At 63.9% G+C, this 57,103-nt stretch carries 54 protein-coding genes and 1 pseudogene (1 of these 55 cut by a window edge); 29 read left to right on the top strand and 26 right to left on the bottom strand.

What is annotated here, in order from left to right; translation table 11 throughout:
* From AC1DJW_RS16475 to AC1DJW_RS16385, 19 genes are all read left to right on the top strand, one after another.
* Positions 1–166: the end of an HAD family hydrolase gene (locus AC1DJW_RS16475; protein WP_284755617.1), read on the top strand. It extends 566 nt beyond the left edge of the window; only the last 166 of its 732 coding nucleotides appear in the window; its start codon lies beyond the left edge, outside the window; the stop codon is at positions 164–166.
* Positions 167–1,336, top strand: a complete 1,170-nt coding sequence (locus AC1DJW_RS16470) for a site-2 protease family protein (RefSeq protein ID WP_284755615.1) — start codon at positions 167–169, stop codon at positions 1,334–1,336.
* Between the two features lie 118 nt (positions 1,337–1,454).
* Positions 1,455–2,507: a tRNA (adenine-N1)-methyltransferase gene (locus tag AC1DJW_RS16465; protein WP_269997809.1), complete on the top strand. Its 1,053-nt coding sequence runs from the start codon at positions 1,455–1,457 to the stop codon at positions 2,505–2,507.
* Positions 2,508–2,608: 101 nt separating this feature from the next.
* On the top strand, positions 2,609–4,423 hold the full coding sequence (gene arc, locus AC1DJW_RS16460; protein ID WP_084784542.1) for a proteasome ATPase: 1,815 nt from the start codon (positions 2,609–2,611) through the stop codon (positions 4,421–4,423).
* A 50-nt stretch (positions 4,424–4,473) separates the two neighbouring features.
* On the top strand, positions 4,474–6,090 hold the full coding sequence (gene dop, locus AC1DJW_RS16455; protein ID WP_390277931.1) for a depupylase/deamidase Dop: 1,617 nt from the start codon (positions 4,474–4,476) through the stop codon (positions 6,088–6,090).
* 122 nt (positions 6,091–6,212) lie between these two features.
* Entirely contained in the window at positions 6,213–6,416 is a 204-nt protein-coding gene (locus AC1DJW_RS16450) for a ubiquitin-like protein Pup (RefSeq protein ID WP_234749319.1), read from the top strand.
* Positions 6,417–6,494: 78 nt separating this feature from the next.
* Entirely contained in the window at positions 6,495–7,304 is an 810-nt protein-coding gene (gene prcB / locus AC1DJW_RS16445) for a proteasome subunit beta (RefSeq protein WP_390277484.1), read from the top strand.
* Between the two features lies 1 nt (position 7,305).
* The gene (gene prcA / locus AC1DJW_RS16440) at positions 7,306–8,013 is read left to right on the top strand and encodes a proteasome subunit alpha (RefSeq protein ID WP_284755612.1); all 708 of its coding nucleotides are present in this window, start codon (positions 7,306–7,308) and stop codon (positions 8,011–8,013) included.
* 1 nt (position 8,014) lies between these two features.
* On the top strand, positions 8,015–9,379 hold the full coding sequence (pafA, locus tag AC1DJW_RS16435; protein WP_390277480.1) for a Pup--protein ligase: 1,365 nt from the start codon (positions 8,015–8,017) through the stop codon (positions 9,377–9,379).
* Positions 9,380–9,488: 109 nt separating this feature from the next.
* Positions 9,489–10,433 carry an FKBP-type peptidyl-prolyl cis-trans isomerase gene (locus AC1DJW_RS16430; RefSeq protein ID WP_284755609.1) on the top strand — a complete coding sequence of 315 codons (945 nt, stop codon included), beginning with the start codon at positions 9,489–9,491 and terminating at the stop codon, positions 10,431–10,433.
* Positions 10,434–10,482: 49 nt separating this feature from the next.
* Positions 10,483–10,878: an FKBP-type peptidyl-prolyl cis-trans isomerase gene (locus tag AC1DJW_RS16425; protein ID WP_059389230.1), complete on the top strand. Its 396-nt coding sequence runs from the start codon at positions 10,483–10,485 to the stop codon at positions 10,876–10,878.
* 95 nt (positions 10,879–10,973) lie between these two features.
* A complete protein-coding gene (locus tag AC1DJW_RS16420; RefSeq protein ID WP_476901888.1) occupies positions 10,974–13,010 on the top strand; it encodes a helix-turn-helix transcriptional regulator in 2,037 nt (678 codons plus the stop codon).
* 9 nt (positions 13,011–13,019) lie between these two features.
* Positions 13,020–13,370, top strand: coding sequence for a hypothetical protein (locus AC1DJW_RS16415; RefSeq protein WP_476901887.1), 351 nt, complete (start codon positions 13,020–13,022; stop codon positions 13,368–13,370).
* Between the two features lie 32 nt (positions 13,371–13,402).
* Entirely contained in the window at positions 13,403–13,669 is a 267-nt protein-coding gene (gene tatA, locus AC1DJW_RS16410) for a Sec-independent protein translocase subunit TatA (protein ID WP_234749305.1), read from the top strand.
* Between the two features lie 48 nt (positions 13,670–13,717).
* Complete coding sequence (tatC, locus tag AC1DJW_RS16405; protein ID WP_284755645.1) at positions 13,718–14,512, top strand: twin-arginine translocase subunit TatC; 795 nt, start codon at positions 13,718–13,720, stop codon at positions 14,510–14,512.
* Between the two features lie 24 nt (positions 14,513–14,536).
* Positions 14,537–17,434 carry a DEAD/DEAH box helicase gene (locus AC1DJW_RS16400; protein WP_284755605.1) on the top strand — a complete coding sequence of 966 codons (2,898 nt, stop codon included), beginning with the start codon at positions 14,537–14,539 and terminating at the stop codon, positions 17,432–17,434.
* Between the two features lie 32 nt (positions 17,435–17,466).
* Positions 17,467–19,143, top strand: coding sequence for an amidohydrolase (locus AC1DJW_RS16395; RefSeq protein WP_476901886.1), 1,677 nt, complete (start codon positions 17,467–17,469; stop codon positions 19,141–19,143).
* A 436-nt stretch (positions 19,144–19,579) separates the two neighbouring features.
* Positions 19,580–20,323 (top strand): polyprenol monophosphomannose synthase, encoded by a 744-nt coding sequence (locus AC1DJW_RS16390; protein WP_284755602.1) that lies wholly within the window; start codon positions 19,580–19,582, stop codon positions 20,321–20,323.
* 181 nt (positions 20,324–20,504) lie between these two features.
* Positions 20,505–20,762: a DUF6458 family protein gene (locus tag AC1DJW_RS16385; protein WP_284755601.1), complete on the top strand. Its 258-nt coding sequence runs from the start codon at positions 20,505–20,507 to the stop codon at positions 20,760–20,762.
* Positions 20,763–20,789: 27 nt separating this feature from the next.
* Here AC1DJW_RS16385 and AC1DJW_RS16380 read toward each other — a convergent pair whose 3' ends face one another.
* From AC1DJW_RS16380 to AC1DJW_RS16340, 9 genes are all read right to left on the bottom strand, one after another.
* Positions 20,790–22,088: a serine/threonine-protein kinase gene (locus AC1DJW_RS16380; protein WP_476901885.1), complete on the bottom strand. Its 1,299-nt coding sequence runs from the start codon at positions 22,086–22,088 to the stop codon at positions 20,790–20,792.
* Between the two features lie 222 nt (positions 22,089–22,310).
* Positions 22,311–23,264 carry a sugar kinase gene (locus tag AC1DJW_RS16375; RefSeq protein ID WP_284755599.1) on the bottom strand — a complete coding sequence of 318 codons (954 nt, stop codon included), beginning with the start codon at positions 23,262–23,264 and terminating at the stop codon, positions 22,311–22,313.
* The gene (locus AC1DJW_RS16370) at positions 23,261–23,935 is read right to left on the bottom strand and encodes a bifunctional 4-hydroxy-2-oxoglutarate aldolase/2-dehydro-3-deoxy-phosphogluconate aldolase (protein ID WP_284755597.1); all 675 of its coding nucleotides are present in this window, start codon (positions 23,933–23,935) and stop codon (positions 23,261–23,263) included. Before AC1DJW_RS16370 ends, AC1DJW_RS16375 begins: the two co-directional genes overlap by 4 nt.
* A gap of 79 nt (positions 23,936–24,014) precedes the next feature.
* A complete protein-coding gene (locus AC1DJW_RS16365; protein WP_284755596.1) occupies positions 24,015–25,388 on the bottom strand; it encodes an MFS transporter in 1,374 nt (457 codons plus the stop codon).
* Between the two features lie 48 nt (positions 25,389–25,436).
* Positions 25,437–26,489, bottom strand: coding sequence for an NAD(P)-dependent alcohol dehydrogenase (locus AC1DJW_RS16360; RefSeq protein WP_390277468.1), 1,053 nt, complete (start codon positions 26,487–26,489; stop codon positions 25,437–25,439).
* Positions 26,486–28,009, bottom strand: a complete 1,524-nt coding sequence (locus tag AC1DJW_RS16355) for a mannitol dehydrogenase family protein (protein ID WP_390277465.1) — start codon at positions 28,007–28,009, stop codon at positions 26,486–26,488. Before AC1DJW_RS16355 ends, AC1DJW_RS16360 begins: the two co-directional genes overlap by 4 nt.
* A gap of 3 nt (positions 28,010–28,012) precedes the next feature.
* Positions 28,013–29,230, bottom strand: a complete 1,218-nt coding sequence (gene manD, locus AC1DJW_RS16350; RefSeq protein ID WP_476901884.1) for a D-mannonate dehydratase ManD — start codon at positions 29,228–29,230, stop codon at positions 28,013–28,015.
* Positions 29,227–30,204 carry a 2-hydroxyacid dehydrogenase gene (locus AC1DJW_RS16345; RefSeq protein WP_459340519.1) on the bottom strand — a complete coding sequence of 326 codons (978 nt, stop codon included), beginning with the start codon at positions 30,202–30,204 and terminating at the stop codon, positions 29,227–29,229. The genes manD and AC1DJW_RS16345 overlap by 4 nt, the downstream gene beginning before the upstream one ends.
* A 2-nt stretch (positions 30,205–30,206) precedes the next feature.
* On the bottom strand, positions 30,207–31,196 hold the full coding sequence (locus AC1DJW_RS16340; protein WP_284755587.1) for a LacI family DNA-binding transcriptional regulator: 990 nt from the start codon (positions 31,194–31,196) through the stop codon (positions 30,207–30,209).
* A gap of 178 nt (positions 31,197–31,374) precedes the next feature.
* Here AC1DJW_RS16340 and ggt point away from each other — a divergent pair, with 178 nt between their 5' ends.
* The gene (ggt, locus tag AC1DJW_RS16335; RefSeq protein ID WP_476901883.1) at positions 31,375–33,201 is read left to right on the top strand and encodes a gamma-glutamyltransferase; all 1,827 of its coding nucleotides are present in this window, start codon (positions 31,375–31,377) and stop codon (positions 33,199–33,201) included.
* A gap of 64 nt (positions 33,202–33,265) precedes the next feature.
* Positions 33,266–34,288 (top strand): non-homologous end-joining DNA ligase, encoded by a 1,023-nt coding sequence (gene ligD, locus AC1DJW_RS16330; protein ID WP_459340522.1) that lies wholly within the window; start codon positions 33,266–33,268, stop codon positions 34,286–34,288.
* 140 nt (positions 34,289–34,428) lie between these two features.
* Here the strand turns inward: ligD and AC1DJW_RS16325 are convergent, their stop codons facing one another.
* The 7 genes from AC1DJW_RS16325 to AC1DJW_RS16295 all read right to left on the bottom strand — a co-directional run bounded on the left by AC1DJW_RS16325 (position 34,429) and on the right by AC1DJW_RS16295 (position 40,164).
* Complete coding sequence (locus AC1DJW_RS16325; protein WP_350225172.1) at positions 34,429–34,839, bottom strand: YegP family protein; 411 nt, start codon at positions 34,837–34,839, stop codon at positions 34,429–34,431.
* A 143-nt stretch (positions 34,840–34,982) separates the two neighbouring features.
* Complete coding sequence (locus AC1DJW_RS16320; protein WP_284755583.1) at positions 34,983–35,231, bottom strand: hypothetical protein; 249 nt, start codon at positions 35,229–35,231, stop codon at positions 34,983–34,985.
* A gap of 207 nt (positions 35,232–35,438) precedes the next feature.
* On the bottom strand, positions 35,439–36,560 hold the full coding sequence (locus tag AC1DJW_RS16315; RefSeq protein ID WP_390277454.1) for an NAD(P)/FAD-dependent oxidoreductase: 1,122 nt from the start codon (positions 36,558–36,560) through the stop codon (positions 35,439–35,441).
* Between the two features lie 66 nt (positions 36,561–36,626).
* Positions 36,627–37,670, bottom strand: a complete 1,044-nt coding sequence (locus AC1DJW_RS16310; RefSeq protein WP_476901882.1) for a Gfo/Idh/MocA family protein — start codon at positions 37,668–37,670, stop codon at positions 36,627–36,629.
* On the bottom strand, positions 37,670–38,446 hold the full coding sequence (locus AC1DJW_RS16305; protein ID WP_390277450.1) for an amino acid ABC transporter ATP-binding protein: 777 nt from the start codon (positions 38,444–38,446) through the stop codon (positions 37,670–37,672). Before AC1DJW_RS16305 ends, AC1DJW_RS16310 begins: the two co-directional genes overlap by 1 nt.
* Positions 38,443–39,231, bottom strand: coding sequence for an amino acid ABC transporter permease (locus AC1DJW_RS16300; RefSeq protein ID WP_284755576.1), 789 nt, complete (start codon positions 39,229–39,231; stop codon positions 38,443–38,445). Before AC1DJW_RS16300 ends, AC1DJW_RS16305 begins: the two co-directional genes overlap by 4 nt.
* Before the next feature lie 69 nt (positions 39,232–39,300).
* Entirely contained in the window at positions 39,301–40,164 is an 864-nt protein-coding gene (locus AC1DJW_RS16295; RefSeq protein WP_284755574.1) for an ABC transporter substrate-binding protein, read from the bottom strand.
* Between the two features lie 165 nt (positions 40,165–40,329).
* Here AC1DJW_RS16295 and AC1DJW_RS16290 point away from each other — a divergent pair, with 165 nt between their 5' ends.
* Positions 40,330–41,406: a LacI family DNA-binding transcriptional regulator gene (locus tag AC1DJW_RS16290; RefSeq protein WP_284755572.1), complete on the top strand. Its 1,077-nt coding sequence runs from the start codon at positions 40,330–40,332 to the stop codon at positions 41,404–41,406.
* Between the two features lie 76 nt (positions 41,407–41,482).
* On the opposite strand, the gene AC1DJW_RS16285 is transcribed toward AC1DJW_RS16290, so the two are convergent.
* The 5 genes from AC1DJW_RS16285 to AC1DJW_RS16265 all read right to left on the bottom strand — a co-directional run bounded on the left by AC1DJW_RS16285 (position 41,483) and on the right by AC1DJW_RS16265 (position 45,756).
* Positions 41,483–43,375, bottom strand: coding sequence for a transketolase (locus tag AC1DJW_RS16285; protein WP_476901881.1), 1,893 nt, complete (start codon positions 43,373–43,375; stop codon positions 41,483–41,485).
* A gap of 325 nt (positions 43,376–43,700) precedes the next feature.
* Positions 43,701–44,387, bottom strand: a complete 687-nt coding sequence (locus AC1DJW_RS16280) for an SRPBCC family protein (RefSeq protein WP_476901880.1) — start codon at positions 44,385–44,387, stop codon at positions 43,701–43,703.
* A 56-nt stretch (positions 44,388–44,443) separates the two neighbouring features.
* Positions 44,444–44,755 carry a hypothetical protein gene (locus AC1DJW_RS16275; RefSeq protein ID WP_476901879.1) on the bottom strand — a complete coding sequence of 104 codons (312 nt, stop codon included), beginning with the start codon at positions 44,753–44,755 and terminating at the stop codon, positions 44,444–44,446.
* A gap of 273 nt (positions 44,756–45,028) precedes the next feature.
* On the bottom strand, positions 45,029–45,550 hold the full coding sequence (locus AC1DJW_RS16270; RefSeq protein ID WP_350225171.1) for a DUF6328 family protein: 522 nt from the start codon (positions 45,548–45,550) through the stop codon (positions 45,029–45,031).
* A complete protein-coding gene (locus tag AC1DJW_RS16265; RefSeq protein ID WP_284755563.1) occupies positions 45,547–45,756 on the bottom strand; it encodes a hypothetical protein in 210 nt (69 codons plus the stop codon). The genes AC1DJW_RS16270 and AC1DJW_RS16265 overlap by 4 nt, the downstream gene beginning before the upstream one ends.
* 174 nt (positions 45,757–45,930) lie before the next feature.
* On the opposite strand from AC1DJW_RS16265, the gene AC1DJW_RS16260 reads away from it, so the two are divergent.
* Together AC1DJW_RS16260 and AC1DJW_RS16255 are read left to right on the top strand one after the other, a co-directional pair.
* Positions 45,931–46,911 (top strand): cation diffusion facilitator family transporter, encoded by a 981-nt coding sequence (locus tag AC1DJW_RS16260; RefSeq protein WP_284755559.1) that lies wholly within the window; start codon positions 45,931–45,933, stop codon positions 46,909–46,911.
* A gap of 230 nt (positions 46,912–47,141) precedes the next feature.
* Positions 47,142–47,558, top strand: coding sequence for a hypothetical protein (locus AC1DJW_RS16255; RefSeq protein WP_460455432.1), 417 nt, complete (start codon positions 47,142–47,144; stop codon positions 47,556–47,558).
* Between the two features lie 15 nt (positions 47,559–47,573).
* Here the strand turns inward: AC1DJW_RS16255 and AC1DJW_RS16250 are convergent, their stop codons facing one another.
* From AC1DJW_RS16250 to gad, 4 genes are all read right to left on the bottom strand, one after another.
* Entirely contained in the window at positions 47,574–48,464 is an 891-nt protein-coding gene (locus tag AC1DJW_RS16250; protein ID WP_284755556.1) for a helix-turn-helix transcriptional regulator, read from the bottom strand.
* Positions 48,465–48,580: 116 nt separating this feature from the next.
* Positions 48,581–48,733, bottom strand: a complete 153-nt coding sequence (locus AC1DJW_RS16245; protein ID WP_172465612.1) for a hypothetical protein — start codon at positions 48,731–48,733, stop codon at positions 48,581–48,583.
* Positions 48,734–48,822: 89 nt separating this feature from the next.
* A complete protein-coding gene (locus tag AC1DJW_RS16240; RefSeq protein WP_476901878.1) occupies positions 48,823–49,689 on the bottom strand; it encodes a class II glutamine amidotransferase in 867 nt (288 codons plus the stop codon).
* A gap of 28 nt (positions 49,690–49,717) precedes the next feature.
* Positions 49,718–51,118 carry a glutamate decarboxylase gene (gad, locus tag AC1DJW_RS16235; RefSeq protein ID WP_284755641.1) on the bottom strand — a complete coding sequence of 467 codons (1,401 nt, stop codon included), beginning with the start codon at positions 51,116–51,118 and terminating at the stop codon, positions 49,718–49,720.
* Positions 51,119–51,361: 243 nt separating this feature from the next.
* On the opposite strand from gad, the gene AC1DJW_RS16230 reads away from it, so the two are divergent.
* The 5 genes from AC1DJW_RS16230 to pgsA all read left to right on the top strand — a co-directional run bounded on the left by AC1DJW_RS16230 (position 51,362) and on the right by pgsA (position 56,861).
* The gene (locus AC1DJW_RS16230; protein WP_476901877.1) at positions 51,362–52,948 is read left to right on the top strand and encodes a S53 family peptidase; all 1,587 of its coding nucleotides are present in this window, start codon (positions 51,362–51,364) and stop codon (positions 52,946–52,948) included.
* 111 nt (positions 52,949–53,059) lie between these two features.
* Positions 53,060–53,344 (top strand): YegP family protein, encoded by a 285-nt coding sequence (locus tag AC1DJW_RS16225; RefSeq protein WP_284755550.1) that lies wholly within the window; start codon positions 53,060–53,062, stop codon positions 53,342–53,344.
* A 246-nt stretch (positions 53,345–53,590) separates the two neighbouring features.
* Positions 53,591–55,600 carry a threonine--tRNA ligase gene (gene thrS / locus AC1DJW_RS16220; protein ID WP_284755548.1) on the top strand — a complete coding sequence of 670 codons (2,010 nt, stop codon included), beginning with the start codon at positions 53,591–53,593 and terminating at the stop codon, positions 55,598–55,600.
* Between the two features lie 30 nt (positions 55,601–55,630).
* Positions 55,631–56,239 (top strand): HIT family protein, encoded by a 609-nt coding sequence (locus tag AC1DJW_RS16215; protein ID WP_284755547.1) that lies wholly within the window; start codon positions 55,631–55,633, stop codon positions 56,237–56,239.
* Complete coding sequence (pgsA, locus tag AC1DJW_RS16210; protein WP_284755546.1) at positions 56,232–56,861, top strand: phosphatidylinositol phosphate synthase; 630 nt, start codon at positions 56,232–56,234, stop codon at positions 56,859–56,861. The genes AC1DJW_RS16215 and pgsA overlap by 8 nt, the downstream gene beginning before the upstream one ends.
* A gap of 83 nt (positions 56,862–56,944) precedes the next feature.
* On the opposite strand, the pseudogene AC1DJW_RS16205 reads toward pgsA, so the two are convergent.
* Positions 56,945–57,103 (bottom strand): annotated as a pseudogene (locus AC1DJW_RS16205) (DUF222 domain-containing protein); the annotation flags it as partial.

Genomic DNA, 57,103 nt, shown 5'->3' with positions numbered 1-57,103 from the left:
GGTGGTCACGGTGGGAATTCCGCACCAAATGCCGTTGCCTGAGGATCCTCGCCGTGCAACCTGGGACACCCTCCAGGGACGGAAGGTCTCCGACCTTGAAGCGCTTGTCGCCGCCCGCGCTTCCGCCAACATGCCCGCCGCGGCTTTCCTTGGACAGGCAAACTAAGTGAGCACTCCCCGGAACGGTGGCCACAGCACACGTAGCAGCAGGAAGGACGGCATTCCACTCGGCCGCATCGCGGGAATCCCCGTGTATCTTGCGTACTCCTGGTTCATCATCGCCGCGTTCACGGTGATCGTCTATGGACCAGCGCTGCTCATCCGGAACCACTCCTTGGGAATCGGCGCCTACTTCGTTGCCTTTGCCTACGCACTCCTCCTCGCGCTCTCCGTGCTCGTCCACGAACTTGCGCACGCTTTGAGCGCCAAGGCCTTCAACTGGCCCACAGAGAAGATCGTCCTGAATCTCTGGGGCGGGCACACCCAGTTCGAGAGTTTCATCGCTTCCCCGGGCCGCTCGGTGGTTGTTGCCTTGGCAGGACCCGCGGCCAACTTTGTCCTTGCGGGCGGTGCCTGGCTATTGCTGCAGGCCGGTGTCTTCACCGGGGTAGGGGACACGCTGACGAACATCCTCATGTGGGCCAATTTGCTGATCGGCATCTTCAATGTCCTCCCGGGCCTGCCTCTTGACGGTGGTCGCCTGGTGGAGTCCGCGGTATGGAAAGTGACCGGCAGCCAGGAAAAGGGGACGGTGGCGGCTGGCTGGGCCGGACGGGTCATCGTGATCGTCCTGGTTGTTTGGTTCGTCGTACTGCCAGTTCTGAGTGGAAATACCCCCGATCTCAGCCTTATGCTCATCACCTTCCTTGTTTGCAGCTTCCTGTGGATGGGCGCCTCCGGTGCGATCAAGCAGGCCACGCTCCGCGGCCGACTCCCTTTGGTGAGTGCCTCAGCTTTGGCCGAACCCGCCGTCGGGATTCCGAACTCGGCCACCGTCGCCGACGTCTTGCGCGTGGCACCCAACGGCACTCCCGCCGTCGTGATCTGCGGACCGGATGGGCGGCCGCAGGGTCTCGTCGATCCGCATGCCACGGCAGCCGTGCCGCCCTCTGAGGTGTACACAACGCTTGTGACCGCAGTCTCGACCCCGCTCGCCGACGGCGCCTACGTCCCCTGGACGTCCAGCGGCCAGGAACTGATCCAGTATTTGGCGCAGCTCAGCGGCGCCGAATACGCCGTCGTGGACGAACGCGGTACGGTCATGGGCCTGCTACGGCAGCAGGCCGTAGTGACAGCCATTACAGGTAAAGTAGCCCGGCGGAGCGGACGCCCATAGGACCTTCCCGGTAGAGTTACCTGCCGGCCGTGAAATAACCCGGCCGGCAGTGCGCATCACTAAGCAGTAACTGCGGCAACAAATGACGGCACAGCCGTACAGGAGCGAGGAATCACCCATGAGCAGCGAAACCGCCGCCAACTACACGGCCACCGGTGCCGCCAACACCGCCATTCAGCCGACCGGTGCGGCACGGCGCCGAGGGCCGTTCCGTGTTGGCGAGCGGGTTCAACTCACGGACGAACGCGGCCGGATGAATACGATTACCTTGGAAGAAGGCGGCGCCTTCCATACGCACCGCGGCTTCCTCAACCACGACGAAATCATCGGCCAGGTTGACGGCTCCGTGGTGGCCAACAACATCGGCCAGCAATACCAGACGCTCCGTCCGCTGCTCTCGGACTTCGTGCTGTCCATGCCCCGCGGCGCCGCAGTGGTCTACCCCAAGGATGCCGGCCAGATCGTCACCATGGCCGATATCTTCCCGGGTGCCCGCGTCGTGGAAGCCGGCGTTGGTTCCGGCGCCCTTTCGATCTCCCTGCTTCGTGCAGTGGGCGACGGCGGTTACCTGCACTCTTTCGAGCGTCGCGAGGAATTCGCCGACATCGCCCGCGGCAACGTGGAAACCATTTTCGGCGGTCCGCACCCGGCCTGGAAGATCTCGCTGGGCGACTTCCAGGAAGAAGTTGTCCGCAGCGAAGAGCCCGGATCCGTGGACCGTGTGGTGCTGGACATGCTCGCTCCGTGGGAATGCCTCGACGCCGTGGCGACTGTTTTGGCCCCTGGTGGCGTGTGGATCAACTACGTGGCCACGGTGACCCAGCTGTCCCGTACTGCCGAAGCCATCCGCGCCGACGGCCGCTTCACGGAACCGGACGCCTGGGAGTCCATGGTCCGTGGCTGGCACCTTGAGGGCCTTGCCGTCCGTCCCGACCACCGCATGGTGGCCCACACCGGCTTCCTCCTGGTGACCCGTCGCCTCGCCGACGGCGTGACCGGGATCTCCGTCAAACGGCGTCCTTCCAAGACCGAGTTCAGCGAAGAGGACCTGAATGCCTGGACACCGGGAGCCGTAGGAGAGCGAGCGGTTTCCGACAAGAAACTGCGGCGGGCGGCACGGGATGCGATTGCCGGCACCAACGTCAAGGACGACCCCACACCCGCTCCCTAAGGAAAGATCACAAACTGGTCCGCATTCCGGATGTCACAGGTTTCCCGACGCTTTTGAGGGCTAAGGTCTATTTATAGAAAGCGGGAAGGAGCTGATGCTTCGTGGATACGTCGAACAATGACTTCGGGCGAACAACACCGGAGGAGCCATCGAACAAGGCTGTGACTGAGGGAAAAGCGGGACACGGGGGTGGGGCAATCCAACCGGTGGACGACTCCGCGGAACTCACCGTCGCGGAACGCCAGATAAACATCCTTCGAGACAAGCTGCGCCACATCGACCGTCAGCTTGCCGCCGCCACCCAGAACAACACCAAGCTCGTGACAATGCTGGAAACGGCGAAGGCCGAAATCCTGCGGCTCAAAGGCGCCCTTGAGCAGGACGGCCAACCGCCGTACAGCTTCGGGACGATCTTGCAGATCAATCCCAGGCGCCAGCCGACGGCGGGCAGCACCGGCCAGGCGGCCACTGAGGAATCGGTTGACATCTTCAATGCCGGCCGCAAGATGCGCGTGGGCGTCAGCCCGCTCGTGAACATCAACCAGTTGGCCGTTGGACAGGAAGTCCTCCTCAATGAGGCCCTGCTCGTGGTGACCGGCCTGGGCTATGAACGGGCAGGCGAACTCGTCACGCTCAAGGAAATGCTTGGCACGGACCGCGCCCTCGTAGTGGGCAGGGCCGATGAAGAGCGGGTAGTCCGGCTTTCGGGCGCCTTGCAGAAGGTGCACCTGCGCGTCGGTGATGCCTTGTCGCTGGATTCCCGCACGGGCTACGCCTTGGAGAAGGTGCCCCGGGCAGAGGTCGAAAACCTGGTCCTCGAGGAAGTCCCGGATATTACCTACGAGGACATCGGCGGCCTGGGCCCGCAAATCGAACAGATCCGTGACGCGGTGGAACTCCCGTTCCTGCACCCGGACCTGTACCGCGAACACGGGCTCAAAGCGCCCAAGGGCATCCTGCTTTACGGTCCTCCGGGCTGCGGCAAGACGCTGATCGCGAAGGCTGTTGCCAACTCGCTTGCCGCCCGCGCCTCCGAACGGGCCGGCAACGTGGACCTGAAGAGCTACTTCCTGAACATCAAGGGACCTGAACTCCTTGATAAGTACGTGGGCGAAACAGAGCGGCACATCCGCCTGATCTTTGCGCGCGCCCGGGAGAAGGCCTCGGATGGCAGCCCCGTGGTGGTGTTCTTCGACGAGATGGACTCGCTGTTCCGCACCCGCGGCACCGGTGTCTCTTCCGACGTCGAAACAACCATCGTCCCGCAGCTCCTGAGCGAGATCGACGGCGTCGAACGGCTGGACAACGTCATCGTGATCGGCGCCTCGAACCGTGAAGACATGATCGATCCGGCGATTCTTCGTCCCGGCCGGCTGGACGTGAAGGTCAAGATCCAGCGGCCCGACGCCGAAGCGGCCGCCGACATTTTCGCCAAATACATCACCACTGACCTTCCTTTCCACGCGACGGATCTGGCGGAGCACGGCGGCGATGTCCAGGCCACGGTCGACGCCATTATCCAACGCACCGTTGAAGCCATGTATTCGACGGAGAAGTCCAACGAGTATCTCGAAGTCACCTACGCCAACGGCGATACCGAGATGCTCTACTTCAAGGACTTCAATTCCGGAGCCGTCGTCCAGAACGTCGTGGACCGGGCCAAGAAGTACGCCATCAAGGACCTCCTGCTGACCCAGCAGAAAGGGCTGCGGATAGACCACTTCCTGCGCGCCGTCGTCGACGAATTCCGCGAACACGAGGACATGCCCAACACCACCAACCCGGATGACTGGGCACGGATCTCGGGCAAGAAGGGCGAACGCATCACCTACATCCGCACCATCGTCCAGGGCAAGGCCGGCCAGGAGCCCGGGAAGTCGATCGAAACGACTCCCAACACCGGCCAGTACCTGTGACGGCCCGGCCGGAAGGCCTGCCTTCGGACAAGCTTCCCGTGGGCGGGGCCATGCGGGTCATGGGTTCGGAAACTGAATACGGTATCCATTCGCCGTCCGCACCGGGGGCGAACGCCACGATGATGTCCGCACGGATCATCCAGGCCTACGCCAACCTCACGCGTCAGCGCGCGGCCGGTGGCGCTGAGACCCGCTGGGACTATACGGACGAAGAACCGCTGCATGACGCGCGCGGTTGGACGGTGGAGCGCAGCGCCGCTGACCCCAGCCAGCTGACTGACAGGCCCCCCGTGCTCGACGCCGAAGCCGTCGCGCTGGCGTACGGCCGCCAGGAGCTGGAGGCCGACGGCGGCGACGAGTCAGGATCGTTGCTGATGAACATGGTCCTCGGCAACGGGGCCCGGCTCTACGTGGACCATGCCCATCCGGAATATTCCAGCCCCGAGGTCACGAATCCCCGTGACATCGTCGCGTGGGACGCGGCTGGCGACCTCGTTGCCCTCGCCACGGTTCGGAAGGTGGCAGCCGATCCCGATTTGCCGGCCATCAATCTGTACAAGAACAACACCGACAACAAATCGGTGTCCTACGGTTCCCACGAGAACTACCTCATGCCGCGTTCCGTGCCTTTCGGGGACATTGTCCGAGGCCTGACACCGTTCTTCGTCACGCGCCAGGTCATCTGCGGTGCAGGCCGGCTCGGCAAGGGCCAGGACGGTTCAACTGCCGGGTTCCAGATCAGTCAACGCGCGGATTTCTTCGAAGCCGAGGTGGGGCTGGAAACCACTATCAGGCGTCCGATCATCAATACCCGGGATGAACCGCACGCCACCGCCGACAAGTATCGGCGACTGCATGTCATCATCGGCGACGCCAACCTGAGCCAGGTGTCGAACTACTTGAAGTTCGGCACCACGGCTTTGGTCCTGAGCCTTATCGAAGCGGGCCAGGCTCCGAAGATCGAAGTACATGAGCCGGTGGCGGGCCTGCAGGCAATCAGCCACGACACTTCCCTGACTGCCACCGTCAGGCTGCTCGACGGACGGCGCGTGACAGCCCTTGACATCCAGTGGATGTACTACGAGGCTGCGGCGAAGCTTGGCCAGGAAACCGGGGTCTCCGATTCCTTCAGTGGAGACGGCCACACCCGTGATGTCCTGGAGCGTTGGGAGTCGACGCTGGGGCTCTTGGGGAGCAACCCCGCAGGTGCCGCGTCTTCTGTCGAATGGCTGGCGAAGATGTCCCTGCTTGATGGCTACCGGAACCGTGACGGTCTGGAATGGAACGATGCCCGGCTGGGCCTTGTCGATTTGCAATGGTCCGACGTGAGGCCGGAAAAAGGCCTGTACTACCGCATGCTTTCCCGCGACCGCATGCAGACTATCGTCGACGACGCCGCAATCAACCGGGCCGTCATCGAACCGCCGTCGGATACCCGCGCATATTTCCGCGGGAAGTGTGTTTCCAGCTTTGGCAAGGACGTGGTCGGCGCGAGTTGGGATTCGGTCATCTTCGACGTTCCCGGGATCGGGAAACTTCAGCGGGTGCCCACCCGGGAACCCCTCCGCGGCACGGAAGCACTCACGGGCCAGCTGTTCCGGAAACACGCAACAGCGGGCGCATTCCTCCGTGAATTGCTCGGCCTGGACCCGGCCCCGCCCGCGTGAACGGCAAGCTGACGAAAGGCTGCCAAACGGGCCCTTAAAACCGCAGCGTCGCGGCCCGGCCCGTGGCAGTATGGCATTACAGGAAGTCCCCGTAGCCGGGGATGGACAGAATGGAGAAGGAAATGGCAGCTCAGGAGCAGCAGCAACCGCAATCGCGGGACGTCGAGGCAGAGGCCGACGCCCCCGAGGCGCCGCCCGCAGCACCGGAGGCACAGGCCTCGGTCGCCACGCAGGGCGTGGACGATCTCCTCGACGAAATCGACGGCGTCCTTGAGTCGAACGCTGAAGAGTTCGTGCGGGCATTTGTGCAAAAGGGCGGCCAATAGCGAGCCGCCAGCTAAGCCAAGGGCCCGGCCGGCGCGAGGCCGCCGGGCATCGGATGTCAGAGTCGAAGGAGCGCAGCAATGCAGGATCCATCAGCCGGCCACCTGGCCACCCAAGCAACGTCTTCGTTCATAGAGCATCTGCAACGCTCCAGGCCTGAACTCCTCCCTTTCAATCAAGCGCTGCCCGCGGGACAGATTCCGCCGGTGCCCCATGCCACAACGATCGTCGCCCTCAGTTACCCCGGCGGCGTCCTGATGGCCGGGGATCGGCGTGCCACCATGGGCAACGTGATCGCCAGCAGGCACATCGAGAAGGTCTTCCCGGCCGACGAATACTCGGTCCTGGGAATCGCCGGGACGGCAGGCCTGGCCATCGACATCACCCGGTTGTTCCAGGTGGAACTGGAACACTACGAGAAGATCGAAGGCACGCTGCTGAGCTTGGACGGCAAAGCCAACCGGCTTGGAGCCATGATCCGGGGAAACCTGCCGATGGCCATGCAGGGTCTCGCGGTGATCCCCCTTTTCGCCGGATTCGACCAGGCGGCCGGCGTGGGACGGCTTTTTTCCTACGACGTCACAGGCGGACGGTACGAGGAATTGGAGCACCATTCGGTCGGCTCCGGTTCCGTCTTCGCTCGTGGCGCCTTGAAGAAGCTGTGGCGGCCGAACCTCACCGAAGACGAGGCCGTCGCCGTCGCGGTTGAAGCCCTCTATGACGCTGCCGACGACGACTCCGCCACGGGCGGTCCGGATCCTGTCCGGCAGCTCTGGCCGGTGGTGTATACCGTCAACCGCGCCGGTGCCCGCCGGGTGTCGGAACGGGAGTTGGCGGCGATCGCTGGATCCATTGTTGAATCGCGCGCAGTTGCCGGACGGGAGGCCTGAGATGACCCAGCAGTTTTATGTTTCGCCCGAGCAGCTGATGAAGGACCGCGCGGACTTCGCGCGGAAGGGCATCGCCCGTGGCCGTTCCGTCGTCGTGATCAGTTGCGCCGACGGGATCGCGTTGGTGGCGGAAAACCCTTCGCCGTCGCTCCATAAGATCGGCGAGATCTACGACAAGATCGCCTTCGCCGCCGTGGGCAAGTACAACGAGTTCGAGAGTCTTCGGCAAGCGGGTGTCCGCTACGCCGACGTCCGCGGCTATTCGTACGATCGCGAGGACGTCACGGCCCGCGGGCTCGCGAGCGTCTACGCGCAGAGCCTTGGCGCCGTCTTCACGGCGGAACAAAAGCCGTTCGAAGTCGAGCTTGCGGTGGCCGAGGTGGGGCACACGCAGGGCGATGACCATCTTTATCGCCTGACCTTCGACGGCTCGATTGCCGACGAGAACGGTTTTGTGGTGATGGGCGGCTTGGCAGAGCAAGTAGCCGAGACTGTGGCCCACGGTTGGAAGGCTGACCTCAACCTGGCCGGCGCACTGCGCCTGGCCGTCAAGGCGCTTGCCACGGACAAGGAAGTGGACGCCCTGCCCGGCACCGCCGTCGAGGCCGCAGTGCTGGACCGAAGTCCGGAAAGCGGGCGCGGATCCCGGCGGGCCTTCCGTCGGCTCCGGGCGGAAGAAATCACGCAGCTGCTGGCAGGGGAGGCCTGAGATGGACAAAAGGATATTCGGGATTGAAACCGAGTTCGGTATTTCGTATTCGAGCCCGGACTCGCGGCCCTTGGCCCCCGAGGAAGTCGCCAGGTACCTGTTTCGCAAAGTAGTGAGCTGGGGCCGTTCCTCCAACGTCTTCCTCACGAATGGTTCGCGCCTGTACCTGGATGTCGGTTCGCACCCGGAGTACGCCACCGCGGAATGCGACGACCTCGCGCAGCTGATCGCCCACGACCGGGCCGGGGAGCTCATTCTCGATGACCTCGTTGATGAAGCGCAGGCGCGGCTTGCGGCCGAGGGATTCAACGGAACGGTCTACCTGTTCAAGAACAACACCGATTCCGCCGGCAATTCCTACGGCAGCCACGAAAACTACCTGATTCCCCGGCGGGGTGAGTTCTCGCGGCTCGCCGAGATCCTCATTCCTTTCCTCGTCACTCGGCAGCTGATCGCCGGTGCGGGCAAGGTCCTGAAAACACCCCACGGTGCCACCTTCGCGTTCTCCCAACGTGCCGACCACATCTGGGAAGGCGTGTCTTCAGCGACGACGAGGTCCCGCCCGATCATCAACACCCGTGACGAGCCGCACGCCGATGCCGAGTTCTTCCGCCGTCTGCATGTGATCGTGGGCGATTCCAACATGTCCGAGACCACCGCCCTGTTGAAGGTGGGAACGGTGGATCTGCTCCTCCGCATGATTGAGGCTGGAGTGATCATGCGGGACATGCGCATGGAGAACCCCATCCGCAGTATCCGGGAAATCTCCCACGACCTGAGCGGTAAAGCCCTGGTGCGACTGGCCAACGGCAGGCAACTGACGGCCTTGGACATCCAGCGCGAGTACCTTGCAAAAGTCAGCGCCTTTGTAGCATCAAACGGAGCACACAATCCGCACGTACCCCTCATCTTGGACCTTTGGGAGAGGACGCTGGACGCGATCGATAGCGGCGACACCAGCGGAATAGACACGGAAGTGGATTGGGCCATCAAGAAGAAGTTGATGGATGGATACATGCGTCGCCATGGAATCGGCCTCGATTCCTCGAGGATCGCGCAACTGGACCTGACTTATCACGACATCTCGCGCAAGCGCGGGCTTTTCTTCCTGCTCCAGTCCCGCGGCGCCGCGCGGCGCCTCGTCGCCGACACGGACATCAAGGATGCCGTGGATGCACCGCCGCAGACCACCCGGGCAAAACTCCGTGGCGACTTCGTCCGGCGCGCCCAGGAACTCGGCCGCGACTACACGGTGGACTGGGTCCATTTGAAGTTGAACGACCGCGCGCACCAGACGATTTTGTGCAAGGATCCTTTCCGCAGCGTCGACGAAAGAGTGGATGCCCTCCTGGACTCGATGAGCTGACTCCCAGCTTCACCAGCTACTCTGGAGGTTGGCCTTTAACCGGCCGCTACGCGCATGGCCGAGCCTGGCCCGGCCATGCCCTCCTTTTGCCCCGACGAAAGTTCAATTTGTGCGACGTCTACTAGCAATTCTTATCCCCGGCCTCTTGCTGCTCACCGCCTGCGGCGGAAGTCCGGCAACAACAGCAACCCCGGAGCCCACCAGTCAGTCCGCCGGCGATGTCGCCAAGCTGGATTCCCTCAAGGTCTCCGACAATGGAGACAAGAAGGCACCCGGCCTGGAATTCAACAAGCCGTTGGACGTAACGCAGCCGACCATCAAGATGGTCAGCGACGGCACCGGCGACAAGGTGAAAGCCGGTCAGGTGGCGCAGATCACCTACATTGCCGTGGATGGCAAGGACGGTAAGACCCTTGAGGACACTTTCCCGACCGGGTCCCAGCCCGTCGAACTGAACGACCAGCTCAAGACCGGCAGCGCTGTGCTTTACAACGCTCTGGTCGGTGCGAAGGTGGGCGCTGACATCGCTTTCGCCGTCCCCGGAACCGCGGCGTCGGCTGAAGCAGCGGCTACGTCATCCCAGCTCGTGGTCTTCAAGATCACCGGCGTCAAGGACGCAGTCAAGCCCCTGGACAAGCCCGAGGGCGATACCGTAACTCCGCCCGCCGGCCTCCCCACGGTCAAGGTCGATGACAAGGGAATTCCGCAGATTTCCGTTGACGGCGCAAAGGCCCCGCAGGCCCTCGTCTCCCAGGATCTCATCAAGGGCAAGGGCGCAGTCGTCAAGGAAACAGACACGCTGACGGTCAACTACGTCGGCGTCACCTTGGCTGATGGCAAGAAGTTCGACTCCAGCTACGACAAGGGCCAGACCGCCAGCTTCGCGCTGAACGGCGTCATCAAGGGCTGGACGCAAGGCCTTGCCGGCAAGACTGTCGGCTCCCGTGTCCTCCTGGTGATCCCCAAGAGCCTCGCATATGGCGACACCGCCGCAGCCCAGGGCCAGCCTACGGGCGATCTGGTCTTCGTCGTGGACATCCTCGGCGCCCAGTAACCTTCCGCAAACTTCCACAACACTGTCCCTATCAAATTGAGGAGTACCCATGTCATTTGGTCAGCGTGATTACGACCGCACGAAGCCCGAGATCGACTTCCCGGAGGGCGACGTCCCCACGGAACTCGTTATCAAGGACATCATCGTTGGTGACGGCGCCGAGGCTCAGGCCGGCGACACCGTCTCCACCCACTACGTTGGCGTTGCCTGGTCCACCGGCGAAGAGTTCGACGCATCCTGGGGCCGCGGCGCGCCGCTGGACTTCCGCGTGGGCGTCGGCCAGGTCATCCAGGGTTGGGACCAGGGACTGCTTGGCATGAAGGTCGGCGGCCGCCGTCGCCTCGAGATCCCTTCCGAACTTGCGTACGGCTCCCGAGGCGCGGGCGGGGCCATCAAGCCCAACGAAGCCCTGATCTTCGTAGTGGACCTCGTGGCGGTCCGCTAGGTTTCGCAGCATAGGAAGGCGCGTCCGCAGTCGGAGAAATCCGGCCGCAGACGCGCCTTCCGCCTTTGCCGGAGGAATTTAGTAACGTTGCAATCGTGTCCGCATCACGTACCGAACGACTCCTGAACCTGCTGATCGCCCTCCTGAACACGAAATACGGGCTGTCCCGGGCCGTTCTCAGGGAGAAGGTCTACCATGACGCCGGCGCCAGCGACGTCGCGTTCGGACGCATGTTTGAACGCGACAAATCGGACCTGAAGCAGTTTGGCTTCGACATCGAAACGCTCTTCGACCACGGGTTCGGCTCGGACGATCCCGCGTCGGCCCGCTATCGCATCGGCAAGGAATCCAATCGCCTGCCGTATGTGCAACTGACCCCGGCGGAGGGCACGGTGTTGCTTCTGGCTGCGCAGCTGTGGGAACGCGCGGCCCTTGGCTCGGCCGCTGCAAGCGCGCTACGGAAGCTGCAGGCTTCCGGCGACCTTGCCGACGTCGAACTCCCTGCCGGTGTCCAGCCGCGCATCAAGCCCGCCGGCCAGGCCTTTGACGACATCATCGCGGCCATGAACGGCCAGCACCCCGTGAGTTTCGGCTACCGTGCCGCCAGCACCGGAAAGGACGAACGCCGCCTGGTAGAGCCTTGGGGCCTCGGGAGCCGCTTCGGCCAGTGGTACCTAGTGGGATTCGACCGGGGCCGGAAGGCGAAACGCTTTTTCCGGCTGTCCCGGATGACGAGCGATGTCCATGTTGAGGCCGGTCAGCACTGCGAGATACCGCCAGGGTTTGATACCCGCGCCGAATTGGATGGCCTCAGTGAACTTCCCTTGCAAGAGGCCCATCTCGACGTGGCCGAAGGCCGTTTGCTGGGTCTTCGGAAGCGTGCGGTGGATGTCACAGGGGCCGCCGCCACCAGCGGCTCCCAGCCGGGCATTGACCGCCTGTCCGTGCCGTTCCGGGACAGCGAGCTGCTCGCCGAAGAACTGGCCTCTTATGGTCCCCACGTCCGCGTGGCCGGACCTCCCGAGCTGCGCGGCGCCGTGATCCGCCGCCTTGAAGCTGCCGCCGCGTTCGCCTCGAGCCCCGCCGTCGATATCCACTTCCCGAACGCCGGACCTGCGCCGCGGGCCCGCAAGCGGACCTCGGAAGACCAGCTCAACCGCATGCTGCAATTGGTCCCTTTCCTTGTCCATAACCAGGGCCTGCCCATCCAGGAAGTCGCGGACCGCTTCGGTGTCACCCGCAACGAACTGGTGGACGATCTGACGATACTGATTTGCTCCGGCCGCCCCGAAGGGTATCCGGACGACTTGTTTGATATCGATTGGGAAAACGAGCACGTCTACATCCGCGAGCACCTCGAACTCAACCGGCCCATCCGCTTCAGCGTGGACGAGGCTTGCGCCCTGCTGACGGGCTTGGCCACCCTGGGCGGGCTTCCCGCCCAGGCCGGCATGTCCGAGGACGAGCAAAGCGGAGCCCTGGAGTCCGTGACCCTGAAGCTCACCGGCGCGGCGGGGGAGGCCGGCCGTTTGGCAGCGGCCGTCGCCGGCCCACCCGTCACCCCGGCCGACGCCGGGGCCTTCGACACCATCACCCGCGCGATTCAGTCGGGGCATCAATTGCGGCTTCGCTACTTGTCACAGCAGCACGACTCTGTTTCCGAGCGGGACGTCGACCCCTTCCGGCTGTATTCACTGGACAACACCTGGTATTTCGAGGCGTACTGCCACAGCAAAGCCGGACTGCGAAACTTCCGCCTGGACCGCATCGAGGAGATCGTGCCCAACGGCCGTCTGGTTTCCGAGGGCGCCGGGACTGAGCAAGGCGTTCCGGTGAAGCTGTACACGCCCAACGACGACGACGTGGTTGTCGTCCTCCAATTGACCCGGCAAGGCGCCGGGCTGGCGGATGACTATTATGCTGAGCGGACGGCTGTGCTCCCTGACGGCGGCTTGCTCGCCGAGGTCCGGTTCGGAAATGCTGACTGGTTGCCGATGTTCGTTGCGCAGCACGGTGGTGCGGCCCGCATTTTGCAACCCTCCGAGCTGGCGGACGCTTCTGCAGCGTGGGTGGCAGCGGCCCTCCGGCAGTACAAGCAAGCGGACCCGATACAAACTGTGAAGGCTGGTTAGACTACTCAAATGCCTTGGTGGTCCTGGATCCTTCTGTGGGTCGCTCTCGTTGCGGTCTCGCTGCTCTGCTACGTCCTGCTGGGCATACGCCTTTTCCGGAAGTTCATGGCCACGGTGCATGAATTGAGTACCGCAGGGGAGCGGCTAGGGCACCGCACGTACCTTCCTGAACGCGCCGACGACGACGGCGGGGCTTCAGTGAAAGTGTTCGGTGCGGCTGTTTTTGCCTCACCGGAAGAGATGCGTCATGATTACGTGACGGCCAAGGCCTCCCGCCAGGAAGTGCGTCGCCAAAAGCGCGTTAAGCGCAAAGCAGAACGGGGCCAACCCCAGTCTCTGCACGACATCGAATTCAGTTAGACGTAGGATGTATTCCAACGAAAGGACTTCCCGTGGGACGACTATTTGATGGCCCTTGGCCAATTGTCATTATCATCATCGTGGCCCTGCTGCTGTTTGCGGCACCCAAGCTGCCCGCAATGGCCCGTAGCCTCGGCCAGTCGATGCGCATCATCAGATCCGAAGTCAAGGAAATGAAGAACGACGGCAAGCCGGCGGCCAAGGACGACACGGACCCCGTTGAAGGCAAAGTGGTCAACCACCCCGAAGCGAACAAGAGCGGCAACGACACTGACGTTCCGCCCGCAAACCGTAGCTAAGCAGTAGTGGCAACGAAGACGGGCCGCAAAGCCAACCCCGAAGGGCGGATGGCGCTCCTAGACCACCTGAAGGAGCTTAAGAACCGGCTGATCAAGTCTGCCATCGGCGTTCTCCTCGGCGCCGTGGCAGGGTGGTTCCTCTATGAGCCTGTGGTTAACAGCCTGTCGGATCCGTTGGTCAAGATCGCCCAGGAGACCAAACGGACCGCGGTCCTGAACTTCGCGAGCGTGGGGGATCCCTTCGACTTCAAGCTCCGTATAGCCATCCAGATCGGCCTGGTGCTCTCCAGCCCCGTCTGGATCTACCAGGTCTGGGCCTTCATCACGCCCGGCCTGACCAAGAAGGAGCGCCGCTACACGCTCGGGTACATGGCCGCCGCGGTGCCGTTGTTCCTGGCTGGCGTATACGTCGCATGGACGGTCATTCCAAACGTCGTGCGCGCGCTGCTGCAGTTCACACCGCAAAACGGTGCCAACAACATCGACGCATCCCAGTACCTGACGTTCGCCACGCACATGCTTCTTTTCCTCGGCATTGCGTTCCTGGTACCGGTGGTGTTGGTGGGCGTCAACATGGCAGGTGTCTTGAGCGGCAGGACCATCCTCAAGGCTTGGCGCATCACGGTCTTCCTCGTGTTTGTCCTCGCGGCCGTTGCCGCGCCCGGTGCGGACGCGCTGTCGATGTTCATGCTCGCCGGTCCCCTCCTTGCCTTGTTCTTTGCCGCGATCGGGCTCTGCATGCTGAACGACAAACGGCGTGCGCGCCAACAGTCGAAGATCACCGCTGAGACGGAAGCCACTGCCGACGTCGCCACACCTGCCTCCGATCTGGAGAATCTGTAGTCTCACGGCCACTAGGCTTGAAGCATGTCCTCCAATTCAGGGGCCCTTTCGCCCTCAGAAGCCTTTCAAGCCGCAGCGCAGCGGAGTGCTGAGTCGAAAACCTATCTAGGCACCTTTGCCCAGTCGCTGGAGTTCGAACTTGACGCTTTCCAGCGTGACGCGTGCCGTTCGCTCCAGGAAGGCAAGGGAGTGCTGGTGGCGGCGCCCACCGGGGCCGGGAAGACAATCGTGGGCGAGTTTGCCATCTACCTGGCGCTCGAACGCGGGCTCAAGGCGTTCTATACGACGCCCATCAAAGCACTGAGCAACCAGAAATTCTCCGAGCTCTCGGCGAAGTACGGTGCCTCAAGCGTGGGACTGCTGACTGGTGACACCACCATCAACGGCGAGGCTCCGATTGTGGTGATGACCACTGAGGTTCTCAGGAACATGCTGTACGCGGACTCGGACACCCTGGGGGACCTTGGCTACGTGGTGATGGATGAGGTGCACTACCTGGCAGACCGCTTCCGCGGCGCAGTCTGGGAAGAAGTGATCATCCACCTGCCCAGCGAGGTGCAAGTGGTTTCCCTCAGCGCCACGGTGTCCAACGCGGAAGAGTTCGGCGCGTGGCTTGACACAGTGCGCGGACACACGGACGTCATAGTCTCCGAACACCGTCCCGTCCCCTTGTGGCAGCACGTCATGGTAGGGCGTGAGATCGTCGATCTCTTCGCGGGGGATACCAGCTTTGACGAGATCGCTCCGGAGGCGCCAGACGGCGAAGCGCCCGCGCCGGAAGTAGTGCGCGAGCCTGAGCGGAATCCCCTGCAGCGGGAATTCGAGGTCAACCCGGAACTATTGTCCATGGCCCGGGCGGAAAGCCAGATGAACTTCCGTGGCCGCTTTGGCCATGGCGGACGCAGCCGCCGCCGGCAGGACCGCCAGCGCGACAACACTGCCGGGGAGCAGCGCAGTCCGGTGCGCAAGGCCAGCCGGCCCCAGATCATTGCGAGCCTGGACCGCCAAGGACTGCTACCGGCCATTACCTTCATCTTCTCCCGTGCCGGCTGTGACGGGGCAGTCGCCCAGTGTGCCGCCGCCGGGCTGTGGCTCACAACGGAGCGCGAGCAACAGATCATCGCGTCCCGGGTCGATGAGGCCAGCCGCGAGATTCCCGCCGACGACCTCGATGTCCTGGGATTCTGGAGCTGGCGTGACGGACTGCTCCGCGGGCTCGCTGCACACCACGCCGGTTTGCTGCCGACCTTCAAGGAAGTCGTGGAGACGCTCTTCGCCGATGGCCTGGTGAAGGCCGTTTTTGCCACGGAGACCCTCGCGCTGGGCGTCAACATGCCAGCCCGCTGCGTTGTCCTGGAGAAGCTCGACAAGTTCAACGGCGAAGCACATGTCAACATCACCGCGGGGGAGTACACCCAGTTGACCGGGCGTGCCGGAAGGCGTGGAATCGACGTCGAAGGCCACGCCGTGGTCCTTTGGCAACCGGGTACTGATCCCGCCGCCGTCGCCGGCCTCGCTTCGCGGCGCACCTATCCGCTCAACTCGAGCTTCCGTCCCACGTACAACATGAGCATCAACTTGATTGCCCAGTTCGGCCGGCCCCGGGCACGGCAAATCCTCGAGTCGTCGTTCGCCCAGTTCCAGGCGGACCGCTCCGTGGTGGGGCTGGCCCGGCAGGTTCGAAGCCGCGAAGAGTCGCTGGCCGGCTATGCGGAATCCATGAAGTGCCACCTGGGCGACTTCACCGAGTACGCCAAACTCCGGCGGGACCTTGGCGAGGCCGAGCAGTTTGCCTCACGCAGCACCTCGCGGGCCCGCAAATCGCTGACCGTGGACTCCTTGGCCCGGCTCATGCCCGGCGACATTGTCAAGGTTCCTGGCGGGCGCACGCCGGGTTACGCCGTCGTGCTCAACGCCGATCCCAACTCGCGTGAACCGCGGCCCGCTGTCCTGACGGAAGACAATCAGTTGCACAGGATCGGTGCCCACGAAGTCGAGGGGCCGGTTGCTCCTGTGTCCTGGATCCGGATTCCCAAGTCGTTCAACGCGAAGCTGCCCAAATCCCGTCGTGATCTGGCATCCGCCATGCGGAACGCCGTGCGCGAGGGACGTCCGCCGGCCCGCGGCACGAACCGGAGCGAGGACTTCGGCCGGGCACGTTACATGCCGGACCAGGAAAAGAAGATCGCGGACCTCCGCCGGGCACTGCGCGCCCATCCTTGCCACGGCTGCAGCGAGCGCGAGGACCATGCCCGTTGGGCCGAGCGCTGGTGGAAACTGCGCCATGAAACCGATGGGCTCGTGCGGCAGATCCAGGGCCGTACCAATACGATCGCGAAGACATTTGACCGCGTCTGCGATGTCCTCGCCGCCTACGGTTACCTCCAGACGTCCGACGCCGGCCATGTCACCATCAGCGCGGACGGCCAGCGCCTGCGCCGCATCTACGGCGAAAAAGACCTGCTGATCTCGCAATCCATACGGCAAGGGGCCATCAAGGACCTCGATGCCGCCGAGCTGGCCGCGCTGGCCAGCACGATGGTCTACCAAGCCAAGCGCGACGATCGCGGCCTGCGGCCCAAAATGCCGTCCGTATCCCTCGAAACATCCGTGGACATCGTGGTGCGTGAGTGGTCTGCGCTGGAGGACGTCGAGGACAAGAACAGGCTGCCGTTGACCGCTGAGCCGGAACTGGGACTCGTGTGGCCCATCTTCAAATGGGCCAAGGGCCGCCATCTTCAAGAGGTTCTCAGCGGCACCGACCTCGCTGCGGGCGACTTTGTGCGCTGGGCGAAGCAAGTGATCGACCTGTTGGACCAGATGGCCAAGATTCCAGGGCTCGAACGGCGCCAGACCAAGATGTGCCGCGAGGCGATCGACTTGGTCCGCCGCGGCGTCGTCGCGTATTCCAACGTCTCCTGACCCACCACTGATTCCCAGCAAGGAGCATTTCCATGACCCATCCAGGCGTGCCCGCCGATACCCGTCCCCGCAAGGTCACGATGTACCGGAACGGCTCCGTCTACACGGCCGCCGATCCCTTCGCGACCGCAATGCTGGTTGACGGCGACACTGTCGCCTGGGTTGGTTCGGAGCAGGCAGCTACCTCGATCGCCGATTCTTCGATGGAGGTCATCGATCTCCGGGGGGCCTTGCTGGCGCCCGGTTTCGTGGACTCGCACATGCACCTCACGGAGACCGGAATTGCTTCGGATTCCCTCCAACTGGCCGGGGTCCACTCCGCACGGGAACTGCTCGACGCCGTCGCCCTGGCCGCCAAGGCTCTCGGCACCACCGCCGCCGTGCTTGGCCACGGTTGGGACGAGTCCGTGTGGCACGAAAGGACGCTCCCCACGCCCGAGGAGCTCGACCGCGCCGCCGGCGGGCGCAAGGTGTACCTGGCGCGAGTGGATGCGCACTCGGCCCTTGCCTCATCCTCCTTGGCGTCCGCGGCCGGCCTGGACGGCATCGACGGGTACGACGGTTCAGCGCACGTCCTGAGGGCCGCCCACACTGCTGCCCGGCTGGCTGCCAGGCAGTTCCCCGACGCCGAACGCCGCCGATACCAGGAACTGGCCCTCCGCGAGGCCGCCGCCAACGGCTATGTCGCCTTGGCCGAAATGGCGGCACCGCACATTTGCAGTGTCGAAGACCTCCGGATGTCCGCGTCGTGGAACTCCGCATCGTGGAATGAGGGCAGGGCGGGCGTCCCCGGAATCCTTCCCTATTGGGGCGAACTGGCCACCTCGGCCGAGCACGCCTCTGCCATCCTGGAAGGCTTGGGCGTTGCCGTCCTTGGCCTGGCCGGTGATTTGAACATCGACGGTTCCATCGGATCGCGAACGGCCGCGATTAGCGCAGACTACGCCGACGCGCCGGGCCACCGCGGAAGCCTCTATGTCTCCGTCGACGAAGCCGCCGGCCACCTTGCCGCCTGTTCAGCGCTCGGCATCCAGGCAGGCTTCCACGTCATTGGCGACGCGGGACTCAAAACGGCGCTCGATGCCTTGGACCGTGCCGCGTCGGAAGTTGGGGAGCAGAGGGTACGTGCCGCTGCGCACCGGCTCGAACACGTGGAAATGGCGGACGCCGACGATCTCGCCCGGCTGGCGAAGTATTCGATTACGGTGAGCGCACAGCCCGCCTTCGACGCCGCCTGGGGCGGGCCAGGGAAACTGTACGAGCAGCGCCTGGGGGAGCGAAGCCTGGCCATGAACCCCTTCGCTTCGTATTACTCCAAGGGCGTGCCGGTCTGCTTTGGAAGCGATAGTCCTGTCACCCCGTTGCGCCCCTGGTCCAGCGTGCGGGCATGCTTGGAACACAGCAATCCGGATCAACGCATCTCGGCGCGGGCTGCGTTCCTCGGACACACCCGGGCCGGTTGGCGGGCCAGCAAAGAGCGCAATCCACTCATGGGGCAATTGGTCCCCGGGGCCCCGGCAAGTTTTGCGGTGTGGGAAGTCGAAGAACTGATGGTGCAAGTTGCCGACGACCGCGTCCAGTCCTGGTCCACTGATCCGCGAGCACGAACGCCCCTCCTCCCCGCGCTGGACAGCGGCAGCGATCCCGCTTGCCTGCTGACCGTGCGCGAAGGCCAGGAGATCTTCGCGAGTGAAACTTTGCGGTCATAGTTGCAGATCGTTTGCTGGTCCTGAGGGCCCCTGACCTGCGTGTATGAACAAAGCCCCAGCTCAGGCGGCGCTTGACAGGATTTGTGAAGTCCGTAGCATTTAGGGTCAACAGGCTTCCACAGGGAACACCTGGTTGTCTGGCCGCGGTGGGGTCCGCTGCCAAAAACAGTCAACGGACCCGTTTTCCAAGACCGCGGCACTCGTAGTGGGCAGGTCCACGGTGCTGCAGAAAACGGTTCGGCCTCGAGTTCAACACGCGGGCCGGCACTGGACCTGGGCTTGTGGACCTGCCCGCGGCCACGCGCGACTTGTGTGGCGGAAGCCACAAGTGGCCCGGGTGCGTCAAGTTGTCGTCCTATAATGGAGAGTTGCGCCTGAATGCCAGCCACGCTGCTGCTCCGGCCCACTGACCGCTCCATCAAGGAAAGGCCTCTTCTTGCGTGTCCTGACGATCATCCCCACGTACAACGAGCTGGAATCGCTACCCAAGACCCTTGGACGGCTGCGCGCGGCTGTGCCCGCCTCCGACGTCCTGGTTGTCGATGACAACAGCCCTGACGGCACGGGACAGCTCGCCGACAGCATCGCCGCCGAGGACAGCCAGGTCCATGTCCTGCACCGCAAGGGCAAGGAAGGCCTCGGGGCCGCGTATATTGCCGGATTTAAGTGGGGTATGGCCGCAGGTTATGACGTCCTCGTTGAGATGGACGCCGATGGTTCGCACCAGCCAGAGCAACTGCCGTTGCTGCTGGACGCGATCAACGATGGCGCCGACCTCGCCATGGGCTCACGCTGGGTTCCGGGTGGCGGCACGGTGAACTGGCCCCTCTACCGCCAGGCGATTTCACGCACGGGCAGCACCTATGCCCGGCTCATGCTTGGCTTGAAGATCAAAGACATCACCGGCGGCTACCGTGCGTTCCGCCGCAGCACCCTTGAGGCGCTCAAGCTGGACCAGGTCGAATCGGTTGGCTACGGCTTCCAGGTGGACTTGGCATGGCGGGTCGCCAAGCTCGGCCTGAAGATTGTTGAACGCCCCATCACCTTCGTGGAGCGCGAGCTCGGGGCCTCCAAGATGAGCGGCAACATTGTTGTTGAGGCCATGATCAACGTCACCAAGTGGGGGCTGGCCTCCCGTTGGGCCGCGTTGACTGGGAAGAAGACTCCGGTCTCAAAGTAGGCCAAACAGGCAATGGCCGGGTCCGCGCTCTGAAAAGAGTGCGGACCCGGCCATTTCTGCAGCTCGGCGCTATTTGGGATGTGGTTGCCGGATGGGGCGCCGGCGTGTAGCTTAGGCGATGCCAAGCAAGCTTAGTATTACCCGCCACCGCCGGGTCCGCGGTTCAGCAGGAGGTACAGCAGTGGGTATCGGATCATCCATCTTCCTTATTGCCATCGGCGCTATTCTGGCCTTCGCCATCCCCGGAGACGTCGTGTCATTCATCGACCTCCACATGGTCGGCTACATCCTTATGGTCGCTGGCGTCATCGGCCTGATCGTTTCCCTCGTTGTGTTCGGCCCGCGCCGGACCCGTCGAATCACCGAAAGCCGCGCCACTGTAGACCCGGCAACCGGGGAACGAATCGTGACGAGGGACAGCCGCGATAGCGGACTCTAGCAACCGTCGTTGCCGTCGGGACCGTTCTTAGCCGCCATTACCCTTGCCGTTGCCCTTGCGGTGCCCTGGGGCCGGTGCTACGGGAACCGGCGCAACCGGCGTCGATGGCTCAATGCTCGGTGACGGCGTTGGCGTTGAGGCGCTGGGCGTGGGCGTTGCCGAGACGGACGGGGCCGGGGCGGCGGGAGCAGGCGGCTGGAAGGCGCTCACACCAACGATCACCAGGGCGGTGGTGAGAAGTGCCGCGCCGACAGCCCACGCAAGTCTGCGCGCGCGGCTTACGTGCTTCCCTCGCCATTCGCGCCTGTTTCCTACGGCCGGACCGATCGCGGCGCCATCGCCCGCGTTTTCGCCTGGCGCTGCCGCGGGCTGCACCCGCATCTGGATAGTTGCCTTTGCTGTGCGGGGCGGGCGATCGGGCATACGGGGAAGGCTCTGCGTCGCTCCGTTCGGGGCAACGGGCGTCGCCGCGGGGACGCCGGAACTGAAGGCATCCCGGAGTGCTTGCTCAACCTCCAGTGCGCCGGGACGCGCAGAGGGCTCAGTCGATGTCATGGCGGTCAGGAGGTCAACCCACCGCGTCCCAAGGACCTGCGGCACACGGGGTGGGCGGTGGAGCCTGGCAACGGCCGACTCCACGCTGGTTCCCGGGTATTCGAGCTTTGCGGTCAGGCATTCGAGGAGCAGGAGTCCGAGGGAGTAGATGTCGCTGGCCGGTCCGAGGGCAGAGCCGGTGGCCTGTTCCGGGCTCAGGTATGCGGCGGTTCCCACCATCGTGCCTGTTGCGGTGAGGCGCGTTCCCTCGATGATGCGGGCGATTCCGAAGTCGGTGAGCTTAGGCCGGATGGGGGATCCTACGGGGGCATCAGCCAGGAGGACATTCGCTGGTTTGATATCGCGGTGGATGATCCCGCGCCCATGGATGTATTCCAGGGCAGACGCCAGATCCGCTCCTATGTGGGCTACGTCCCGGGTCGTCAGCGGTCGGTCCCGCAATCTGGCGTACAGGTCAGGACCGTGAATCAGTTCCATAGTGAGGAATGTCCGGGCATGCTCCGGGTCCCGATGGTCGGTACCGGCGTCGAAGAGAGTCACGAGCGACGGATGGTTGAATGTCGCAAGGAGCCGCATCTCGTTTTCATGCCGGGCGAGCTCGTCCGGCCCGCTGAGCAGGGGAGCAAAGAGCTTTAGCGCCACGTCGCGGCCTAGCCTCTCGTCCTGCGCCCGGTACACCGACGCGGTCGCGCCGCGGCCGATCAGCGTTCCCAGCCTGTACCTACCCGCAACAAGAGCCTCGCTGTCCCCAGTGATAGGGCCATCCGGCACGGTTTCACCTCGCATTCTTTGAACCGACGGAGCCCGTACAGTCTAGGCCCCCTTGCCGGGACGTGGACATTCGTCCCCTCTGGGGTAATCGTCCCGGACGAAGGGAAAGTTACGGTTCGGCCTGGCGGGCCAGGTCGAGGGTTGTCGAAATGACGGCCACGCGCTGCTCCACTGTCTCAGCCAAGCCGCGCCATGGTCCCGGGAACGGTTGTCACGATGTGCTCATCGACTGACCGGTTCACCGTTGCCGAGGAGTCGCAGCTCATCGCGCCGGGGGAGCCCCTCCCAGTCGCCGGGCACAAGGCACACAAAAGCCCCCGTGCTCACTGCTGTCCGAAGACGTTCCTCCGCGCCCAGGCCCTCTACGAATTCGGCGAGGTATCCGGCCACGAACGCGTCGCCGGCGCCCACGGTATCGAGGACGTCGATTGCCATCGCCTCCTGTCTGAAGAGTTGGCCGTCGATGAATGCCAAGGCGCCATCTGCACCCAGCTTGATAACCACTTGGCTCGGACCCATGGCAGCGATGCATCGGGCGGCCTCTTCGGCGTCGCGGGCTGTCCCGATCGCGACTTCGGCCTCCTCAAGGCCCGCGAAAACGATGTCGACATGCGCGATAATCTCGCGGTAGGCGCGTCCGGCGGTCCCGGCGTCCCAGAGCTTGCTGCGGTAATTCAGGTCGAAAGAGACCGGAACGCCGGCTGCTTTGGCCGCGGCGATAGCGTAGTGAAGGGTGGAAGCGGCCTGCGGAGAGAGTGCCGGGGTGATCCCGCTGACATGGAGCAACGCCGCCCCCGCAATCAGCCGTTCGTCGACGTCGTCGGGCGCAATCCGGGAACCCGCACTGCCGGAGCGATAGTACGCAACCTTCTGGGCTGTCGGGGTCCGGCGTTCCTTGATCATCAGGCCGGTGGGCGCGTCGTCGTCCACCGTCACGTGGACGACGACGCCCTCGGCGCGGATCTCCCGCTCCACAAGCTGGCCGAGCGAATCCGCCCCGATCCGGCCGCACCAGACAGCCTGGACACCCAAGCGTTGCAGGCCAATGGCCACGTTCGATTCAGAACCTCCGATGCCAAGGCTCAAGGTGGACGCATGGGCCAGCGGGCCGGCCTTGTCCGAAGCCATGAGCGCCATGGTTTCGCCAAGGGTGACGACGTATGTTCCATGACTCATAGGGATTCACGTGCCTCATCAACGAGCTTGCGGACCCGCCGCGCCCGCGTGGTCAACTCCGGCAGGCTCCCGCCCTTGAAGACATCGCCGAGGAGCGGCCCTCCGAGGCTCACCGCCAATGCGCCTGCGCGAATCCATGCAGGTACGTCTTCGATATTGACGCCGCCTGAGGGGACCACTTGGATGTCAGGGAACGGCCCGCGGACTTGCGATATGTAGCCGGGCCCGACCGTAGAGGCGGGGAAGAGTTTGACGGCGGTGGCGCCCAGCTTCCAACCAGTGTGGAGCTCGGTGGGGGTGAGCCCGCCAGGAAAGACGGGCACGCCGCGTCGAGCGCAGGCGGTGATGACGTCCGGTTCGGTGATGGGCGTGACGATGTATGCGGCGCCCAGGTCGAGCGCCGTTTCGGCTTCGGCAGGAGTGGTCACCGTGCCGACGCCGATTTCCACGGCATCACCGAAGCGGTCCAGTAACAGCGGAAGCTCCTCGAACACCCCCGGCGTGCTCAAGGTCAACTCAATACTGAGCACACCGCCGTCCCGAAGGGCTTCGATGACGGGGCTGTAGTCCTTGGCATGCTTGGCCCGCAGCACTGCCACGACCCTGGTGTCGCGGAGGATGGCGGATGGCGCCGGACGGGAGACGGTGTCCGGGGTTTCGAGATGGAACATGGATGTCCTTCGTGCGGTGGTTGGCTGGCGGGCCTTCTCGACGGCGGCACTTGCCGCCGTCGAGGCCCTTCGGGTGCTATTAGGCGTGCTGCGCTTCGGAGGTCACCGGGACAATCCCGCTTTTGCTGTGGGCGGCGTCCTCGGGGTCCGTGAGGTCGCGGTTCAGGGTTTCCGGTGACATGCGGGTGGCGATGAAGCTGATCAGCATGGTCGCCGACATGTAGATCGCCACAGGAATCCATGAGTTGCTAAACATGCCCAGCAGGGCAGCGCAGATCATGGGAGCGATGCCTCCGCCGATGATGGAAGAGAACTCGCGGCCCAAGGTGACACCCGCGTAACGGTAGCGGCTGCCGAAGATCTCCGGGAAGTAGCTCATGTGCACGCCGACCACGCCCTGGCATGCCAGGACGAAGCCGACCACAATCACCAACACGATGGCTACCGGCGAGCCGGTGGTCAGCAGCAGGAACGCTGGGGCGGGGAACAGGATGAGTGCCCCGGTGATAAGTGAGACGACGCGCCGGCGCCCGATCTTGTCGGACAGGATTCCGAAGGAGACGGCCGCGACGCCGCCGCAGAGCGAACCGATGAGGAGCACGGGGGGAATGAACTTCGGGTCCGTTCCAATCACGGTGATAAGGTACGAGGCCATGAACACCTGGATGGTGTAGGACTGCGTGCTGACTCCGAGGTTCATCAGGATGACGCGCAGGACGTTGGCCTTGCCGTACTTGGCAACTTCCCGCAGGGGTGCCGGGGGTTCCGTGCGGGCCTGCTTGATCTCTTCGAAGACCGGTGATTCGTCCAGCTTGCGCCGGATGACCAGCGCTGCGATGGTCACGAAGATGCTGGAGAGGAAGACGAGCCTCCAACCCCACGTGAGCATGTCGTTGGGTGCCAAGGACTGCGCCGCGATCCACACGAGTGCGCCGAGCGCCGTTCCTGCGGCCGCGCCAACCATGATCAGCGAGGCCAGCTTGCCCCGGGTTCCAGGGGCTGCGGACTCCGTGAGCAGAGTTGCGCCGCCTGATTGTTCAGCACCGGCGCCGAAGCCCTGGGCAGCGCGGCAGAGACACAGCAGCACCGGCGCAAAGAGGCCGATCTGGCCGAAGGTCGGCAGGAGCCCGATCGCCAGCGTCGCCCCGCCCATGAGCAGCAAGGTGACCACCAGGACCCACTTGCGGCCGAGGCGATCACCGAAGTGGGAGAAGAAGATTCCGCCGAGCGGGCGGAACAGGAATCCGACGGCGAAGGTGCTGAAGCTGGCCAGTAGCGCTGCGGCGGGCGAAATGTTCGGGAAGAACAACTTGCTGAAGACGAGTGCCGACGCGGTGCCATAGATGACGAAATCGTAGAGTTCCAGCGTGGTGCCGATGAGCCCGGCGACGGCGGCTTTCCGGACCTTGCTTTGGTCCACCGGCGTGGGCGGGAGGTTTGCTGCTGTGGTCATTTCCATACTCCTTTGAATGGATGTCCGCTGGCCCGTACGTGGGCCGAGTCAGTAGGTGATGAGGACTTTGAGGTTGGTGGGGTCTGCCACGGGGGCGGTAAGTGCGGCCGCCGCGTTGGCGAGGGGATATGTGGCGGTGATGATGGAGCGAAGGTCCACCACCCCGGAGGAGGCGAGCTGGATCGCCGTCGGGAACGCGTTGGCGTAACGGAACGCGGTCACCAGGTCGATTTCAAAACGTTGGAGGAAACCGAGCGGGATCCCGTCGACCGTGGGGCGGGCTTGGCCGACCACGGTGGCCCGGGCTGCCGGCGCGAGGGTGTAGATGCCGTCGGCCAGCGCGCGGGTGTTGCCTGAGCATTCGATCAGGCGATCCATGTCTTTCAGATCCAAAGCGGTGACCGAGGTGTTGATGGTCCGGGTGGCGCCGAACCGGGCGGCGACAGCGAGGCGATCGTCGTTGACGTCGGTCACGATGATCTCCGACGCGCCGCGGGATGCCGCCACTTGGGCCACGAGCAGCCCGATCGGTCCGGCGCCCGTGATCAGTACCCGGTGCCCGGCTTGGACTTGGGCGCGTTCAACCGCCCAGACGGCGACGGCGAGGGGCTCGATCGCTGCCCCGATCTCGGCCGGGATGTTGGCCGGGAGTTCGTGGAGGGCGGCTTCGGGCACCACCACGTGGCGGGCGAACACCCCGTCCGTGGGCGGGGAACCGAAGCACGTCCCCGTCGGGCACACGTTGTAGCGTCCGGAGAGGCACGTTGGGCAGTCCCGGCACGGGAGCGCCGGTTCAATCACGACGGCGGTGCCCGCGGCAATGCCGGCTGCTTCACCGCATGCGATGACGACGCCGGCTCCCTCGTGGCCGAGGGCAGTGGGCTGGTGGAGGACATTGGTGCCGTTGCGGCCGTCAGCGAAGTAGTGCATGTCCGAGCCGCAGATTCCGCCGGAGCGCATTTCTACCAGGACATCGTTCGGCCCCAGGGTCTTCAGGGGTTTCTCTTCAATACGGAGATCTCCTGCGCCGTGGAGCACGGCGGCTTCCGTGGCCAGCGGCAGGGAGGATCCGTCAGTGCGGCGGACAGTTTGGGTGGTCATCGGATGCTCCGGGTCTGTGCGGGAAGAAGTGATGTTGACTCGACCGCCGCGTTTGCGGCGGCGAGGGGGCCTTGCCGGTGGATGATGTCGATGAACTCGCCGGTGCGCCGGATGAAGCTTTCACGGGTCGAGAGTTCGTCACCGAGAAGATGGTGCTCGCCGAGCACCTTTGCGGCGAGCTCCCGCCCGGAGCTTGATCCCTTTGCGAGCTCCTGGAGTGTCTCGCGGGCGGGGTCTTGCATCTCCTTGGCATGGTTGCCGGGTTCGAATCCCTGAAGCGGCGCGATGCATGAGAGATACGCCGCGACGGTGAGGGCAAGGTAGTGGGGCATGGCGCCGGCGTCGAGCATTTCCAAGGCGGGAATCGGGATCCGCTGGCGAAGCTTGACGGAGCCGTCGCTGCCTACCTGGCTGGTCCGGTGCCCCAATGCCGAGTTGCGCCACCGCGAGAAGAGTTGCTCCTCGTAGGCCTCGACGTCGACGGCTCCGGGCACAGTGACGCTCGGCAGGTACTCGTCGCGGAGGACCCGGCGGGCGGCGGCTTCGATGTAGTCGATGCCCGTCGCGTCCGGAATGGTGGCTGCACCGGACAGGGCCCCGAGGTACGCGATCAGGGAATGGGTGCCGTTCAAGAGCCTGACCTTGAGCTGCTCATAGGCTGCGACGTCGTCCGTGAAGATCGCGCCTCCGGCCTCCCACGCAGGGCGGCCGGCTATGAAGTTGTCCTCCAGGATCCACATCGTGAAGGGTTCGGCCGGGACGGGGATCTGGTCCGCGTAGCCGAGTTGTTCGGCGACGAGGCCACGGTAGTGGTCCGTCGTGGCGGGCACGATCCGGTCCACCATGGATGACGGGAAGGTGACGTTGGCGTCGATCCATCGCAGCGTCTCGGCGGCCTCGCCGGCCGGGAGCAATGAGGCAAATTCGCGGACGAGCCGTTGGGTGTGGTGCCCGTTGTCCGCGAGGTTGTCGCAACTGAGGACCGTCACTGGTTTGCCGTGGGTTCGTGCCCGCTGCTGAAGCCCGCGGACGATCTGCCCGATCGGGGTGTAGGGCGCAGGGCCGTTGGCGAGATCGTGCTGGACGTCAGGGTCGGCAACGTTCAGCGAGCCCGTTGCCGGGCTGTAGGTGTAGCCGTTTTCCGTAACCGTCAGTGACACGATGCGCGTGGTCTCGGCACCGATGACGGCCACGACGCGCTCCGGTTCCTGTGCTGCGACGAAGGCGTCCGTGTGCACGCGCGGGGTCGAGAACTTCGATCCCTCGGGCGAGATTTCCACCACGGTGTAGAGCATGTCCTGGGCGTGCATGGCATCGGTGATGGCTGAGGAACGGCTGGAAATTCCGATGATCCCCCAGTCACCGCCGTGGGCGGCTATGGCGGCTTCCGTGTACACGGCCTGGTGTGCGCGGTGGAAGTTTCCGAAGCCGAGGTGCACGATGCCGGGAGCAGGGGCGACGCTTCGGCGAAGGATTCCGGGCGTTTCCGCGCTCAGCGGCGGCAGGATTGACGTGGCCATGTTTCACCAGTCCTTCATGGAGCCGTCGAGCTCCCGCGCGATGGGCAGGTAAGCCTGCGTGTACGGGAAGCGGGCTGCGGCTGCTTCGTCCACCCGGACGCCCAGGCCGGGCTCGTCACCTGGGTGCAGGTAGCCGTCTTCGAAGCGGAAGCTCGATTGGAAGACTTCCGAGACCAAGGGGTCGTAGCCCATGTACTCCTGGATGGCGAAGTTGCTGGTGGCCAGGCCTAGGTGCAGCGATGCCGAGAGGTTGATGGGGGAGACGTCGGACGGGCCGTGGGGTGCGCCCTTGATCTGGTAGACCTCGGCGAGAGCCAGGATCTTGCGGACGTGGGAGATGCCTCCGGCATGCACGACGGCGGTGCGGATGTAGTCGATGAGCCGTTCAGTGATGAGCAACTCGGTGTCCCAGACGGTGTTGAAGACTTCGCCGATCGCCAGCGGAATGGTGGTCTGCTGGCGCAGCGTGCGCAACAGCCGCTGGTTCTCGGCAGGTGTGGCGTCCTCGAGCCAGAACAGGTCCACGTCTTCCAAAGAGCGGGCCAAGCGGGCGGCTTCGGTGGGGTTGAGCCGGTGGTGGACGTCGTGGAGGAGCTTCAGCTCGGGACCGACGTGCTCACGGACTGCGGAGAGGATCTTCGGGGCGTGGCGCAGGTAGGCAGAGGTGTCCCAGTCTTCTTCGACTGGACCGGCACCGCGTCCGGCCGGTTCATAACTCGCGGCACCCTTGGTGACGCCATAAACCTTGTCGAGGCCGGGGACGCCGGACTGGGCACGGACGGCGCGGAAGCCCTGCTCGCGGCGTTGGTCTATCGAGTCCAGCAACTCCGGAAGGTCCCAGCCGGTGGCGTGCGTGTACGTGAGGATCTTGTCGCGGGCCGCGCCGCCCAGGAGTTGGTAGACCGGAACCCCGAGGGCCTTGCCTTTGATGTCCCAGAGGGCGAGGTCGATGGCGCCGATCGCGGCCATGGTCACCGGCCCGCGGCGCCAGTATGCACCTTTGTAAAAGTATTGCCAGGTGTCTTCGATGCGGTCCGCGTCCCTGCCCAGCAGGGCTGGGGCAAGGTGATCGCGCAGATAGCTCGCGACAGAGAGTTCGCGGCCGTTCAGCGTGGCGTCACCCCAACCGACGATGCCGTCGTCGGTGGTGATCTTGAGGGTGACGAAGTTGCGGCTGGGGCTGGTTACCAGGACGTCGACGTCGACGATTTTTCGGGTCATCGGGAAATCACATTCTTCAGCGGCTGGTTTTTGGAAAGGCGGGTGATGTTTTCGGCGATCTCAAGCGCACGGCTGCGGAAGGTCTCTGCAGTGACGCCGGAGGAGTGCGGGGTCATGATGATGTTGTCCAGCCGGCCGAACGGCAGGGTGGAAGGATCGCCGCGGCCGTCAGTGCCCGGGTATTGGTACCAGACATCGATCGCAGCGCCGGCGATCCGCCGGTCTTTCAGGGCTTCGTAGAGGGCGGTTTCGTCGACGACCGGTCCGCGGGCAATGTTGACGAGCAACCCGTCCGGACCGAGATCGTCGAGTTCGGCCGCGCCCACTATGCCGGTGGTTTGCTCCGTTAGCGGGATGCTGACCACCAGAATGTCCGATTCGCTCAGTGCCTCGCCGAGGCGTTCAGTGGTGCCTGCCCACCGTAAGGAGTTGGCGTGTGCGTCGACGCTTCCGCTGCGGGTGATGGCGATGCCTTCGGCGCCGAAGGCCTTGAGGAGCGACCATGCCGCTCCGCCGATGTGCCCGAACCCGAGGAATGTCACCACAGCGCCGCGCAGTGTTTCCGGCTGGCGGATTTCGGAGGAGTAAACGGACGAAGACCAGACACCGCTCCGAAGCGCCGCGTCTTGACCGATCAGGTTGCGACGGAGGGCCACCAAAACCGTGGCGATGTGTTCGGCAATGGAGCTTTCGTGGTGGAAGGTGTTCGCGCACACCGCCCCTGCGGGCAGTGCGGACGCGTCGATACCGTCGTATCCGGCACCGCCCACGTGGACCAGGCGCAAGTTGCCCGCGGCCGCGCCCATGGCTTCGGTGAAACGTGGCCCGACGTAGACGTCGGCATCTTTGAGGTCGGTGAGCACCGCATGCTCGCTCCAGCTGTCGTGCCAGGAGGCAAGGGCGCCCTCGGGAAGCGCGGTTTCGAAAGTGGAGCGGTGGGGCATCAGGTTGGGGTCTGCGATGACGATTCTCATGGTTACTTTCCCTGGAGGGCTTGCTCTGCGGTGCGCGCGGCAAAAGTGGAGCCACGCACGATGAGTTGTGAACTGAGGTGCACGGCTTCAGTTGCTGTCGGCTTTCCGGCCATCTGCTCCAGGAGGAGCTCAAGGCTGAGGGCGCCGCTTCGGTCAATGGGTACGCGGATGGAGGTGAGCCCCGGTTCTGCCGCGGCGGCAATGTCGAGGTCGTCGATGCCGACAACGCTGATGTCCTCCGGGCAGTGGTAGCCGAGGGTCCGGGCGCCGGCGAGCATGCCGATGGCGACCAGGTCGTTGTAGGCAATAACAGCGGTGGCACCGCTGGCGACCACGGAAGCCGCCGCGGCCAGTCCGCCGTCGACCGTTGCATTCTGGTTCCCCACGGTCACGAGTTCGATGCCCCAGTCGGCGCAGAAGCGGGTGATCGCTGCACGGCGTTGGCCGTTGGCCCACGACGACGCGGGTCCGGGGATATAGGCGAGCTTGCGGTGGCCGAGTGCATAGAGATGCTCGACGGCTTGGCGGATTCCCTCGCCGGCTTCCATGAGCACCCGCGCGGCGTGCTCGGCCTCGCCATTGATGACCACCAGCGGCGCGCTACCGGCGAGATTGTGAATCTGCTCGGAAGGCAGGCGGGGCGAGCAAAGGATGATCCCATCCACGCCCGTCGCGAAGGATTCGAGATGTGCCTGTTCCCGCGAGGAGGACTCGGAGGTGTCGGCGAGGACCATCCGGTGGCGGCCGTGCCATGCCTGGTCCTGGATGGCTTTGATGAGGGCGGCGAAAACCGCATTTGAAATGTCGGGGACGATGACGCCGAACGTCCGGCTGCCCGTCACTCCGGGCACGTCGTATCCCAACTGCTCGGCCGCGGCCATGACCTTCTGCCGCGTTTCGGCTGCCAGCCGGCCGGGGTCTCCGAATGCCCTCGACGCCGTTGCCAGGGAGACCCCCGCCAGCTTTGCGACATCCGTGAGTTTTGCCGACATCTGTCCTCCAGTTGCTTCGTTGAAACCTTGTCCTGCAAGTATGGAAAGACTTGTACAAGTTTGTCAATGGTTTGCACAAGGTTGTTGGGACTGCCGGCTTGCCTGGATCCGTTGAGGGTCGCGTAGCTGCGGAGTAGGGTGGCCACACCCACCTCGCACCACCAATTGAGGAGCGACCATGTCACATCTCAAACTTCGACTGGCCACCATGACGGCAGTACTCGCGCTAAGCGTGACGAGCGGCGTCGTCACCAACCCTGCCTTTGCCGATCCGCGCCAGACTGAAAAGACCGCCACCGCCACCGGATACGGCGGCGCGGTCAGCACCGTAGACCCAGAAGCATCCGCTGCCGCCATCGAGGTCCTCCGCAAGGGCGGCAACGCAGCCGACGCTGCCGTCGCCGCCGCCGCGACGCTGGGCGTGACCGAACCGTACAGTGCCGGGATCGGTGGTGGCGGCTACTTCGTGTTCTACAACGCGAAGACCGGCAAGATCGGCACCATCGACGGGCGCGAGACCGCGCCGGCGGCGATGCCCCACGACGCGTTCATCGATCCCGCCACGGGGAAGCCGTACAACTTCACGCCCGAGCTAGTTACCAGTGGCGTCTCAGTCGGTGTCCCCGGAACAGCGGCAACCTGGGAGCGCGCCCTGGACCGTTGGGGTACTTTGAGCCTTGGAGATGCCCTCCAGCCGGCAATCAAGGTTGCGAGCCGCGGCTTCGTCGTCGACCCAACTTTCCGCCAACAGACTCTCGACAACAAGCTCCGCTTCGCGGCGTTCAGCTCCACCAGCAAGCTGTACCTACCAGGAGGCGACGCACCCGCCGTCGGCAGCGTCTTCCAGAACCACGACCTCGCCGCGACCTACCGGCTCCTCGCGAAGGAGGGCATCAGCGCCTTCTACGACGGCCCGCTGGCCGCCGAGATCGCGGCAACAGTCCAGGCCCCGCCGAAGACTGCCACCACCACGCTTCCCGTCCCCGTGGGGCACATGACCACAGCCGACCTCGCCGCCTACAAGGCCCTGGACCAGGCGCCCACCCACGTCGACTACCGCGGCCTCGACGTCTACGGCATGGCGCCGTCGAGCAGCGGGGGCACCACCGTGGGCGAGGCGCTCAACATCCTGGACGCGGTCAACCTCTCGGAAATGTCCAAACCCGCCGCCCTGCATCACTACCTCGAGGCGAGCGCGCTCGCGTTCGCCGACCGTGGAAAGTACGTTGGGGACCCGGCCTTCGTCGATGTTCCTACGGAAGCGCTCACCGACCCGATCTTCGGCAAGGAACGCGCCTGCCAGATCGACCCGCTGCACGCGGCCACGAAGCCCGTCGCACCGGGGGATGTGACCGGGTACGACGGCGTGTGCCCGGCTTCCGCGGCCGCGCTCGCCGATGAGAAGGACACCGAGAACATCTCGACGACCAACATGACGGTCGCGGACAAATGGGGAAATGTGGTCGAGTACACACTTACCATCGAGCAGACCGGCGGATCGGGAATCGTAGTGCCCGGGCGGGGCTTCTTGCTCAACAACGAGCTGACCGATTTCTCGACCGTCTACAACGCGACTGATCCGAACCGGATCGAGCCGGGCAAGCGCCCGCGCTCCTCGATGTCCCCGACCATCATCCTCAAGGATGGCAAGCCGTTCCTCGCCCTCGGTTCACCCGGTGGATCGACCATCATCACCACCGTGCTGCAGACGATTCTGAACAGGGTGGACTTGGGCATGAGCATCTCCGATGCGATCGCTGCCCCGCGTGCTTCGCAACGGAACACCGCCAAAGTGACGGCCGAGCCGGACTTCATCACGGCGTATGGGAGTCAATTGACACCGTTTGGCCATCAGTTCACGCCATCGGGTGATGCTTTCACCTCGGCCGCGGAGATCGGTGCGGCAACGGCGATCGAGTTCAGGCCCGGCGGGCTCATGATCGCTGCCGCAGAGCCAGTGCGGCGCGGAGGAGGGTCAGCGATGGTTCTCAAACCGTCGCGATGAGCGATGAATGCGGAATTCGTTCAAGCTGCTGACACCGTGGGTAGCGTCGGAGTAGCTTGTCCCCATGGCTACCGAAGCAACCATCCTCACCGTTGACGGCCCGAACGGTCCTCGCGAAATACGGATCTCCAGTCCTAGCCGGGTCCTTTGGCCGGAGCTCGGCCTGACCAAGCTGGATCTCGCGCGCTATATCGTTGATGTCGGGGAGCCATTCATCTCTGCAAACGGCGACCGGCCGGTCTCGCTGCAGCGCTTTTCGGACAACATCGACGGCGAGCAGTTCTTCTCCAAGAATCCGCCCAAAGGGACACCGGACTTTATCCGATCAGTGAAGGTGGTGTATCCGAGTGCGCGCTCGCATCCCCAATTGGTGCTCGATGAGCCAGCCGCGGCTGTGTGGGCAGTCCAAATGAACACGGTGGTCTTTCACCCATGGCCTTCGCGGGTCGAAAACACGGACAACCCTGACCAGCTGCGGATCGACCTGGACCCGCAGCCCGGAACAGATTTCGACGACGCGATTCCCGCGGCTCTTGCGCTGAAAGGTGTACTCGCGGAGGCCGGATTGACCACCTTCATCAAGACCTCCGGAAACCGTGGGCTCCACGTCTATGCCCCGATCGAGCCTTCGCATGAGTTCTTGGACGTACGGCATGCCGTCATTGCCGCCGCCCGGGAGCTCGAGCGCCGAATGCCGGACAAGGTCACGACGGCCTGGTGGAAGGAAGAACGAGGTGAACGGGTGTTCGTCGATTTTAATCAAGCCAACCGTGACCGGACCATAGCGGGCGCGTACAGTCCGAGGGCGCTCGCTCATGCTTCCGTGTCCTGTCCAATCACGTGGGACGAACTTGAATCTGCGGACCCGAAGAACTTCACCATCCTGACCGTGCCCGGCAGGTTGAAAGCCCTTGGCGATCCGTGGAGTGACATGAATTCCAAAGCAGGGAGGATCGACGTCCTGCTTCAATGGTGGGAACGCGACCTCGGCGCAGGGTTCGGGGAAATGCCGTTCCCGCCTGACTACCCGAAGATGCCGGGCGAACCGCCACGTGTGCAGCCGAGTCGAGCGCGCAGGCACGACTGACTGACAGGCTGGGGAATGTGGCCTCGGCAGACAATGAGTGGGAGAATTAGGGCTGGACCAAAACGGCCGGCGGCGCATCTTGCCTGCTGAGACCCAGGTGAGTCCCCCAGTGCGCCGTCGGTCCTGACGTTACCGACCTCTTACGCCGCGCCGGTCCATCTGGGCGCGGTTGCCGCTCGCCGGAGTTCCCTGGCTCGGGTGCGGAATCCGTCTGCGGCCTTCCGCGGTTCGTCACAGGCCTGGGAAACAGCAGCGTGGGGGATTGCGTTCGGAAGAGCGGTCGCGGCAGGTTCACGTACGCCCGCCGCCGGGCAAAGGTCGGTGACCAGTCCCATGCCTGCACACTCCCGCGCTGCGGCGATGCCGGCGGCAACCGCTGGCTTGTCCTCGTATTGGGTCGAAACGGCAATGACCGCTCCATCAGGTGATTTGAGGCGGAACCTGAAAAAGGAGTCCCCGTCAACAAACACTTCGAATATGCCGGCCACTGCTACCTCCACGGTCTGCGGATCCTGCTCCGTAGCTACTTCACTACGAGCGGGACGGAGCATCGCTGCATTCCTCGTCCGCTGCTCTGGTTGAACAACCACCATGAATCGTTGTTCACGTGATATTCAGTCTGTGCTGACTGCGTCGAGGCTAACAAGACCGGGTGAGTAAACCCTGTGTAAAAGGTGTGCAACCCCCGGGCGGGTCAGCTGCCACTCGCCCGGTTCATCAGGTGCTCGAGCAGGGCCAGTTCCGGGAATCCGGGGTGCCGGGCGATGCTGGCCCTGAGTTTTGCCCGGAGATGTTCCCCGCTTGGCTCGGTTCCGTTCAGGACTTCGTCGATGATCTCCTGCGCTTGCCCACGCAGGGCAGACAGGCTGGCGCTGTCGTCCCCGGGAACCAGAACCGGTTCCGGTTCGACGAGTGGGTCTTCAGATTCCAAAGGTTCCGACATTGCCAGCTCCTGATATTTCATCCCGGCAAGTCCCAGCGGAGTCCGGAATTCGCTCCCCATGCACTCTCGATAGTAATGAGGGTGCCCGGATTGTTCATTGCTTGCGGATCAGAACGATGAAAATGGCAACGAAACGACGATTTGTGACGCGGACACGATGGCGGATGGCTGGGCCCTCTTCATGGGGGCGCCAGCCATCCTGCGTGGCTAGGAGAACCTGCCGGGACGGAAGGTGGAGAGCATGGGGTGCTTGATTCCCGTGAGGATTTCACCCGCCAACAGTTCGCCGACGATGAGTCCGAGCGTGGCTCCGGAGTGCGTGAAGGCGACATAGCAGTCCGGCACTTGATCGAGTTCGCCGAGCACGGGCTCACCGTCGCCCGGAATGGGCTTGTAGCCGATCTTCCAGGACGCCGGCTTGAGCTCGGGATTGCCGGCGATGAGTTTGGATGCCTCGTCGGCGAGTTCCTGGACGATGCCATCAGGGATGCTGAAGGAACCGTCCTCGTGCTCGGTGATGTGCTCTTCGTACCAGTCGTGGTCCAGTGCGAAGGTGTTCCCAGGGTTGGGCCGGATGGCGGCGCGGGGGGTGTTCATGACGGCTTTCACCTCATGATCCACGGCTTTGGTCAGCACGAGCATGGAGACGGGGGAACCGTTGGGGATGTCGACGCCGAGCGGCGCGACGACGGCAGGGGTAGCGGCACCGCAAGCCACCAGGACGGCGTCGGCTGGGTAGGTTTCGCCGGCGACGGTCTCCACGCCGGTGGCGCGGCCGCCGTCGACCGTGACGGAAGCCTTGCCGGCGTTGAGGACAAGCCGGCCACCGCGGGCATGGAATTCTTCCATGAGGAATTCGATCAGGTCCGGAAGGCTGACCCAGCCTTCCCCCGGGTTGAAAATGGCGCAATCCGGCACCGCGCTTGCATTGATTCCGGGGGTGGCGGATTCAATCTCCTCAGGCTTCAGCAGCTTGGAGTCATAACCCACGGATTTCTCGTAAGCGTGGCGTGCTTCCGTCACGGCGTGCTGTCCAGCAGCGTTCCACATGAGGCCGCCGCCGAATTGCAGCCATTCACGCCTTGGATCCGCGGCGAACATTGTGCGGTAGCGGTCGACGCCGGCGAGGCGCAGACGGTGGTAGGGGGTGGAGCGTTCTCCCGCGGAGTTCAACCACGAGAGCGAGCGGCCGCTAGCCTCGCTGGCGAGGCCGCTTTCGGTGAGCAGGGCAACTGACGCGCCTTCGCGGAGCAGGTGCACCGCTGTGGAGACTCCGAGGATGCCGCCGCCGATGACGACGACATGTTTCGTAGAGGGCGTGGAGGACATAGCTCTCCCTTTCGTTTGGGTTTGGTTGTCTGGCCGCGCGGAACCGCGGCAAATCTGAAAGGCCGCCTACGCGACGGCGTGGATTCTTTCGATGACTTTGAGGGTTTCAAGTGATTCCGCGGGGTCCACGGGCAATGGCCTGTCCCCGCGAATGGCTGCCGCAAGTTCGGCATAGAACCGGGGGTAGGCGCCGGTTTCGGCAGGTACGGGCTCATGGTCTCCATCGGTCCCCAGAACGCCCCATGTAGCTACGGGGTCAACGCCATAGGCCGGATCCGACGGCGGCAGGCCGGCTGCGAGGGCCTCCTCCTGGCTGTCCAGTCCCCACTTGGTGTAGCCGGCGTTCGAACCCAGGACATGGAACCTCGGCCCTACTTGGGCAGCCATGCCGTTCATCCACAACCTGGATCGCACGCCTGAGGTGTGGAGCAGCGACACGAAGGCCTCGGTATCGGCGCCCGCCGGGTGCTGTCCGTGATTTGCGGTCTCGCCGTAGCAACCTTCAACGGGACCGAACAACTGGATGGCTTGGTCGATCAAGTGGGCACCGAGGTCATGGAGGATGCCGCCGCCCTCGCTCAAGGACGCGCTGTCACGCCAATTGCCGAAGCCTTCCGGGCGCCACCACTCGAATCGCGATTCAAAGCTCCGGACCTCGCCAAGGCCGCCTTCCCGCAAGACCTTCTGGAGGGTGAGGAAATCGGCGTCCCACCGGCGGTTCTGGAAAACCGTCAGCTGCACGCCGCCGTGGGACGCCCTGGCGATGAGCTCTTCACCGTGAGCCGCTGTTGTGACGAAAGGCTTGTCCACCACCACGTGGAGGCCGTGGGCGATCGCGGCTGCCGCCAGGTCGAAGTGGGTGAGCGGGGGAGTGCCGAGGACCACGAGGTCCAGGTCGGGGGCCAGTGCGAACAATGCTTCCGGGGTGGGGACAATCTGCGCGCCGGGATAGAGCCTTGCCGCTTCCGAGGCACGCCGCGGGTCTGCGGTGACGATGACGTCGAGGGAGTAGCCGGGGTCCGCCGCGACCAGCGGCGCATGGAAGACCTTTCCGGAAACCCCGAATCCGACGACGGCCGTCCGGATGGGAGAGGGGGCAGGGTTCGGCATTACAGCACTTCCGAGAGGAATCGTTGGAGCCGTTTGCTGCGGGGGTTGTCGAAGAGCTCGGCAGGGGTGCCTGACTCCACGACTTCACCCTCATCCATGAACACCACTTGGTCGGCGACCTTCCGGGCGAAGCCCATTTCGTGGGTGACAACCAGCATGGTCATGCCGCGCCGTCCCAGGCCGGCCATGAGGTTCAATACGCCTTTGACGAGCTCTGGGTCCAGTGCGCTCGTGGCTTCGTCGAACAGCATGACCTCGGGTTCCATGGCAAGCGCCCGGGCGATGGCGACGCGTTGTTGCTGGCCGCCGGAGAGATCGCGGGGGCGGTGGTCGGCGCGTTCGGCGAGCCCCACTTCGGCGAGGCTGCGGCGGGCACGTTCCCTGGCTGCGGCCTTGGACATTCCCTTGACGCTCCAAAGTGCCAAGGCCACGTTCTCAAGGGCAGTGTGGTCAGGGAAGAGGTTGAAATGCTGGAACACCATGCCGATGCGGCTGCGCAGGATGTCCGGTTTGACCTTGAGTGTGCTTTCACCGGCAAGGAGGACGTCGCCGCTCTTGGGTTCGTGGAGCCGGTTGACGCCACGGAGCAGGGTCGACTTGCCGGATCCGGAGGGGCCGATGATGCAGGTGGTGGTGCCGGGCGCAACGTTCAGGCTGACATTGCGCAGCACCTCGATGTCCCCGTACGCCATGGTCAAGCTTCTTAGCTCCAGGCTGGAACCGTGGAATGTCTGGACACCAGTGGTGGTGTTGTTGGTGCTGGTGCTGGCGCTCATGTGTTGCTCCCGGTGATTAGCGGCGATGCCGCGTCGAGTTCTGTGACTTCCTTCAGGCCGCTGCTCGGCGCGCTGGGCCGACGGCGGCCTGTGCGGAAGCGGCTGTCGAAGTAGTTCACGAGGTGGGTCAGCGGGACGGTGATGATGAGGTAGAAGACACCGGCCATGACCAGCGGCGACAGGTTTCCGGAGAGCACGGCGGCGTCCTGGCCTACCCGGAAGAGCTCGCGCTCGCCGACCAGCAGGCCGAGGAAGTACACCAGCGAGGAGTCCTTGACGATCGCGATGAACTGGTTCACCAGGGCCGGCAATACCCGGCGGACGCCTTGCGGCACCACCACGAGCCGCATCGATTTGGCGTAGCTCATGCCCAGGGCTCGGCACGCCTCGCCTTGGCCTTTGTCGACGCTTTGGATGCCGGCGCGGAAAATCTCACCGATGTAGGCGCTGGCGATCAGGCTCAGCGCGATGATGCCGAGCGGGTAGGGGGAGGGACCGAAGATCGACTGGCTCAGGCGGGCGAAGCCCTGGCCGATCAGCAAGATGGTGAGGATGGCCGGGAGGCCCCTGAACAGGTCGGTGTAGATGCGGGCAGGGACGCGCAGCCAGGCAGAGGGTGAGATGCCCATGACGGCAACTACCATGCCCAATGCGACGCCGATGATTGTGGCGGAAACCGAAATGATCAGTGTGTTCAGCAGTCCCACAGCGATCAGTTGCGGCAGGACCTCGGCCATTGCGCCGAAATCGAAGAATGTACGTGTGATGGTGCTTAACCAGTCCATGGTTTGCTCTCAGACTTAGGTGGCTGCTGGGCAGGCGGACCGCGAATGGTCCGCCCGCCAACAGGTGATTTACTTGCTAGGCGCGGGGCTGGCGGTCTGCTCAGCCTTGGGCAGGTACTGGGTAGGCATCGGGGAGCCCGGGAACCACTTCTGGTAGAGCTTTTCCCAGGTGCCGTCTTCCATTGCCGCGGCCAGTCCCTTGTTCAAGGCATCCTTGAGGGCGGTCTTGTCCTTGGCCAGTGCGAAGCCGGCCGGTGCGTCAAAAGAGGGAATATCAGCGGCGCTGACCAGCCCGAACTGCTGTTCGTAGGACTTCGCGGCCTCGTAGTCAAGGAAGTGGGCGTCAGCCGAACCGCTGTTCACTGCCGAGATCGCGGAGTTGTTGTCCGGGAAGCGCACCAGGTTTGCAGAGGGGAAGTTTTTCACCGCGTAAGCCTCTTGCAGAGTGCCCTGTACAACGCCGAGCCGCTTGCCGGCGAGTCCGTTGACATCCTTGATCCCGGAGGTTTTGGTCGTAAGGACAGTCAGGTATCCAGCCAGGTAGCCGTTGGAGAAGTCCACGGTCTGCTTACGCTTGTCCGTGATACCGATGGCCGCTACCCCGACGTCGAACTGTCCGTTGGCGACGGCCGGCAGGATCGCCGAGAAGTCTTGTCCGGTAAAGACGACCTTGTCCACACCGGCGCGGTGCGCGACATCCTTGAACAGCTCGACGTCGAATCCCGTGAAGTTTCCAGTGGCGTCCGTGAAGGTGTAGGGCTTGGCATCGCCCAAGCTGGCTACGCGGATGGTGCCGGGTTCGATGAGGCCGTAAGGGTTTCCAGCCGTCGCCGACGAGGCGGGTGTTGATCCGCTGCACCCGCTGAGGGCGAGGAGGGCCGCGACGGCAGCCGCAACGATCACACCCGGGCGGAAGTTCAGTCGTTTAGTCACAGCAAATTTCCAATCATGAGAAGCAGGAAGCGGCCTTAAAGCCTTGCGGATTTCCTCTTGTTGAGTCCGGTCTCAGTGATTAAGATTGAGACCGGACTCACAAGGGGTTGCAAAAAATGTAACCCAAGCCACACTGGCCGTCAAGGCCCCCTTCGGAAGGCATACATGAGCAGCAACGGTTCGAGGCGACGCGAGATTACGGTCGCCGACGTCGCGAAAGCGGCACAGGTGTCCAAGGCGCAGGCTGCACGGGCACTGGGAAATTACGGGGCTGTCAGCGAAGAAGTCCGGGGCCGGGTCCTTGCGGCAGCAGAGGAGCTTTCCTATAGGCCCAACGAGCTGGCCCGCAGCATGAACACGGGGAAATCCAACACGATCGGGGTAGTCGTGGGCGACATTGAGAACCCCCACTTCGGACTCGCAACGAGGGGGATTACGGACACTGCCAAGAAGAGCGGCTACAACGTCATCCTGATCAACACCGATGAGGAATTAGCCGCGGAAGTCGAGGCGGTTCAGGTCCTGCTCGACAAGCGCGTGGACGGACTGATCGTGGCGCCGGCGTCGTCTGTCGAAACAAAACATTTACAGCACGTTCACGAATCCGGGCGGCCCCTGGTGCTCCTGGACCGAAAAGCCGAGGGGCTGGACGTTGAGACCATCGCAGTAAGCATGATCGATATTTCCTACGAGTCCACCCGGTATCTCCTCGAGGCCGGCCACCGCCAGGTCGCTTTTGTCTCCACCCTCAAGACCGACTCTGCGTACCGGGCCGGGATGGTGCTGGATTCCACGCAGATCTCGGAGCGTCTGGAAGGTATGCAGCGCGCCTTCTCGGAAATCGGACTAACGCTCTCGGAGGACCATGTGCGGCTCAACGCCGGCGACGCGGATTCCATCCGGAACATCACCCGCGGACTTCTGCTCATGCCCGAGCCGGTCACCGCCATTGTGGCCTCCGACGGCCTTATAGCGCTCAGCGTCGTCGAAGCCATCCAGGAGCTGGGTCTCGCGATCCCCGACGACGTTTCGTTCCTGATGTATGACGATTTTTCCTGGACACGCCTGACCAGCCCCCCGCTGACCGTCATTGCCCAACCTGTGTACGAAATGGGCGTGGCCGCTGCCAGTGCCCTGATTCGGCAAATCGAGGGGCGGAAGCCCGTGGCCAACGGGCCCGAGTTCTCCGCGCGTCTTATCCGGCGGGGTTCGGTCGCAATGCCGCGTACCGCAAGAGTCTAGGTTCGTTCGACAACGGCCGGCGGCGGCCCGCGGCTTCACACTGGCGGCGCCGTCCCGCCGTCGCGCCGTTGCGTTATCAGTCCATGACCAGATCGCGCGCGGCGGCAGCGATGTGGCGCGCGGAAATACCTGCGGCGTTGAGCAAGTCCTTGGGTTCGCCGGAACCCGGCAGTTCCCTTACGGCGAGAAGTGCCAGATGGAGTTTGGGAGTGTTGGCACTCGCGAGCGCTTCGAGCACGGCCGAGCCGATGCCCCCTTGGGCGTAGTGGTCTTCTGCGACAACTATCCGGCCATCGGTTTCGAGGCACGTCCGGCGCAGGGTGTCGACGTCGATCGGCTTGATGGAGTAGAGGTCGATGACGCGGGCCTTGATTCCCGACTGGGCCAGTTGCTCGGCGGCTGCGAGGCATTCGTGGAGTGTGACGCCGGCGCCGATGAGCGCCACTTGGTCCTCGGGGCTGGCTCCGTGGACCTTGCTTCCGCCAAGGGGGAACTGTTCGTCCGGCCCGTAAATCACGGGATAGGCACCCCGGGTGGCGCGCAGGTAGGAGATTCCGGGCGTGTCTGCCATGGCGCTCACGAGCTGTGCTGTGGACGGGGCGTCGGACGGATAGAGCACCGTGGAACTGTGCACTGCCCGCATGGCGGCAATGTCTTCCAGCGCCATTTGCGAAGGACCGTCCTGCCCGATTTCAGCGCCGGCATGCGTGCCGACGAGCCGGATGTTCACCTCTGAGACTCCGGCCATACGGATGAAGTCGAATGGCCGCGAAACCAGGAAAGCCGCGAAACTTGACGCGAAGGCCACGTAGCCGCGAACCGAGAGACCGATGGCGGCGGCAACGAGTTGCTGCTCGGCAATGAATACTTCGAAATACCGCTCAGGGGCCACCTCCTTGAAGTCTCCTGCGTGAGTCGAATTTCCCACCTCTCCATCCAGGACCACCACGTCGGGCCGAACGGCAAGAGCGGACACGGCGGCGCCAAAGGCGGCCCTGGTGGCCACTTTGTCGCCGACCTTCCAATCCGGAAGTGTGACCGCAACGTGAGTGTCCGGCGTGATTGCTGGAGCGCCGGACTCCGGAGACCGGGTGGTCACGTGGACGCTGCTTGGTCCGCCAAGGGCTGCTATGGCTTTCTCGGCCATGTCTGCAGGTAGCGCTTTGCCGTGCCAGCCGTTTTGGTCTTCGATCTCAGGCACCCCTTTGCCCTTGATCGTCTTGGCCAGAATGACCGTCGGCTTATCAGGATCGCTCCGGGCCCGACTCAGCGCGTCGTCGATCTCTGATAGATCATGTCCGTCGATGATGAGGGGACGGGCCCCGAAAGCCTCAACGCGCCGGGCGTAGGCGTCCATATCCCATTGCAGTTCGGTAGGGCCATTCTGGCCTAGCCGGTTGACGTCGACGACGGCGGTGAGGTTGCCGAGCTTGTAGTAGGCCGCCTTGTCCAAGGCCTCCCAAATCGACCCTTCGGCTAGTTCGCTATCTCCGCATAACACCCATGTGTGGAAGGGCAGTTTGTCCAGGTACCGTCCACCCATGCTTACCCCGACGGCGACCGGCAGCCCTTGTCCCAGCGAGCCGGTAGCCACATCGACCCAAGGCAGCACCGGGGTCGGGTGGCCCTGAAGCCGGGCGCCGAACTGACGGTAGGTGTTCAGCAGCTCATCTTCCTCGACCACGCCCACGGCCCGATACATGGAATACAGGAGGGGTGAAGCATGTCCCTTGGAGAAAATGAGGTGGTCGTTGTTCGGCAAGGCCGGATTATCCCAGTCGTAGCGAAGGTGCCTGGTGAGGAGGACCGCCATGAGATCCGCGGCCGACAACGACGACGTCGGATGACCCGAGCCGGCGTTGGTGCTGCACCTGATGGAATCCACACGCAATTGCGTGGCTAGTGCCCGGATGGAATCCGCTTCTTCGGCTTGCATCGGTGCAGGCCGCAATTCTGGACCTTTTGACATCTCAGTTGCCTTTCATACGCTCCGAGCGGGCGCGCCTGTCCTACGTGCCGGGCTCACAAAATCGTGAGGGGCGGCTCTCCCAAGGGCCGCGAGGGCGGGAAGGGAAGGTCCGGACCCGGCTCGGGGACAGGGGACGGGTCCGGCTCGGGCAGTGGCACCGGCTCGGGGGTTCCCGGGCGGGGCCCGGGTTCAGGCTCCGGGCCAGGGGTCGGGACGGGCGTAGGACCTGGCTCCGGCAACGGGACGGGCTCCGGCGCCGGGCTTGGGCCGGGCTCCCGGGTGGGGTCAGCGTTCGGGTCGCGCGTGGGGTCGGGAGGGAACTCGCTCATTGTTTGCTCCTCGGAGTGTCTTCCGTGGTGTAGTCGCCTTCGATCCGCTCGGCGGACAGATCCGTGACCCGCTCCGTGCCGTAGTCGCCCTCGGTGTACTGGCCAACACGAGGCGCGTCACCGCCGTCGGCCGCTTCCATAGCTGCGGGGGCCGTCAAGTCAGGATCGACGGCGGGCAGTTCCGAGGTGGTGACGACGGGGGAGACTGGTTCCCCAGAGTCGTCGACATCGCCGGCGGCTACGGAGCCTCGCCAAGCTCCGGTCTCATAGCCGCGTTCTTCGATGAATTTCTTGAACTTGTCGAGGTCGGCTGAAACCCGCATATCGTCGATGCCCACCAGGGAGCCGGCCTTTTCGGCAAGGCCCTCCGGCTCCCATTCGATCTCCACACTCACCCGCGTACGGTCCGCACCAAGGGGCTCGAAGCTTACCGTGCCCGCGTTCCTCGGTCCGTCAATGCTGGCCCAGCTGACCAGTGAATCCGGGACCTGCTCCAGGATCTGGGCGTTGAAGTCGCGCTTGACGCCGCCGACCTTGGTGGAAAAATGCAGGGCGGTCTCGTCGATTTGTTCGACCGCTTCGACGCCCTTCATGAATTCCGGGAAAGACTCGAACTGGGTCCATTGGTTGTATGCCACTGAAACGGGAACTTCCACGTCGATTGTTCGGTTAACCGTAGCCATGTTCATGCTCCTTGCTTGCGCTTGTTCCTGCGGAGTTTGGTGCTCGCTTAGGCGATCTAGCCGGCGTCGAATGTTTCGCCGTCGTCGTCTTTCGGGGACTTATCCTCGGGCATCCCTGTTGCATCGCCCTTCGGCTCCGACGAAAAAGACCTTCCGGGACCGGTCCCCTCGGAGTTCGAGTCGTCCAGCTCGGCATCGGCCGATGGGACAGCAGCTGAATCGTCGTCCTCCTCGGGTGTCGTTGTGTCGGTGTCCTTCGACTGATCCGCTTGCTGCCCCTCGCGTCCTGGCATTTCTTGTTCGGGCGTCGGGGTTCCGTAACCTCCGAACTCCTCTTCCTCGGCTGCATGGTGCTCGTGCATATCCATACCGTCCTTCCGCATTGGTTGAACCTGTTGATGGAAAATCAAGAACCGGCTACTCACGACGTCTTCGGTCGTGACCGGGAGGGCGGCCTGGAGATCCAGGACCCGGGCCCCGGACGAGAGGGACGCCGGCCCTCTTTCGGCGGTCGCTTGAGCTTGCTACCACATCGAAATTAGTAGGCTGGCGGTCTCTTGTCCATGGATTCCGGGAAATTGATCAGCAAACTTACTATCTTGATCTTAAAGGCCTAGACTAGGCCGGCATTGGACCTCGAACTAGGGTTCCGAAGCTACCTTCCGGCGCCGGGGAGACCAGGAAAGCAGGGGGTACAGCAGCACGAGTGCCGCGAGAGCGACAAGAATGCCGCCACCCGCCGCGAGGCCTGCCTCGGGCCCCACGGCAACGCTGAAGATCAGTCCGGCGCATCCTGCAATCAGTAGGGCTACGCAAGCCAGGACAGCCTTCACGATCAGGTTCCCTGCAGCCACCAGCCGGTACTTGACGTGATGCTGGAAAAGTCGCCGGTGCAGGCTGACCGGAACCAGCATGAGGCCGGTAGTCATGGTTGCCAGGACAACGAGGAGGAGGAACCACCATTTCTGCAGCTCCGTCAGCGTGCCGAATCGCTGTTGGAAGGGAAGGGTCAGCAGGAAGCCTCCAATGATTTGGACGCCTGTCTGGAGGACGCGCATTTCCTGGAGCAGCTCATTCCAATTGCGGTCCATCCGTTGGTCCTCGGACTCGTGCCTGGTGTCGGGAGCCGGCCCGGGGAGCAGGGGATCTTCCGGTCCGCTCACGACGGACGCGGCAGTTCGCAACCTGCCACGGGGTTCAGTCCCATGTAGTTCAAGGGACCGGCAACAATATTCAGGCTAATCGTTGCGAACTGGGAGCACTGCGCCGGGACGGCGCTGAAGTAGCCTCGCTGTCCGGCCGCTACTGCTCCTATGACGAGCCAGATCACCACGATCAGCCCGAAAATCGACCCGAATCGCATGGCCATCGACCAACCTCTCATCGATTCCGAATATCATCAGCTTACTTATTCAGGGACGTCGACCATAGGCTGGCCGATAACGACGGCGGCGGGAATGCGGTCCGTAACGCCCAAACCTTCCGATCCTTCCTGGGCGACCACCAGGGGCGGCCTCCACCATTGTTGGGTACCGTAGCTTCCATGGCTCAAACCAAGAGGGTCAAGATGCAATCGTCATCACTCATGACCGTGATCTTGGCGTTTGCGGCAAATCTCCTTGTCGCCGCGGCGAAAACCGTTGCTGCCGTGATGAGCGGGTCTGCCTCGATGATCGCCGAGTCCGCCCACTCCTGGGCCGACACCGGAAACCAGGTCTTCCTGCTGGTGGCCGAGAGGAGATCCTCGAAAAAGCGGGACGTGGCCCATCCAATGGGCTACGGCAGGGAAGCATACGTGTGGTCGATGTTCGCTGCGTTTGGGCTTTTCACCGCCGGCGCAGTGGTCTCCGTGATGCACGGCATCCAACAGCTTTTCGCACCGGAGCCCGCCCGCGATTTTGCGATCGCCTACGCGGTCTTGGCGATATCTTTCGTCCTCGAAGGGGGATCGTTCGTCCAGGCGTTCCGGCAGGCCCGCAAGTCCGCACGGGAGCTTGAACGCCGCACTTTGGAGCAGGTCCTCAAGAGCTCGGATCCCACCATGCGTGCTGTCTTCGCGGAGGACAGTGCCGCATTGATCGGCCTCGTCATTGCCTCCATGGGCGTCTTCCTGCACCAGGTCACAGGATCCCCGGTGCCTGACGCTCTCGGATCCATATTTGTCGGCATCCTTCTCGGTGTCATCGCAGTGGTCCTGATAGATCGCAATCGTCGCTTCCTTGTAGGCCAAGGCGTTACTCCCGAGCTTGAGAAATCGATGGCAATGCGCGTCTTGGAACATGCGGAAATCGAACGGCTGACGTACTTGCACTTGGAATTCGTTGGTCCACGCAAGCTGTATTTAGTGGCCGCCGTTGATATCAAGGGCGACCTCCGGGAACATGAAGTGGCCGTGGCCCTGCGCCGCGTCGAACGCGAACTCGAGGATCAGGAAACCGTGGAGGAAGCCGTGCTGACCCTGGCCACCCCCGACGAACCCTCATTGACCTTTGGCACCCGCAGGCACTCTCCAACCGTGGAGTAGCTGTCTGGCTGGCAATCCGCTGGCGCTGCCCTGGCGAAAACAAGTAGACGACACTCGTGCCATGCTTCACGCAAAGTTGTTGACTCAAGGAACCTGCCTCCGCGCGCTATCCGAGGACGCCGATCTCAGCTGGCCAACGGCAGGGTCGGCCGCAGGATGGAACCGGCGCGGCGGATGCTCAGTCAATGTCGAGGGGAGCTGCAATGGACGGGCAAATTTGGATTTGGATCGTGGTGGCGATTGTAATCATCGCGCTGATCGTCGCCGTCGTCGTTTTTGGGCGCCGTGCTAAAGACGCCGCCAACCGCAAGCGCGCCGCGGACCTCCGCGAGAAGGCCCGGGCCGACGCCGTCGGAGCTCATGAGCGCAGCGCTGAGGCCGCTCGAGCGACGGCCGACGCCGCGCGTGCCGAGAGCGAAGCGGAACGGCTGCACAAGGAGGCCGCGGACAAGCAGAAGGCTGCCGAGCGGGCCAACGAAGTCTCGCAAGACAGGCTGCGGCGGGCGGAAGAGCTGGACCCCGATGCAGGCAACCGCTCGGACCCGGATGGTACGGAAAGCCGCCGGGACAGGGACGACGACGAAACCCGACGGGAACGCGAGGACGACCGAGGCGACGAGGAGGGACGCCGGGACCCGAGATCGTAGGCTATCCCGCTGCCGTCACACTCCACCTGCAGCAGGTGCGGCTTGGGGTTGCTCTGCCATTTCCTGGGTGGCGGCCCAGCTCGCGAGGAGGCGCAGGGCATCTGCGGAAGGGGAGCCAGGTTCCGCAGGGTAGATGAATAGGGAGAGCCCGGTGTCCGCCGACAGTTCCATTGCCTCGAACAGCAGGCGGAGTTCGCCCACAACGGGGTGGTGGAAGTGCTTGAAACCGCTGTAGTGGCGGCGCACGTTGTGTGCGGCCCAGCGAGTGCGGAATTCATCGCTTCGGGTGGAAAGCTCTCCTACGAGGTCGCTCAGCCCGCGGTCGAACGGGTCGCGGCCGGCCTCGGTGCGCAGGATGGCCACCATGTTGTTGGCGGCAAGTTCCCAATCCGGGAAGAACCGCCGCGCCCGCTCCTCATCCAGGAATATGAAGCGAGCATAGTTGGCCGGCCGGACCGGGTTGACATACATCTCGGAATGCAAAGCAAGGCCGAGTTTGTTGGCAGCCAGAATGTCCATGCGCGCGTTGCGGACAAATGCCGGCGCGTCAGTGATGGCATCAAGGGCAAACTGGACACTTGGCCGGACCTGCTGCGGGGCCGACCGACGCTGCCGCTTGCTTGTTCCGGCCGTGCGGGCGAGATCGAAGAGGTGTGCGCTCTCAGCCTCGTCGAGTTGGAGGGCATTGGCCAGTGCTTCCAAGACGCTTTCAGACACTCCCGCAAGGTTTCCGCGTTCAAGACGGGTGTAATACTCAACGCTTACCCCGGCCAGGGTTGCGACTTCTCCGCGACGGAGCCCGGGTACTCGGCGGTTCCCGCTCGACGACGGCAGCCCCGCCTGTTCGGGGGTGATCTTCGCCCGACGGGAAGCAAGGAAATCGCGAGCGTCGTTCCGGTTGTCCATGCGATCAACGATAGTGACCTAAAAGCGCCTTGAGGGAGTCCCTGCCAGTACCTCTATCAACGGAAACTTCCCAGCGGCGGTGGTGGCCCCGACGTCGGCCGAGACCCGACGTCGTCCTAGAAGATGTGGAAGTCGCCGGCGTCGGCGTTCGCAGACGGGTACACCACGGGTTCCCGTCCCAGCTCCAGCAGGACGTCGTTGATGCTCATTTGCCCGTCGAGTTGGACGGCCGGGACGAAGGCGGTTTCGGATTCGACTTCAGCGGTCATGGATCGATCTTATGCGCGGCAGGGCCCATGGACACGATGAACACGCGGCCTTCAGGCTAAGACGCCGAGCGCTGGCTTGTGGTCGAGGATCACGGTTTCTGGGATGCGGCCGCCGAGGGGGAGAGGTCGGACAGGGTTAGGGGATGTGCCGGAGCCTCCGGGAACGGGTGGCTGATAGTCACAGCCAAATCCGGATTGACGTGGACCAGAGCGCCGGCGGGCAGCGCACTCCACTGCGGGTTGTCATCCATCGGTTCGGTGGCGATGAGGACGTGTCCGGCACGCGAGGCCTCCCTGCTGTGCGCGCGGATGCGGGAGCTCCTTGCGTCCAGGGGAGCTGCCTCGTCCGAGCGGGTAGGCAGCCGTTCCAGAATGTGAAGCTCATGCGTGTCCGGGTACCTGACTGCCCAAACATCGCTCGCGGTCGTCAGGATGAGGTTCAAACTGAACACCGGTAACTCCTTGGCGATCCAGCTGATCGCCTGGGTAATTCCTTCGCCGACGTCGCCATCCGCCCGTCTGCTTTCCGCGGTGATCAGCGCGAAGAGGCGCTCACTGTCGGTCTGGCCCTTCACCAAGTCCGCGACCCCGAACTCAGCCAGCCGCTGATCGAGCCGTTCAAGGTCGCCGAAGGCTCCGTTGTGGGCGAACAACCGCCCGTCCTGCTCGAACGGATGGGTATTGACCATGGTGTGCGCGCCGGTGCTGGCATACCTCACATGGGCCAGGAACGTCGTGCTCTTCAGGACCCGTGCCTCACGTGCAAAGGCGTGGTCCTCCCATGCGGCGAGCGGTTGTTTGGCGACATGGGCCTTACCGTCGCCGTCAAAGGTGCCTATTCCGGCGCCGTCGGGCTCGCGCTTGCTCTGGTCGGCGAGGCTGTCCGGGGCGTCCAAAAGCCAGAAAGTGGCCCGGACTGCTTGTGAACCGGCATGCAAGCCGAACAACCGGCACATGGCACGCATCCTTCCTTGAAGCGGCTGGCTAGTGGTGGAACGCCTGGGTTTGCCCGCCGGCGGGCATCGGCGCGGTGAGGCCGTCCAGGTAGGCGACTTCCTTCTTGAGGTCGGCCAGGAAGCTGGACGCGAGGTCGCGCGTGAAGCCGTTGCGGACAACGATCCGCTGGACAGTAATCTCGCTCAGTCCTTCGGGCATGGGGTATGCGGGGACGAGCCAGCCATTCATCCGCAGCCGTTCGGACAAGTGGTGGAGGTTCCACTTTTCCGTGTAGCCGTCAGTGAGCTGCCAGGCAAAGACCGGAATGTCCGATCCGTCGCTCCACAAAGTAAACGACTCCATCGCCCCTATTTCGCTGGAGAGATAAAGCGCCACGTCCCGGGAAGTTGCCTGGACGGATTTGTAGCCCTCATATCCGAGCCGGAGGAACAGGTAGTACTGAAGGAGCACCTGGGCGCCGGGGCGTGAGAAGTTCAGGGCGAAGCTCGGCATGTTGCCGCCCAGGTAACTGACATGGAAGATCAGGTCTTCGGGCAGCGCCTGCTCGTCACGCCAGATGACCCAGCCGAGGCCGGGATAAACCAAGCCGTACTTGTGGCCGGACGTGTTGATCGAGGCAACCCGCGGGAGTCGGAAGTCCCAGACGGTCTCCCGCTGCAGGAAGGGTGCAACCATGGCTCCAGAGGCGCCGTCGACGTGGATCGGAATATCCAGGCCGCGTTTTTCCTGGATTTCGTCCAGCGCCGCCGAGATCTGTTCCACGGGTTCATATGCTCCCGTGTAGGTCACTCCCATGATCGCTACAACGCCAATGGTGTTCTCGTCCACGTACTTGTCCAGCTCGTAGCCGTCCAGCACTTGGTGTTCCTTCGATACGGGAACGTACCGGGCCTCCACGTCCCAGTAGTTGCAGAACTTCTCCCAGCACACTTGGACGGCCGAGCTGAGGACCAGGTTGGGTTTGTCCGTGGAAAGACCGGCCGCCCGCCGTGCGTGCTGCCAGCGACGCTTCAAGGCCAGTCCGCCCAGCATGCATGCCTCGGAGGAACCGATCGTTGAGGTCCCAACGGATTTGGCGGGCTCGGGCGCGTTCCACAAGTCTGCGAGCATCCGCCAGCAGCGGGTCTCGATCAAGGCCGTCTGGGGGTATTCGTCCTTGTCGATCATGTTCTTGTCGAACGTCTCGGCGTACAGTTTCGACGCTTCCGGTTCCATCCACGTTCCAACGAACGTTGCCAGGTTCAGGCGGGAGTTGCCGTCCAGCATGGCTTCGTCGTGGACAACCTGATAAGCAGTGGAAGGAAGGGACTCCCCGTCCGGAATGGTGAACCGTGGAAAAATACTGGATTCTCCCGGTCGGCTGAACACCGGGTTCAGTTCTACTGCAGTGTCGGGTTCATGGGCTGATGTTCGGTGTGACCTATTGATGGTTCGCTCCTTTGACTCGCCGCAGCGCAGGCCGCTGCAGTGGCATGGCCCGCCAAGGCCCCACGCTACCGTGGGTGGCCGCCCTGCCCAAGCCCTTCCGGGAGCCGCAATCGCTCAGGTTGGCGCAGCTCAAAGAGGTGATCGTCGCAGCTTGAGGTCTCTCCCAGGCCATGGTGCCAAAGTGGCTCCTGGTGCATAATCTCAGGGGACTGAGCTTTGTCACCGCGAGGGTAGGAGGCACCAATGTCGATGCAGGACACTCCAGAAGATCGCCAGCCGGGGGAGACGCAAAGCGTTCCGCTGCCAGGATCAGAGAGGGCTCCCGCTCCGGGCGTCCGGGCTACCTTCGGTCCCGTTGATCCTTCCCGTCGGATCGAGGCGACGGTCATCCTGAGGCGCCGGGAAGAAATGGCCGACGTTCCGTCCGCAGCCCTTTCGCGGGACGAACTTGCCTCCCGATACGGCGCATCGGCAGCAGACCTGGATCTGGCTGTAGGCACTTTCGCCAACCTCGGTCTCGACGTCGTGGAGTCGGACGCGGCCAGCCGCAGGATTCGGCTGGCCGGAACCGTGGAGCAGATGAGCAACATCTTCGGGACGTCCCTCGACGAGCTGACGAGCCGCAGCCCGGACGGCACCGCTGTCACCCACAGGCATCGCACCGGCGGCCTGCAACTACCTGCAGCCCTCGACGGCGTCGTCGTTGCCGTCCTCGGCCTTGACGACCGGCCGCAGGCCCGTGCACAATTCCGCGCCATCCCCCTGGCCGCGGCCAGTACCAGCTATACCCCGCCCCAGCTGGGAAAGATCTACAACTTCCCTAAGGGAACGGACGGGACGGGTCAAACCGTAGCCATCCTCGAGCTGGGCGGCGGCTACGGGCAGCAAGACCTTGACGCTTACTTCCAGGAGCTTGGTATCGCGACGCCGAGCATCACCGCGGTAGGAGTCGACGGCGGGGCGAACCAGCCGGGGCAGGATCCGGCAGGCGCCGACGGGGAGGTCCTGCTCGACATTGAAGTGGTCGGCGCCTTGGCGCCGAAGGCCAACATTGTGGCCTATTTTGCTCCCAACACCGACGCCGGGTTCCTGGATGCGATTGTCGCAGCCTCCCATGCAAACCCGGCGCCGGCCGCGATCAGCATCAGTTGGGGCCAGAGCGAAGACGCCTGGACCGCCCAGGCCCGGTCCGCTTTCGACCAGGCCATGGCGGACGCCGCAGCCCTCGGAGTGACGGTGACAGCAGCAGCCGGGGACAACGGCAGTGCGGATGGCGCAACGGACAGCAAGGATCATGCCGATTTCCCGGCGTCGAGCCCGCATGTGCTGGCCTGCGGCGGAACCCGCCTTCAAGCAGACGCCGCAACAGGTGTCATCAGCGCGGAAACGGTCTGGAACGATGGCCCCAACTCGGCTACCGGCGGAGGATACAGCGATGTCTTTCCGGTTCCGTCCTGGCAGTCGGGCATCTCGGGACACGCCAAGCACAAGAAAGCTGGAAGGGGTGTGCCCGACGTCAGCGGCGTCGCCGACCCGCAAACCGGCTACCAAGTGCGCGTCGACGGGAAAGACATGGTGATCGGGGGAACCAGTGCGGTGGCGCCTCTCTGGGCGGCCCTGGTTGCCCGCCTCGCCCAGGCCACTAACAGGCGCTTCGGGCTGATCCAGCCACTGCTCTACCAAAACGGCACCCAACCGGCGTCGGGCTTCCATGACATCACCTCAGGCTCCAATGGAAGCTACCATGCCGGGACCGGCTGGGATCCCTGCACGGGCCTGGGCAGTCCGGACGGCAGTGCTCTCCTTGCATTGCTGGAAGCCAAGCCCTAGCGGACCTGCGGAACCGTCGCACTACTCCCAAAAACTCACCGCCCAAAGGGGTTTGGCTCGGTAGACTGGTTGGTGTCCTTTACAACCTCGGGTTTCAAAGGAGGCCACACAATGGCTGGATACTTTGAGCTGATCGACGGACCCAACGATGGGTACAGGATTGCCCTACGCGACGGCGAAGGCGACATTCTGGCGATGTCTACGACCTTCGCCACCAAGCAGTCGGCTGTTCGCGGGATATCCACACTCAGGGAGATCGCCGGAACGGCCCTCATCAAGGACCGGAGCCACGGACGGTGGACGCCGTCCCTTGAGCGTCAGGCACACCACTTGCATCTGTTCCACCAACCCGCATGGCGGAAGCACGAAGTAAGAAGCGCGGCAGGCCGCTTGTAGCCCTGCGGCAGCGCGGTTTCACGAACCGCCCCGCACTCCAGTCCCCAAGGCCCTCCCCGTTACGGGTTCCACGGGCCGCAATGAGGCATGCCAAAAATCCGTCCGCCACCAAGTCTTCCTGCTGAAAAACGGCTCGCCCGCGCCTGCTTTGGCTGCCCCAGCCCGAGCGGATACGATGGACGATGGCTGGCTGTGGTCCCCGTACGCCACAAGCTATGAAGCCTTATCAATGAATAGGAGACACCCGTGTCAGATGCCCAGCAGATCACCCTCATCGTCGATGGCGAAGAGACCAAGGTGACGGAAGGGACCACCGGCGCGGAACTCTTCTTTGAGCGCCGCGACGTCGTAGTGGCCCGTGTCGACGGCGAACTCAAGGACCTTGACCAGGTACTGCCCGAGGGAGCCCAGGTTGATGGCGTCACCATCGACTCGCCGGACGGCCTGAACGTCCTGCGCCACTCCGCCGCACACGTCATGGCCCAGGCCGTGCAGCAGCTTCGTCCGGATGCCAAACTCGGAATCGGCCCCTACATCACAGACGGCTTCTACTTCGACTTCGACGTTGCCGAGCCTTTCACTCCTGAAGACCTGCGCCAGCTCGAGAAGATGATGCAGAAGATCATCAACCAGAACCAGAAGTTCGTGCGCCGCGTCGTCACCGAAGACGAAGCCCGCGAAGCCATGAAGGCCGAGCCCTACAAGCTCGAACTGCTGGGCAAGAAGAACGACGCCGCCGACGCCGGCGAGGGCGTCAACGTCGAGGTGGGCGCCGGAGACATCACCATCTACGACAACGTGGACCGAAAGAGCGGTGAGAGCGTCTGGTGCGATCTCTGCCGCGGCCCGCACCTGCCCAACACCAAACTGATCTCCAACGCCTTCGCCCTGACCCGCTCCTCGGCGGCATACTGGCTGGGCAACCAGAACAACCAGCAGCTGCAGCGTATCTACGGCACCGCCTGGCCCACCAAGGACGCGCTCAAGGCGTACCAGGAGCGCATCGCCGAGGCTGAGCGCCGCGATCACCGCAAGCTCGGCGCCGAGCTGGACCTCTTTTCCTTCCCGGATGAGCTGGGCTCCGGCCTGCCGGTGTTCCACCCCAAGGGCGGGATCATCCGCAAGGCGATGGAGGACTATTCACGCCAGCGCCACGTGGACGCCGGATACGAATTCGTCTATACCCCCCACATCACCAAGGGACACCTCTACGAAGTGTCCGGCCACCTTGACTGGTACAGGGACGGCATGTTCCCGGCGATGCACATCGACGCGGAATTGAACGACGACGGCACCGTGCGCAAGCCCGGCCAGGACTACTACCTGAAGCCGATGAACTGCCCCATGCACAACCTCATCTTCCGTTCGCGCGGCCGCTCCTACCGGGAACTGCCCCTTCGGCTCTTCGAATTCGGCTCTGTTTACCGCTACGAGAAGTCCGGTGTTGTCCATGGTCTGACCCGCGTGCGCGGCATGACACAGGACGACGCCCACATCTACTGCACCCGCGAGCAGATGAAGGACGAGCTCACCACCACCCTGAACTTTGTCCTTGGCCTGCTCAAGGACTACGGACTAGACGACTTCTACCTTGAACTGTCCACCAAGAACGAAGACAAGTTCGTTGGCGAGGACGCCGCCTGGGAGGAAGCCACCCGTACCTTGGCCGAAGTAGCCGAGGCCTCCGGGCTGGAGTTGGTCCCGGATCCGGGTGGAGCCGCGTTCTACGGCCCCAAGATCTCCGTGCAGGCCAAGGACGCGCTGGGCCGCACCTGGCAGATGTCCACCATTCAGCTGGACTTCAACCTGCCTGAGCGGTTCGAGCTGGAGTTCCAGGCTGCCGACGGCACCCGCCAGCGTCCGGTCATGATCCACCGTGCCTTGTTCGGCTCGGTAGAGCGTTTCATGGGCGTCCTGACCGAACACTACGCGGGAGCATTCCCTGCCTGGCTTTCGCCCGTGCAGGTGGTTGGCATTCCGGTGGCGGAGGCGTTCAACGACTACATGTTCGACGTCGTCGGCCAACTCAAGGCCGCGGGCATCCGTGCCGAGGTGGACATTTCCTCCGACCGCTTCCCCAAGAAGATCCGCACCGCGAGCAAGGACAAAATTCCTTTCGTCCTCATTGCCGGCGGGGAGGACGCAGAGGCGGGTGCGGTGTCGTTCCGCTTCCGTGATGGCAGCCAGGACAACGGTGTGCCCGTTGCCGAGGCCGTCCGAAGGATTGTGGACGCCGTCAAGAACCGCGAGAGCTGACGAGTCGGACACCGCGGGGGGGCAGAAACAGTGCAGGAGAACACGGGCGTGACAGCTGATTATCCGGGCGATGCCGAAGTGACCGACGACTTCGGTCTGGCAGGTGTTCCTGATGCCTTCCAGCGCCTGTGGACTCCGCACCGCCTCGCCTACATCAAGGGCGGGCAAAACCAGTTCAAGAACCAGGACGACTGCCCGTTCTGCGTGGCTCCGAGCCGCACGGACGAGGAAGCCCTCATCGTGCGCCGCGGCAAGACGTGCTACGTGGTGCTCAACCTATTCCCCTACAACCCCGGCCATTTGCTGGTGTGCCCCTACAGGCATGTTCCGGACTACACGGACATCACGGTGCAGGAAACGGCGGAAATGGCGGAGCTCACGCAGACTGCGATGCGGGTGCTGCGAAAGGTGGCCAACCCGAGCGGGTTCAACCTGGGCATGAACCAAGGTGTGGCCGGCGGGGCTGGAATTGCCGCGCACCTGCACCAGCACGTGGTTCCGCGCTGGGGTGGGGACGGAAACTTCTTCCCGATCATCGCCCAGACGAAGGCCATCACACAGACGCTTGACGAGGTCCGGCAGCAGGTGGCCGACGCTTGGCCGGAAGAGTCGGAGCTATCCGGGGAGACGGATGCTTAATCGGCACGCCCGCGGGTTTTTCACCGGGTTGTTCTCGCCCCTTGCCCGATTCCTACTCAGGGTTGGGGTTTCGCCGGACGCCGTTACCGTCGTCGGGACCGCCGGCGTTGTTCTCGGCGCCCTGATTCTCTACCCCCTGGGCCAGCTCTGGTGGGGTTCGCTGCTGATTGCCGTTTTCGCGCTGTCCGACGTCGTGGACGGCATCATGGCGAGGGAGCAGGGACGCAGCGGACCGTGGGGAAACTTCCTCGACTCCACGCTGGACCGGCTGGCTGACGGCGCGATTTTCGCTGGCGTCGCAATCTGGTTCTTCACGGGCGGCGGGAACGGCACGATTGCCATGGCGGCACTCGCGTGCCTGGTACTCGGGATGGTGGTTTCGTACGCCCGCGCCAAGGCGGAATCACTGGGCTTCTACGCCAACGTGGGCATCGCCGAGCGCGCGGAGAGGCTCATTTCGGTGCTCCTCGTCACCGGCCTGACCGGACTCGGGTTGCCTCCCGTCGTCTTGCTGGTGACCCTTGTCATTCTCGCCGCCGCCACGGGCGTCACGGTCGTCCAAAGGATGGCGGCCGTCCGCGAACAGGCGATGGCAGACGTCGACGGCGGGACGCCAGCCTAAGCGGTGATTTGCCCGCGGCCGGCCCTGTTTTTGCGCGACGGCGATCAACCCCGTGTGCAGGCGCGTTTCGTGTCTGTGCAGGTTTATGTCCGGGTGGGTCTGAAGTAGTGGTTGCGTCGGGGTGTTTGGCGGGGGTCGAGGTGGGGTGGTGGTTTGAACCATGCCGTGCCGGTTTCCATGGTGATGGTCCAGTGTTCTTTGTGGATGACGTGGTGGTGGTGGCTGCATAGCAGGGTGCCGTT

The organism is Arthrobacter sp. 05L417, assembly GCF_056397865.1.
This window is presented reverse-complemented; position numbering and strand designations above follow the sequence as displayed.

Bases quoted from the DNA above. Each gene is read 5' to 3' on its own strand.
- AC1DJW_RS16465 (WP_269997809.1), top strand. From the start codon at position 1,455: ATGAGCAGCGAAACCGCCGCCAACTACACGGCCACCGGTGCCGCCAAC.
- dop (WP_390277931.1), top strand. From the start codon at position 4,474: ATGCGGGTCATGGGTTCGGAAACTGAATACGGTATCCATTCGCCGTCC.
- AC1DJW_RS16450 (WP_234749319.1), top strand. From the start codon at position 6,213: ATGGCAGCTCAGGAGCAGCAGCAACCGCAATCGCGGGACGTCGAGGCA.
- prcB (WP_390277484.1), top strand. From the start codon at position 6,495: ATGCAGGATCCATCAGCCGGCCACCTGGCCACCCAAGCAACGTCTTCG.
- prcA (WP_284755612.1), top strand. From the start codon at position 7,306: ATGACCCAGCAGTTTTATGTTTCGCCCGAGCAGCTGATGAAGGACCGC.
- pafA (WP_390277480.1), top strand. From the start codon at position 8,015: ATGGACAAAAGGATATTCGGGATTGAAACCGAGTTCGGTATTTCGTAT.
- AC1DJW_RS16425 (WP_059389230.1), top strand. From the start codon at position 10,483: ATGTCATTTGGTCAGCGTGATTACGACCGCACGAAGCCCGAGATCGAC.
- AC1DJW_RS16415 (WP_476901887.1), top strand. From the start codon at position 13,020: ATGCCTTGGTGGTCCTGGATCCTTCTGTGGGTCGCTCTCGTTGCGGTC.
- tatC (WP_284755645.1), top strand. From the start codon at position 13,718: ATGGCGCTCCTAGACCACCTGAAGGAGCTTAAGAACCGGCTGATCAAG.
- AC1DJW_RS16400 (WP_284755605.1), top strand. From the start codon at position 14,537: ATGTCCTCCAATTCAGGGGCCCTTTCGCCCTCAGAAGCCTTTCAAGCC.
- AC1DJW_RS16395 (WP_476901886.1), top strand. From the start codon at position 17,467: ATGACCCATCCAGGCGTGCCCGCCGATACCCGTCCCCGCAAGGTCACG.
- AC1DJW_RS16375 (WP_284755599.1), bottom strand. From the start codon at position 23,264: ATGAGTCATGGAACATACGTCGTCACCCTTGGCGAAACCATGGCGCTC.
- AC1DJW_RS16370 (WP_284755597.1), bottom strand. From the start codon at position 23,935: ATGTTCCATCTCGAAACCCCGGACACCGTCTCCCGTCCGGCGCCATCC.
- AC1DJW_RS16365 (WP_284755596.1), bottom strand. From the start codon at position 25,388: ATGACCACAGCAGCAAACCTCCCGCCCACGCCGGTGGACCAAAGCAAG.
- AC1DJW_RS16360 (WP_390277468.1), bottom strand. From the start codon at position 26,489: ATGACCACCCAAACTGTCCGCCGCACTGACGGATCCTCCCTGCCGCTG.
- AC1DJW_RS16355 (WP_390277465.1), bottom strand. From the start codon at position 28,009: ATGGCCACGTCAATCCTGCCGCCGCTGAGCGCGGAAACGCCCGGAATC.
- manD (WP_476901884.1), bottom strand. From the start codon at position 29,230: ATGACCCGAAAAATCGTCGACGTCGACGTCCTGGTAACCAGCCCCAGC.
- AC1DJW_RS16345 (WP_459340519.1), bottom strand. From the start codon at position 30,204: ATGAGAATCGTCATCGCAGACCCCAACCTGATGCCCCACCGCTCCACT.
- AC1DJW_RS16340 (WP_284755587.1), bottom strand. From the start codon at position 31,196: ATGTCGGCAAAACTCACGGATGTCGCAAAGCTGGCGGGGGTCTCCCTG.
- ggt (WP_476901883.1), top strand. From the start codon at position 31,375: ATGTCACATCTCAAACTTCGACTGGCCACCATGACGGCAGTACTCGCG.
- ligD (WP_459340522.1), top strand. From the start codon at position 33,266: ATGGCTACCGAAGCAACCATCCTCACCGTTGACGGCCCGAACGGTCCT.
- AC1DJW_RS16325 (WP_350225172.1), bottom strand. From the start codon at position 34,839: ATGCTCCGTCCCGCTCGTAGTGAAGTAGCTACGGAGCAGGATCCGCAG.
- AC1DJW_RS16320 (WP_284755583.1), bottom strand. From the start codon at position 35,231: ATGTCGGAACCTTTGGAATCTGAAGACCCACTCGTCGAACCGGAACCG.
- AC1DJW_RS16315 (WP_390277454.1), bottom strand. From the start codon at position 36,560: ATGTCCTCCACGCCCTCTACGAAACATGTCGTCGTCATCGGCGGCGGC.
- AC1DJW_RS16310 (WP_476901882.1), bottom strand. From the start codon at position 37,670: ATGCCGAACCCTGCCCCCTCTCCCATCCGGACGGCCGTCGTCGGATTC.
- AC1DJW_RS16305 (WP_390277450.1), bottom strand. From the start codon at position 38,446: ATGAGCGCCAGCACCAGCACCAACAACACCACCACTGGTGTCCAGACA.
- AC1DJW_RS16300 (WP_284755576.1), bottom strand. From the start codon at position 39,231: ATGGACTGGTTAAGCACCATCACACGTACATTCTTCGATTTCGGCGCA.
- AC1DJW_RS16290 (WP_284755572.1), top strand. From the start codon at position 40,330: ATGAGCAGCAACGGTTCGAGGCGACGCGAGATTACGGTCGCCGACGTC.
- AC1DJW_RS16285 (WP_476901881.1), bottom strand. From the start codon at position 43,375: ATGTCAAAAGGTCCAGAATTGCGGCCTGCACCGATGCAAGCCGAAGAA.
- AC1DJW_RS16280 (WP_476901880.1), bottom strand. From the start codon at position 44,387: ATGGCTACGGTTAACCGAACAATCGACGTGGAAGTTCCCGTTTCAGTG.
- AC1DJW_RS16275 (WP_476901879.1), bottom strand. From the start codon at position 44,755: ATGGATATGCACGAGCACCATGCAGCCGAGGAAGAGGAGTTCGGAGGT.
- AC1DJW_RS16265 (WP_284755563.1), bottom strand. From the start codon at position 45,756: ATGGCCATGCGATTCGGGTCGATTTTCGGGCTGATCGTGGTGATCTGG.
- AC1DJW_RS16260 (WP_284755559.1), top strand. From the start codon at position 45,931: ATGGCTCAAACCAAGAGGGTCAAGATGCAATCGTCATCACTCATGACC.
- AC1DJW_RS16250 (WP_284755556.1), bottom strand. From the start codon at position 48,464: ATGGACAACCGGAACGACGCTCGCGATTTCCTTGCTTCCCGTCGGGCG.
- AC1DJW_RS16245 (WP_172465612.1), bottom strand. From the start codon at position 48,733: ATGACCGCTGAAGTCGAATCCGAAACCGCCTTCGTCCCGGCCGTCCAA.
- AC1DJW_RS16240 (WP_476901878.1), bottom strand. From the start codon at position 49,689: ATGTGCCGGTTGTTCGGCTTGCATGCCGGTTCACAAGCAGTCCGGGCC.
- AC1DJW_RS16230 (WP_476901877.1), top strand. From the start codon at position 51,362: ATGTCGATGCAGGACACTCCAGAAGATCGCCAGCCGGGGGAGACGCAA.
- AC1DJW_RS16225 (WP_284755550.1), top strand. From the start codon at position 53,060: ATGGCTGGATACTTTGAGCTGATCGACGGACCCAACGATGGGTACAGG.
- pgsA (WP_284755546.1), top strand. From the start codon at position 56,232: ATGCTTAATCGGCACGCCCGCGGGTTTTTCACCGGGTTGTTCTCGCCC.